General features: G+C 43.2%; 47 protein-coding genes and 2 pseudogenes (1 of these 49 only partly in view). 19 read left to right on the top strand and 30 right to left on the bottom strand.

Features of this window, described 5'->3' with window-relative positions; translation table 11 throughout:
- A protein-coding gene (locus tag OCU77_RS25015) for an anaerobic sulfatase maturase (RefSeq protein ID WP_048900140.1) crosses the window boundary here: on the bottom strand, positions 1 to 210 show its 5' end (the start). Its footprint begins 1,113 nt before the window's first position; only the first 210 of its 1,323 coding nucleotides appear in the window; the start codon lies at positions 208 to 210; the stop codon falls past the left edge of the window.
- A gap of 266 nt (positions 211 to 476) precedes the next feature.
- Here OCU77_RS25015 and OCU77_RS25010 point away from each other — a divergent pair, with 266 nt between their 5' ends.
- Both OCU77_RS25010 and OCU77_RS25005 read left to right on the top strand, forming a co-directional pair.
- On the top strand, positions 477 to 1,193 hold the full coding sequence (locus OCU77_RS25010) for a formylglycine-generating enzyme family protein (RefSeq protein WP_315972524.1): 717 nt from the start codon (positions 477 to 479) through the stop codon (positions 1,191 to 1,193).
- A 142-nt stretch (positions 1,194 to 1,335) separates the two neighbouring features.
- Entirely contained in the window at positions 1,336 to 2,319 is a 984-nt protein-coding gene (locus OCU77_RS25005) for an HAD family hydrolase (RefSeq protein ID WP_048900142.1), read from the top strand.
- Between the two features lie 113 nt (positions 2,320 to 2,432).
- On the opposite strand, the gene OCU77_RS25000 is transcribed toward OCU77_RS25005, so the two are convergent.
- The 10 genes and pseudogenes from OCU77_RS25000 to OCU77_RS24960 form a co-directional block, all read right to left on the bottom strand.
- Entirely contained in the window at positions 2,433 to 3,341 is a 909-nt protein-coding gene (locus tag OCU77_RS25000) for a LysR family transcriptional regulator (RefSeq protein ID WP_048900143.1), read from the bottom strand.
- A 123-nt stretch (positions 3,342 to 3,464) separates the two neighbouring features.
- On the bottom strand, positions 3,465 to 4,829 hold the full coding sequence (locus tag OCU77_RS24995; RefSeq protein ID WP_053111872.1) for a BatD family protein: 1,365 nt from the start codon (positions 4,827 to 4,829) through the stop codon (positions 3,465 to 3,467).
- Positions 4,813 to 6,615, bottom strand: coding sequence for a vWA domain-containing protein (locus tag OCU77_RS24990; RefSeq protein WP_107302949.1), 1,803 nt, complete (start codon positions 6,613 to 6,615; stop codon positions 4,813 to 4,815). The genes OCU77_RS24995 and OCU77_RS24990 overlap by 17 nt, the downstream gene beginning before the upstream one ends.
- Positions 6,608 to 7,717 carry a vWA domain-containing protein gene (locus OCU77_RS24985; RefSeq protein WP_048900144.1) on the bottom strand — a complete coding sequence of 370 codons (1,110 nt, stop codon included), beginning with the start codon at positions 7,715 to 7,717 and terminating at the stop codon, positions 6,608 to 6,610. The genes OCU77_RS24990 and OCU77_RS24985 overlap by 8 nt, the downstream gene beginning before the upstream one ends.
- A complete protein-coding gene (locus OCU77_RS24980; protein WP_107302948.1) occupies positions 7,714 to 8,295 on the bottom strand; it encodes a DUF4381 domain-containing protein in 582 nt (193 codons plus the stop codon). Before OCU77_RS24980 ends, OCU77_RS24985 begins: the two co-directional genes overlap by 4 nt.
- Positions 8,295 to 9,347 carry a DUF58 domain-containing protein gene (locus OCU77_RS24975; protein ID WP_084711856.1) on the bottom strand — a complete coding sequence of 351 codons (1,053 nt, stop codon included), beginning with the start codon at positions 9,345 to 9,347 and terminating at the stop codon, positions 8,295 to 8,297. The genes OCU77_RS24980 and OCU77_RS24975 overlap by 1 nt, the downstream gene beginning before the upstream one ends.
- Before the next feature lie 9 nt (positions 9,348 to 9,356).
- Positions 9,357 to 9,704: pseudogene (locus OCU77_RS25275) on the bottom strand (AAA family ATPase); the annotation flags it as partial.
- Positions 9,705 to 9,791: 87 nt separating this feature from the next.
- Positions 9,792 to 10,373: pseudogene (locus OCU77_RS25270) on the bottom strand (AAA family ATPase); the annotation flags it as partial.
- A 99-nt stretch (positions 10,374 to 10,472) separates the two neighbouring features.
- On the bottom strand, positions 10,473 to 12,797 hold the full coding sequence (locus OCU77_RS24965; protein WP_048900146.1) for a cytochrome c3 family protein: 2,325 nt from the start codon (positions 12,795 to 12,797) through the stop codon (positions 10,473 to 10,475).
- Positions 12,798 to 12,919: 122 nt separating this feature from the next.
- Positions 12,920 to 14,467 carry an arylsulfatase gene (locus OCU77_RS24960; protein ID WP_107302947.1) on the bottom strand — a complete coding sequence of 516 codons (1,548 nt, stop codon included), beginning with the start codon at positions 14,465 to 14,467 and terminating at the stop codon, positions 12,920 to 12,922.
- Between the two features lie 424 nt (positions 14,468 to 14,891).
- Between OCU77_RS24960 and OCU77_RS24955 the strand changes: the two genes are divergently transcribed.
- On the top strand, positions 14,892 to 16,457 hold the full coding sequence (locus tag OCU77_RS24955) for an arylsulfatase (protein ID WP_107302946.1): 1,566 nt from the start codon (positions 14,892 to 14,894) through the stop codon (positions 16,455 to 16,457).
- A 272-nt stretch (positions 16,458 to 16,729) separates the two neighbouring features.
- Here OCU77_RS24955 and nrdG read toward each other — a convergent pair whose 3' ends face one another.
- Both nrdG and nrdD read right to left on the bottom strand, forming a co-directional pair.
- A complete protein-coding gene (gene nrdG / locus OCU77_RS24950) occupies positions 16,730 to 17,200 on the bottom strand; it encodes an anaerobic ribonucleoside-triphosphate reductase-activating protein (protein ID WP_048900147.1) in 471 nt (156 codons plus the stop codon).
- A gap of 87 nt (positions 17,201 to 17,287) precedes the next feature.
- Positions 17,288 to 19,408, bottom strand: a complete 2,121-nt coding sequence (nrdD, locus tag OCU77_RS24945; protein ID WP_048900148.1) for an anaerobic ribonucleoside-triphosphate reductase — start codon at positions 19,406 to 19,408, stop codon at positions 17,288 to 17,290.
- Between the two features lie 312 nt (positions 19,409 to 19,720).
- On the opposite strand from nrdD, the gene OCU77_RS24940 reads away from it, so the two are divergent.
- From OCU77_RS24940 to OCU77_RS24925, 4 genes are all read left to right on the top strand, one after another.
- Positions 19,721 to 20,833, top strand: a complete 1,113-nt coding sequence (locus tag OCU77_RS24940) for a GGDEF domain-containing protein (protein WP_048900149.1) — start codon at positions 19,721 to 19,723, stop codon at positions 20,831 to 20,833.
- An 81-nt stretch (positions 20,834 to 20,914) separates the two neighbouring features.
- Positions 20,915 to 22,432 carry an MltF family protein gene (locus OCU77_RS24935; RefSeq protein WP_244915184.1) on the top strand — a complete coding sequence of 506 codons (1,518 nt, stop codon included), beginning with the start codon at positions 20,915 to 20,917 and terminating at the stop codon, positions 22,430 to 22,432.
- 100 nt (positions 22,433 to 22,532) lie between these two features.
- Complete coding sequence (locus tag OCU77_RS24930; RefSeq protein ID WP_048900150.1) at positions 22,533 to 23,561, top strand: endonuclease/exonuclease/phosphatase family protein; 1,029 nt, start codon at positions 22,533 to 22,535, stop codon at positions 23,559 to 23,561.
- Positions 23,562 to 23,780: 219 nt separating this feature from the next.
- Complete coding sequence (locus OCU77_RS24925) at positions 23,781 to 23,930, top strand: hypothetical protein (RefSeq protein WP_162845630.1); 150 nt, start codon at positions 23,781 to 23,783, stop codon at positions 23,928 to 23,930.
- Between the two features lie 122 nt (positions 23,931 to 24,052).
- On the opposite strand, the gene OCU77_RS24920 is transcribed toward OCU77_RS24925, so the two are convergent.
- The 5 genes from OCU77_RS24920 to norR form a co-directional block, all read right to left on the bottom strand.
- Positions 24,053 to 27,205, bottom strand: coding sequence for an efflux RND transporter permease subunit (locus OCU77_RS24920; protein WP_048900151.1), 3,153 nt, complete (start codon positions 27,203 to 27,205; stop codon positions 24,053 to 24,055).
- A 9-nt stretch (positions 27,206 to 27,214) separates the two neighbouring features.
- Positions 27,215 to 28,330 (bottom strand): efflux RND transporter periplasmic adaptor subunit, encoded by a 1,116-nt coding sequence (locus OCU77_RS24915; RefSeq protein ID WP_371701584.1) that lies wholly within the window; start codon positions 28,328 to 28,330, stop codon positions 27,215 to 27,217.
- 473 nt (positions 28,331 to 28,803) lie between these two features.
- Positions 28,804 to 29,193, bottom strand: coding sequence for a SirB2 family protein (locus OCU77_RS25265; RefSeq protein WP_048900153.1), 390 nt, complete (start codon positions 29,191 to 29,193; stop codon positions 28,804 to 28,806).
- Between the two features lie 58 nt (positions 29,194 to 29,251).
- Positions 29,252 to 31,522 (bottom strand): nitric-oxide reductase large subunit, encoded by a 2,271-nt coding sequence (locus OCU77_RS24910; RefSeq protein WP_048900154.1) that lies wholly within the window; start codon positions 31,520 to 31,522, stop codon positions 29,252 to 29,254.
- Positions 31,523 to 31,692: 170 nt separating this feature from the next.
- The gene (norR, locus tag OCU77_RS24905; RefSeq protein WP_048900185.1) at positions 31,693 to 33,297 is read right to left on the bottom strand and encodes a nitric oxide reductase transcriptional regulator NorR; all 1,605 of its coding nucleotides are present in this window, start codon (positions 33,295 to 33,297) and stop codon (positions 31,693 to 31,695) included.
- Positions 33,298 to 33,517: 220 nt separating this feature from the next.
- Between norR and OCU77_RS24900 the strand changes: the two genes are divergently transcribed.
- Genes OCU77_RS24900 through hemF form a run of 4 tightly spaced genes read left to right on the top strand, consistent with a single transcriptional unit; the run spans position 33,518 to position 35,240 of the window.
- Positions 33,518 to 33,730, top strand: coding sequence for a hypothetical protein (locus OCU77_RS24900; RefSeq protein WP_048900155.1), 213 nt, complete (start codon positions 33,518 to 33,520; stop codon positions 33,728 to 33,730).
- Positions 33,731 to 33,740: 10 nt separating this feature from the next.
- Complete coding sequence (locus tag OCU77_RS24895) at positions 33,741 to 34,055, top strand: DUF1971 domain-containing protein (RefSeq protein WP_048900156.1); 315 nt, start codon at positions 33,741 to 33,743, stop codon at positions 34,053 to 34,055.
- A 16-nt stretch (positions 34,056 to 34,071) separates the two neighbouring features.
- A complete protein-coding gene (locus OCU77_RS24890) occupies positions 34,072 to 34,284 on the top strand; it encodes a hypothetical protein (protein ID WP_048900157.1) in 213 nt (70 codons plus the stop codon).
- Between the two features lie 32 nt (positions 34,285 to 34,316).
- Positions 34,317 to 35,240, top strand: a complete 924-nt coding sequence (gene hemF / locus OCU77_RS24885; protein WP_048900158.1) for an oxygen-dependent coproporphyrinogen oxidase — start codon at positions 34,317 to 34,319, stop codon at positions 35,238 to 35,240.
- 107 nt (positions 35,241 to 35,347) lie between these two features.
- On the opposite strand, the gene OCU77_RS24880 is transcribed toward hemF, so the two are convergent.
- Complete coding sequence (locus OCU77_RS24880) at positions 35,348 to 36,538, bottom strand: acetate/propionate family kinase (RefSeq protein ID WP_048900159.1); 1,191 nt, start codon at positions 36,536 to 36,538, stop codon at positions 35,348 to 35,350.
- A 622-nt stretch (positions 36,539 to 37,160) separates the two neighbouring features.
- Between OCU77_RS24880 and OCU77_RS24875 the strand changes: the two genes are divergently transcribed.
- The 3 genes from OCU77_RS24875 to OCU77_RS24865 all read left to right on the top strand — a co-directional run bounded on the left by OCU77_RS24875 (position 37,161) and on the right by OCU77_RS24865 (position 39,740).
- Positions 37,161 to 38,087, top strand: coding sequence for a Rossmann-fold NAD(P)-binding domain-containing protein (locus tag OCU77_RS24875; RefSeq protein ID WP_107302944.1), 927 nt, complete (start codon positions 37,161 to 37,163; stop codon positions 38,085 to 38,087).
- Between the two features lie 197 nt (positions 38,088 to 38,284).
- Positions 38,285 to 38,719 (top strand): thioredoxin TrxC, encoded by a 435-nt coding sequence (trxC, locus tag OCU77_RS24870; protein WP_048900186.1) that lies wholly within the window; start codon positions 38,285 to 38,287, stop codon positions 38,717 to 38,719.
- A 166-nt stretch (positions 38,720 to 38,885) separates the two neighbouring features.
- Positions 38,886 to 39,740 carry a hypothetical protein gene (locus tag OCU77_RS24865; protein ID WP_107302943.1) on the top strand — a complete coding sequence of 285 codons (855 nt, stop codon included), beginning with the start codon at positions 38,886 to 38,888 and terminating at the stop codon, positions 39,738 to 39,740.
- Between the two features lie 83 nt (positions 39,741 to 39,823).
- Here the strand turns inward: OCU77_RS24865 and OCU77_RS24860 are convergent, their stop codons facing one another.
- From OCU77_RS24860 to OCU77_RS24850, 3 genes are all read right to left on the bottom strand, one after another.
- Complete coding sequence (locus OCU77_RS24860) at positions 39,824 to 41,365, bottom strand: alanine/glycine:cation symporter family protein (protein ID WP_048900160.1); 1,542 nt, start codon at positions 41,363 to 41,365, stop codon at positions 39,824 to 39,826.
- A gap of 274 nt (positions 41,366 to 41,639) precedes the next feature.
- Entirely contained in the window at positions 41,640 to 42,917 is a 1,278-nt protein-coding gene (locus OCU77_RS24855) for a sensor domain-containing diguanylate cyclase (protein WP_048900161.1), read from the bottom strand.
- 200 nt (positions 42,918 to 43,117) lie between these two features.
- Complete coding sequence (locus OCU77_RS24850) at positions 43,118 to 43,933, bottom strand: helix-turn-helix transcriptional regulator (RefSeq protein WP_048900162.1); 816 nt, start codon at positions 43,931 to 43,933, stop codon at positions 43,118 to 43,120.
- A 140-nt stretch (positions 43,934 to 44,073) separates the two neighbouring features.
- Here OCU77_RS24850 and tyrS point away from each other — a divergent pair, with 140 nt between their 5' ends.
- The gene (gene tyrS / locus OCU77_RS24845) at positions 44,074 to 45,345 is read left to right on the top strand and encodes a tyrosine--tRNA ligase (RefSeq protein ID WP_048900163.1); all 1,272 of its coding nucleotides are present in this window, start codon (positions 44,074 to 44,076) and stop codon (positions 45,343 to 45,345) included.
- A gap of 134 nt (positions 45,346 to 45,479) precedes the next feature.
- Here tyrS and OCU77_RS24840 read toward each other — a convergent pair whose 3' ends face one another.
- The 3 genes from OCU77_RS24840 to OCU77_RS24830 all read right to left on the bottom strand — a co-directional run bounded on the left by OCU77_RS24840 (position 45,480) and on the right by OCU77_RS24830 (position 50,356).
- Positions 45,480 to 47,111 (bottom strand): methyl-accepting chemotaxis protein, encoded by a 1,632-nt coding sequence (locus OCU77_RS24840; RefSeq protein WP_204375174.1) that lies wholly within the window; start codon positions 47,109 to 47,111, stop codon positions 45,480 to 45,482.
- Between the two features lie 322 nt (positions 47,112 to 47,433).
- The gene (locus OCU77_RS24835) at positions 47,434 to 48,432 is read right to left on the bottom strand and encodes a Solitary outer membrane autotransporter beta-barrel domain (RefSeq protein WP_048900165.1); all 999 of its coding nucleotides are present in this window, start codon (positions 48,430 to 48,432) and stop codon (positions 47,434 to 47,436) included.
- Between the two features lie 112 nt (positions 48,433 to 48,544).
- Positions 48,545 to 50,356 carry an SgrR family transcriptional regulator gene (locus OCU77_RS24830; protein WP_239686046.1) on the bottom strand — a complete coding sequence of 604 codons (1,812 nt, stop codon included), beginning with the start codon at positions 50,354 to 50,356 and terminating at the stop codon, positions 48,545 to 48,547.
- Positions 50,357 to 50,532: 176 nt separating this feature from the next.
- Here OCU77_RS24830 and OCU77_RS24825 point away from each other — a divergent pair, with 176 nt between their 5' ends.
- Positions 50,533 to 50,922, top strand: coding sequence for a VOC family protein (locus OCU77_RS24825; RefSeq protein ID WP_048900167.1), 390 nt, complete (start codon positions 50,533 to 50,535; stop codon positions 50,920 to 50,922).
- 157 nt (positions 50,923 to 51,079) lie between these two features.
- Here the strand turns inward: OCU77_RS24825 and OCU77_RS24820 are convergent, their stop codons facing one another.
- From OCU77_RS24820 to OCU77_RS24805, 4 genes are all read right to left on the bottom strand, one after another.
- Positions 51,080 to 52,081, bottom strand: coding sequence for a YdcF family protein (locus OCU77_RS24820; protein ID WP_053111884.1), 1,002 nt, complete (start codon positions 52,079 to 52,081; stop codon positions 51,080 to 51,082).
- A 421-nt stretch (positions 52,082 to 52,502) separates the two neighbouring features.
- Positions 52,503 to 52,805, bottom strand: a complete 303-nt coding sequence (locus OCU77_RS24815) for a methyl-accepting chemotaxis domain-containing protein (RefSeq protein ID WP_144414923.1) — start codon at positions 52,803 to 52,805, stop codon at positions 52,503 to 52,505.
- A gap of 7 nt (positions 52,806 to 52,812) precedes the next feature.
- The gene (locus tag OCU77_RS24810) at positions 52,813 to 54,126 is read right to left on the bottom strand and encodes a methyl-accepting chemotaxis protein (protein WP_084711860.1); all 1,314 of its coding nucleotides are present in this window, start codon (positions 54,124 to 54,126) and stop codon (positions 52,813 to 52,815) included.
- Between the two features lie 100 nt (positions 54,127 to 54,226).
- Positions 54,227 to 54,991 carry an EAL domain-containing protein gene (locus tag OCU77_RS24805; RefSeq protein WP_048900171.1) on the bottom strand — a complete coding sequence of 255 codons (765 nt, stop codon included), beginning with the start codon at positions 54,989 to 54,991 and terminating at the stop codon, positions 54,227 to 54,229.
- A gap of 292 nt (positions 54,992 to 55,283) precedes the next feature.
- Between OCU77_RS24805 and OCU77_RS25260 the strand changes: the two genes are divergently transcribed.
- Genes OCU77_RS25260 through OCU77_RS24795 form a run of 3 tightly spaced genes read left to right on the top strand, consistent with a single transcriptional unit; the run spans position 55,284 to position 57,010 of the window.
- A complete protein-coding gene (locus tag OCU77_RS25260; RefSeq protein ID WP_048900172.1) occupies positions 55,284 to 56,027 on the top strand; it encodes a winged helix-turn-helix domain-containing protein in 744 nt (247 codons plus the stop codon).
- Positions 56,017 to 56,487 (top strand): hypothetical protein, encoded by a 471-nt coding sequence (locus OCU77_RS24800; protein ID WP_048900173.1) that lies wholly within the window; start codon positions 56,017 to 56,019, stop codon positions 56,485 to 56,487. The genes OCU77_RS25260 and OCU77_RS24800 overlap by 11 nt, the downstream gene beginning before the upstream one ends.
- Positions 56,480 to 57,010, top strand: a complete 531-nt coding sequence (locus tag OCU77_RS24795) for a hypothetical protein (RefSeq protein ID WP_107302940.1) — start codon at positions 56,480 to 56,482, stop codon at positions 57,008 to 57,010. Before OCU77_RS24800 ends, OCU77_RS24795 begins: the two co-directional genes overlap by 8 nt.
- A 112-nt stretch (positions 57,011 to 57,122) precedes the next feature.
- Here OCU77_RS24795 and sigZ read toward each other — a convergent pair whose 3' ends face one another.
- On the bottom strand, positions 57,123 to 57,665 hold the full coding sequence (gene sigZ, locus OCU77_RS24790; protein ID WP_048900174.1) for an RNA polymerase sigma factor SigZ: 543 nt from the start codon (positions 57,663 to 57,665) through the stop codon (positions 57,123 to 57,125).
- Positions 57,666 to 57,671 lie beyond the last annotated feature (6 nt).

The following is a 57,671-nucleotide window of genomic DNA, read 5'->3' as shown; positions in this document are numbered from 1 at the left end:
TTGTCCTTCAATATATTGTCGAATATAAGTTTCTAACGTGTCGTCATCCATTTTTGGTGAACAGCCCTTCTTGTACTCCAGCAAATCCTGTTTGCTCAAGTAATAGCAGTAAGTGCAATCAATGTTGCAGGCTGCACCAATCGGCTTTGCCATCACGTGCAAACGCTTGGACGCCTTACCGTTAAACTGTGGACCTTGAGTGACTAACATATCTCACCTTTCAAGCGACAAACTAAGAGCCTCCATAATAAAACCCGCATGCCGCCATGGCTTGTTATACCCCTTATAACCAATGGGAATGAAGAGATTGCCTACAATAGATGCTCGCTGATTAGGTTTGGGGCCAACATGACCTCAATGTAATCCCGGCTTAGCTTCAATTTGGAGATCCCCCCATGTTTGCATTAGGTTCTAAATACTCTCTCGCGGCCATCGCGATAAGCACGGTTACGCTAGCTAGCTTATTTGCCTGCACCATGCCAACAGCACCTCACCCCATCGCTCAGCAAATTGATAGCAACATGGTGTTAGTCGAAGGCGGCAGCTTTACCATGGGTTCAAACCAAGCGAATGCCAGTAAAGCCGAAAGCCCAGCCAGAGACGTTACCGTCGGCAGCTTCTACCTCTCAAAATTCGAAGTTACGCAAGAATTGTTTGAATCGGTAATGGGCTCGTCATTAAGCTACTTTAAAGCGCCCGATATTCCAGTTAATAACCTCAGTTGGCAGCAAGCCAATTTCTTTATTGAGCAACTCAACGAAATCACAGGTGAACATTACCGTTTGCCGACCGAAGCCGAATGGGAGTTTGCAGCGATAGGTGGCAACAAGAGCCAAGGTTTTACTTATAGCGGTTCAAATAGCCTTGATGATGTCGCTTGGTATGCGGGTAATGCCAAAAACAAAGCGCACCCTGTTGGTCAGAAACAACCCAACGAACTTGGGCTGTACGACATGACAGGTAACGTCGGCGAATTTGTTATCGATGCCTTTGATGACACCTTTTACCGCTATGGCCCTACCGACAACCCCAGCAATGCCAAAGATGAAAAAGCAGGGTTAGCTCACAAGTCAGTCCGTGGTGGCAGCTTTGCCTATGACCCTGATGAATCAGAGAATTTTCGCCGCGACTTTGCCAGCCAGTCTATAATTATGTCCGACATGGGTCTTCGACTGGCGAAAGACGCGAATTAATTCGAGAAGCAACGTTTAATGCCACTTCAGGGGGCTTAGAGTGCCAGCCTATGGTTAGGAAGAGGATTAATCACGCTGTTCTCATTGATGTTTCACCTCAATGTATTTCACCAATACACTCAAAATTTAGGTAAATAATAATATGAACAAAAAACGTATCTGCGCTCTCGCAGTCTTATCGGGCCTATCCTTCTCAACCATGGCGATGGATTGTGATCCCAACCTATTACCCTCGTGGAAAGATGGCGATAGTAAGGCTGCCATTGTAAGCTTTGTTGAACAATCCACAGACACATCAAAAGATACCTTTGTGCCTGTCGCAGACCGCATTGCGGTATTTGATAACGACGGTACCTTGTGGTCGGAAAAACCCTATTATTTCCAACTGGCGTTCGCCCTTGATCAAGTCAAAATGATGGCCAAAGATCACCCCGAATGGAAAACACAAGCACCGTTTAAGTTCGTATTAAATGATGATATTGATAGTGTATTTGCTGGCGGTGAAGAAGCACTGCTTGAGATAGTCAAAGTCACCCACAGTGGTATGACAGTTGAGGAGTACCAACAAACTGTCGACCAATGGCTAACCACAGCCAAAGATAAGCGGTTCAACAAAGCTTATACTGAGCTGACCTACAAGCCAATGCGTGAGATGCTCACTTACCTACAAGCGAATGATTTTAAAACCTATATTGTGTCAGGTGGTGGCGTGGACTTTATGCGTGCATGGGCACCAGAAGTTTACAATATTCCCGCAGAACAAATCATTGGCAGCGCCCTTAAATACCAATACGCATACAATGATGGTCAACCAACCATCACTAAAATGGGTGAAATCCTCACTATTGATGATAAAGCAGGCAAGCCAGAAAACATTCAGCACATTATTGGTAAAAAACCTGTACTCGCCGTTGGCAACTCAGACGGTGATCACGCGATGATGCAATGGGCGACCAGCCAGCCAAATTCTATGGCGATGATAGTGCACCATACTGACGAAGCTCGTGAATGGAAATATGACCGTAAGTCCAGTGTCGGAAAGCTAGACAAAGCAATGGATGAAGCCAATGACCGTGATAACTGGCATCTTATTGATATGAAAAATGCATGGTGCACTGTTTACTAACGTCGGTAACCTTACCTCGCCCTCTAAAAAATACAACCGAGAAATAAACCCAAAGCTCCCTAGTTGAGGGAGCTTTTAAATAAAGAGTAGTCATCGTCAGAACTGACTTTCCCCTAACTTTTCTTTATGATTTTTCCGGCTTGCTTCACTTGATTCCTCAACCATTTATGCGCACTCTCACTGGTACGGCTCGGGTGCCAAATCGCACACAAATCATATTCTTTATCGGTGAACGGTAGAGGAATGCCTTTCACATCATAAGTCTTTTCGAACGCCTTAATGGTCGATTCCGGCAACATGCCTATGTACTCACTGTTATGAATCACAGGTAACATTTCCACGACACCAGGCGCTCGATACTTAATATCTCGCTTATCAAGATCTGCGATATCTTCATCATTCAACAAGCTTTTCCGACTGTGCCAACGAGACACCACTACGTGCTGTTCTTTTAAAAACTGCTCTGGGGTGATGGAATCCTGGATACGTGGGTGTCGCGCACTGCATACCACTAATAAGCGCTCTGAAAGAATCGGCTCTACTTTTAATACGGTTCGACCACGAGGGGCTAAATCAACGATCAAATCATACCGTTGAAGCCGTAAATCACTTTCAAAATCCTCCGTAAACAGAGGATGTACTTCAATAGAAATATGCGGCGCTTGTTCGTGGATTTGTTTCATCAATTGCGGCATCAATTCATAGCTCGCCGCTGAGACACAAGCCACTGAAAAGATACGATTTGAGACTTTAGGATCAAAAGCCCGTGATGCCGATAATGTCGAACTAAAATTTTTAAATGCAGCAGCCATTGCAGGATAAATATCGCAGGCAAACGTGGTTGGCTCAACACCTGAGGTGTTACGATGAAACAGTGGGTCATCATAAATTTCGCGTAAACGTTTCAGCGCTTTACTCACCGCTGGCTGAGTAATGTCCATCCGCTTTGCAGCACGTGATAAATTTTGCTCTTCAAAGATAGCAACAAAAATGGGGATTAAATTGAGTTCAGTACTTTTCATTCTTCCTGCTGATAAAGCAAAACCCATCAAGCCGATGAAATACGCTTAATGGGTTGAATACATGTCATTTTAGTGTAGGTAATCACCCTAAATGGGGCGAGTGTTATTGCTCAATAATTTGAGCTAAGGTTCGTTTTTGGTGTTTATTGTCTCCAGAGCAGGGAGCGCTTTAGGCAAAGCGTAACCTTTGGTTGTCACCCTCTTCAGTTTCAACCACACACAGATAAATCCTGCACGGCTTAACTTTGCTTGCTGTAAGCGTTGACTCAATGACAGCCACGATGATGAGGCTTGGTACTGATGCAGTTCTAGCTGTTGAGTTTGTCCTCGCAGTTTTCGGTATACCAATACGCGTGCAGTGGCCCAGCTTTTCGTTTTTAGTGCGCGGCTAAAGACTAACCATTGTGGCGTTGGTCGAGTACGATAGTAACGAAACATCATTCGAACCAAAATATAACCCACAGCCAATAAAACGAGCACGGTAAATAGCGCAGGACCATATAGCGATAGCCAAGAACTCATTGTATGTTTAACGGTAAAACGGCGTCCTTCCACCACTAGTGTCTCTAGCTGCTGCGTTTTTGTATTCCACCACTGTAACTTCAGGTCTGGAAAGTGCAGCTCGCCCCCTTTTTGCAATACATACACCACTTCTTCGGTACGTGATGACTGATAATTTCCGCGTGACTGACTATCGTCTAAAGCATTGGGCTTCGGATAACGATGATAGCTATCACTCGGCTCATGGATCTCAGCCTTCGCTAGCAAGGGAGGAAGCAACACAGATAGAGTATCCGTACCTGTTAGTGTTACGCTGCGAGTAATGCTATCGCCCACTTTTAGCTCACCCTGTTCACGAGATACTTCCCATTGCTCGCTCGCGGTTAACGCACTGGCTGCAACCCATCCTTTGTCTCCGCTTAAAAAGCCAGACGGAAGACTGGCCTTAAATGCCAATGGCGGCGTCGTTAAATTCGCCTGTATATTCTGACCATTTGGCGCTGAAACTTGAGCCGTTACACGGGTCGGTGGGATATGAAATTGTCCTGATGCCTGTGGGTACAAGGTAATTTCCCAGCGTTGAATTGACCAAGTTTGTCCATCACGACGTTGGGTATAATTGGTCGCCAACGGGTTACGTTGCTTAACGATGACATTAGGAATTTCAATACTGTCGATCCGAGTACCACCGGTTAACCAGCGCGGGGTCGAGACTTCAATCACCATGACGATCTGCTCACTAACCGCATACACTGCTTCTTTCTGGTCAGATGTTTCTTCATCACTGGCGGTATTGCTATGCTTTGTATTTTGAGTAGCTTTGGCACTTTTATCAGTCCCTTCAAGCCAAGCATTCACACTCACCAAGTTTTTCATCTCTGCCTGATCATATTTCGAAATAATGACACTTTCAGCGGCCATAACAGGTTGTAAAAACAACAAGATAAGGCTGAGTAAAACCCACTTTGGCTTATTCATTGGATTCATCAGCGCCTCCTTGTGAGGTAGTAGAACCAAGTTTGCCTTGCTCCGCCGTTTGCGCTATGCGCTGCAACTGGAATTTAGCACGCAAAAAGTATTTAGGATCAGCCTCTACACGTCGTAGCCATTTATCAGCCAGTTCATCACTTCCAAGAATTTCGTTGGCATTGAGTGTCTCTCGTACCATCATTTCCGAACTCACTTGCTCTTCTGCCCCTTCGGCAGTTTGCGGGTTATCACCAAGCTCAAACGATTCTTCAGGGCCGTCGGTCGTGCCTGATTGACTTTCACTGGTACGGTTAATCTCTTCAACAATGCCTTTAATCACTTGGTAATTATGATCGGCTTGTTCGCGAATGGGCTCAGTTTGGGCATGCTGAGCCAGTTGTAAGAACATATCCCGTGCGGCAAGGTATTCTCGCTGACGTGCCAACGCATTCGCGGCATTGAATAACCCTAATTCACGTTGTGCTGAACGAGTGCTAGCACCGGTATCTTCAATAGCTTTACTAACAACTGCAGGGCTGCTCTTGCCCACTTGTAAAAAGGCACTGTGCGCCAACTGATATTCAGCACCATAGTAATACGCCACGCCTTTGCGTAAGGGATCAGTAAAGTGTTGTGCTGCTTTAACATACTCTTGCCGATTAAAATACAGCTGGCCTTGCTGATCTGGCGTTAACCACAGATCGCTCCACCATGCCGACATCCGATCAAATACGGTAACTGTCTCGGTTTCTGACGCGATTTCCTCTGCCGTTGGTGTCGCTTTAGTGTGGATATTTTGTGCTGAAACAGGCGCTGAAAATGTGACAGGAAGAAGTACTGCCGCCACCAAGCACCATTGAACCAGCCAACCTTTACGAAACCACAACAGCAAAATAAAGGTGATAGGAAACAATACGTAATAGCCCATGTCTTTCCATGGCATTGCAGATTCGTTGTTGAGTTGCATGTGTCGCTCAACATAACGATTCAAAGTTTGCACATCACTGGCATCAACCGAAACCTCGACCAATTTACCCTCAGTGCTATTTGCCAATTGATTTAAAGATTTCAAATCAAAAGGCTGATGACTCACCACATCCGAATTCCCCATCGCCAACACTAACAGTTGGTGAGGGCTGCGCGCGAAATACGCACTAAATGCCTCGATTGTGGTTGGATTGGCGCCATCAGTAATCAATAAAACCGATCCAGCTAATTCGTTACCCAATAAGCTTGAGATAAGCGGTAAGGCTTGTTCAGCAGATTTACCAGATTCAGGCATAATGCTCGGCTCAATGGCGGTTAAAAATGGCGTAAACACATCGCTATCTTGGGTGGGAGGCATTGCCGTATGTGCTGAGCCGCTATACACCACCAACCCTGTTTTACCGCCTTGCCTTAGCGCCAACAGGTCACGGACCTTTTGCTTCGCGCGTTCTAGTCGACTTGGTGCTACATCTTTTTCTAACATAGATTCGCTAGCATCCATCACCACCAGCATGGTCGCTTTGTCTTCACCAAAAGGGGAGGCTTCACGCTGCCAACTCGGGCCTGCGCACACTAAAATCGCCAACACCATCAACAGAGTCAGCACTTTAAGCGGAAGTTGTTTTTTCCAACCTTTCTCACCAATCGTCAGCGCATCTCGTAGGTGCTTTGGTAACACCTGTTGCCAACTTGATACTTCATCAAGCTGCCAGCGCCAATAAACTGTGATAGCCAATGGAATAAACGCAACTAACCACCAAGGGCGAATAAAATGAAAACCGCTCAGCACTTGCTGCCAAAAAAGAGAATCAGTCATGATCACTGCCTCCTACGATTGCAGCAGCTCGCTCTCGCTGTTTAGTCACCCTTCGTTTTAAGGTCAATATGAAGAAAGTCAGTAAATAGATCACCACAACCGCACTGATCAAATAATGATGAATCGTCTGTTTAGGCCGATAGGTTGTCGCTTCATAAAGCGCGGGCTCTAGCTCACCGATAGTGGCATAGGCTTGTTCCAGCTCAGACTGGTCCAAGGCTTGAAAAGATTGGCCACCTGATAAGGCGGCAACACGTTTAATAGTATTCATATCTAACGCCTGCTCACCAACAGTTGCAGGATCTCCCATGGCGACCATGTGAATACGCACATCTTTCGCCCCTGCGACTTTGGCGGCTTCTATAGGTTCAACAAAGCTGCCCGTGTCGTTACCATCTGTCAGCACAATGGCCACTTTTTCCCGTGTGGGCTGGCTAGCGTCTTGGTCTTGGGTATAAATTTGGTCAAAAACTTTAATCGCCAAACCAATCGCATCACCCAAGTGCGTACTTTGCCCTGCCATCGCGACATCGGTTTGCTGTAACAGATCCAGCCAAGCTTGCTGATCAGCAGTAAAAGGCGTTTGTAAAAATGCAGCATCACCAAACAAAATTAAGCCAAGACGATCCCCTTGACGGGTGTTAGCAAAGTCCGTCAACACTTGCTTGGCAGCAGCCAGACGTGAAATTCGCTGTCCAGCACGGATCCCTTCGGCAGAGTTGGCCTTTGTCGCAACAAAGTCGGTCTCTGCCATCGAGCCAGATAAATCCACGACCACCATGACATCACGACCAAACTGCTCACGTACCTGAGGCTTGCCTAAAATCATAGGTTTAGCTAACGCAGTGATGACCAATATCCAAGATATAATTAAGATCACTCTTTGCCACCAGCTCGGTGTAAGTTGACTTGCACCTTCGCTTGGTGTTTCTCCCAACACCGTCATTAAGGTGTCAAAAAATGGAATTTTTATTGCGGTCTTCTTGGTGCGGTAAGCAGGAATAAACCAATACACCAACAACGGCAGTGGCAATAACAAGAAACTGTAGGGGTGAACGAATTCAATTGATAACCCTAACCATGCGCTAAATATCGTCATCATTGCGCCCCTTTATTGGTTACGCTAATTGGTTTTGCGTTATCTAATTTTGCATTACGATGAAGCAGCAACCACTTACGGGTATGAGCAATCAAAGTCACTAACTCAGGTTCAGTTAGGGAGCGCTGACTCGACAAACTTACCGCTAACCACTTTTTGCCAATTTCCCCCTGGTACTGAAAATCAGCGTCAGACTTAACCTCAGCATCACCCTTGACACTGCTCAGCGTTGCCGATGGCAATAAGCTATCAAGTTTTTGTAATAAAGCGTCCCCAAATAATGCCGAATTTTGGGGTTCGAGATAAACCAACACGGCTTTGAGAATAGTTAATAACGATGTCGCACTTTCGCGGGGTAAGCCAAGATCGAGTGTTGCCAATGCTTGTAAAGCTTCGCGACGATAGCGATTTTGCCACCACAGCTTAATGCGGTGATAGCCCCAGACTAAACACCCGACTAAAATCATAAAGGCGAGTACCTTCCAACCTATGGTTTGTGGCCACCACGCTACGGACTCAGGGACAGCCACATCCACAATATCGCGTAAAATATAGGTACTAGGTGGGGTGTGAATACTCATTAGCGCCCTCCCACAGCACGTTTAAATTGTTCGAGATGCAGCCCTTGGGTATCAAGTTCGATCATAGGGAGATGTTGCACCGCCATAAGCTGTAATAGCTGTTGTTTTTTTAATTGATGGTGTTGCTCTAACCCTTGGCGGGCTTTTTCCATCTGTTGGCGATTAGCAAGATTAAATTGATAATCACCGTCCCCCACCACCCAAGGCGTAAACGTGCTGGAGTCTGTAGCTATGTCTGCAGAATGCATAGCCACAAAAGCACTTTCTAAAGGGTCAGCAATGAGTACGCCTAACACATCGTTATGCTTTTGCAGGTGCTTTAAATGAAGAATGTCATCGCTAGTGACGCCAGACCAATCACTCAAAAATATAATGGTGTTATTGCGGCATTTTAATCGACCAAGCAATCGCACCAAGGCCGCCATACCAACATCTGGGCTATCTTGGCGACTGACATCCAAGGCTTGGTTAGCTTGAGCTAATTGGTTGAGATTAGACAGCACATTGGCTTGCGAACGCTTCGGCATGCTGTATTCGATGCTATCGTGACGGCTAATCACAAAACCGACCCGATCGCTGTCTTTCAACACTCGCCACGCAGTTAAGGCGGCAATTTCAGCAGCGACCACTGATTTCATCATATTAACCGATGAAAAAAACATGCTGCTACGCTGATCAACGCAGAGGATCACGCTACGATCTTTCTCTTCAGTGTAGCTTCGCACATGAGGCTTACCCGTTCGCATCGTAACCTTCCAATCAAGATTACGAATATCATCGCCTTGTTGGTAATGACGTAGCTCTTCAAAATTCAGCCCTCGCCCACGAAACGATGAATGGTGCCGACCCGATAGCGCGCTACCTGCTTTGCGCTGAGGAAGGAAACTGAACCCATCAACCTGCGCTTGAAGTCTCACTAAACGTGAGTAATCACAATAAATTCGCTCATCGAATTGCTTAGCGAGTTGCTTTGCAGAATGATTTGAAGCGTACTTTGAAGAGGGCTTTGAAGTGTCACCTTTTCTTCTATCTGCCTCATCTTTGAAAGTCATAGTGCCGCCTTAGCCAATTACGACATGATCAAGAAGCTCATTCACCACATCTTGGCGCGTAATACCATCGGCTAACGCGTCATAGCTCAGCGTAAATCTGTGCCCGAGCACATTGGCAGCAACCGCGCGGATATCATCAGGCTCGACGTATGTTTTACCTTGCAACCATGCATTGGCACGCGCACATTTATCTAACGCAATCGATGCGCGAGGACTCGCGCCGACATCAATCCAACGCGCAAGACGAGAGTCAGGGTAACGCTCGGGTTTTCGTGTCGCCATCACAAGGCCCACAATGTAGCGCTCAATCAGTTCAGACACTTCAACCTCAGGCAAAGCTTGGCGTGCCGCTAAAATATTGGCAGGATCAATAGTGAGCATCTGGTTATGGGCGTGACTATCGCCACCGTTTGCAATGCTATTCGAAGTGCTATCGGGTCTCACCACCTCTTCACTGCGCACTAAACGAATAATCTCGGCTTCAGCATCATCGTCAGGGTAATCCACCGTCACCTTCATGATGAAGCGGTCCATCTGCGCTTCTGGCAATGGATATGTTCCTTCTTGTTCAATTGGGTTTTGGGTCGCCAATACCATGAAAAGCTCGGGTAATTGATGGGTTTTATCCCCGACAGTAATGGTGTTTTCCGCCATGGCTTCAAGCAAGGCCGCCTGCACTTTGGCTGGCGCACGGTTGATTTCATCAGCAAGCACTATGCTGTTAAAAATAGGGCCGGGCTGAAAATGTAACTGCGGTTTTCCATCAAGGTCTTGATACACCTCAGTGCCAGTGACATCCGAAGGAAGAAGATCAGGGGTAAATTGGATCCGACCAAAATCCGTATTCAAGGCGTTTGCTAAGGATTTCACCGAACGCGTTTTTGCAGTTCCCGGTAAACCTTCCAGCAATACGTGCCCATTAGTGAGTAACCCTATCACCAAAGCCTGAACCACATGGCTTTGCCCTATGACGCTCTTCTCAGTTTGTTGAATTAGTTGGTTAATAGCTTGCTGTGCGTGGTTCATAACGTGCCCTCGAATGCTTAATGCCTTACTGTGTACAACCTACCCTCTAATCCCATAACTATTGGTTATAAAACTCATACTGACTGCGCGACAATGCGATCACTTTTTACGAATGTAACGCTGTAATTGTTGAATTGCTTCAGGCGGTGCAACACCTGCTAATTGATTGGTACACAGCTCAAATGCTTGTGCGATTTCAGCTTGAGCGATATCACTTTGCGCATAATTACGTGCCAAGACTTCGCACTCAGCATATAAATGTTGTGGGTTACCTCCGACTTGGTACGCCATATGGAGTGCTTTACTCGCTGCCAACACATCCGTTTTCTCTAGCGCTAAGCCGTATACGTACCAATATTGCGGGTTACGTTCGGCGGTTTCCGCAGCTTGCTTGAGATACTGTGTCGCCTGTTGGTGTTTACTGATACGCAACAAGGCCAAACCCGCACTGTATGGCAAGGCACTGGATTTTGGCTGCGCTTTCATTCCAGCTAACAAGGTCTTCAGCGCTTTATCTTCATCATCTTGAGCACGATAAAGATCGGCTAGGTTGGCATAGCTATTTTCAAAATACGGCTCAATCTTGATTGCCTCTTGGTACATTTGAATGGCCTTATCGGTTTGTCCTAAATCACGATAAACATTCGCCAAGTTAGTACGACCAAACCCTCGATCAGCATTAAATCTTTGAATCGCCATATAGTCATCTAATGACGGTTGCAGCAGTTCACGTTGCGCTGAGTTCATTTGTTGATAACTTCCCACCAAAGCCGCTGCTGCTTCAGCGCGAATAGATAACACGGGATCATCCAACAAAGGTTCAAGGATTTGCCAGCGATCACCAAACGCATACCCGGCTGATCCAGCAATGGCCCCTAACCTGATCAAGTCGCTGTCATGCTTCACCGAGCGCGCTAAAGACACCAAGGTATTCTTGCCTGTATTGCCAGCCATTCGTTCCAAAGCTGAAGCGCGAATAATGTCGCTCAACGAGGCATCTTGCGCGGAATACGCCAGTGCATCAGGTGCACCACGGTGTCCAATCGCATCAGCGTAAAACGCTACCGCAAAATGTTGCTGGCTACGGTACTTAGAATTCGGGAACCAGCTAGCAATCTGTTTATCGGCCCATTGATCAGTTTGATCTTGATGGCACGACGTACATACATTGGGGGTTTTTATATGCTGACTGAGATCAGGGCGTGGTACATGCCAGCTGTGATCACGACGAGGATCGACTTGCATGTAAGTCGTTTCAGGCATGTGGCAACTAGTGCATTGCGAGGCTTCGCTATTCGCCTGATGGAAGGTATGTTTTTCTGGTGTGTATTCCGATGCAATATGGCATTGGCTGCACACGGCTTCTTGAGGGATTTTCAATGTAGCACTGTGAGGATCATGGCAGTTGGTACAAGTCACACCTTTCTCTGCCATTTGTGATTGTAAGAAGGATCCATACACATAATCTTCATCAAAAATCTGACCATCAGGATAATAAAGCTCAGCGGTAATCAAACTGAGGCGATATTTATCAAGCAATGCGCCTTTCACATGATCAGCGGTCTCATTGAGTTGCGTACGTCGACTGTGGCATTGGGCGCAAATCTGTAATTGCTGAGTTGGCATTACCTCTTTGGGCTGCAGGGTACTGTGCCCCTCTTGGTAAACCCACTCTTTCACCGCTATCGACAGATCGCGATCAAAGCCATAATGAAACTCTGATGGAATCGGAATTCCAGCCTTTTGGGCTTGTTGAGCCAACGCGATATGTTTACTAGCAGGACCATGACACGCCTCGCAACCCACATTAATTTCAGACCAAGTAGTCGCATAGGTATTGTTGACTGGATCGTAATTTTTTTTAAGATTGGTTGAATGGCAATCGGCACACATGAAATTCCAATTCTGCCCCGTGTTGGTCCAATAAAATTCATCGGTGGGTGTGAGATCTGGATAGAGGTGAAACCAACGTTGACCACCGTCTTCTGCACGTCTTGTGTCCCATGCAAACGGTATAAGCTGCAACCTCCCGTCATCAAATTCCACCATGTATTGCTGAAGAGGTGACCAACCAAAGGTATAACTGATTTTATAATCGTGCCATTTACCATCGGGGCCTTGAATATTGACCCAATACGCATCGCCTTTACGGAAAAAACGGTTTTCCTCGCCTTGGTGAATCATGCTGCGCTCATTAAAATCACCCAACACGGATGCATTATCGGCATGTCGCATTGCCATATCATGGTGTGACCCCTGCCATGCTGCCACTTCTTCGATATGGCAATCCACACAAGCATCACTGCCTACAAATTGCGCGGCTCTATTTTCACGGCTGCCCTCTTGCGCCAATAACGGCGCACTCAGCAACACCAGTAAACCTATTAAGCCCTGCCAGTAACTTGCCCACTTCCATTGAGCCATAACTTTCCTTGTTATTTTGTTCTCTAGTCAAAGATAGAAAGGATTTTTCTTTTTAGACAAGTCATTAGCCTAGCCGCCATATAAAAAAGGGCTCCGAAGAGCCCTTACTTTTGCGGTGAAAATTACTTGTTTGGGTTTTCTTTCAATTTTTCCATCACTTGATCAAGCGAGAAACTGGCCGCTTTTTGCCTTGGTGGGAACTCTTGGAAGGTTTCTAAGAATTTACCGACATAAGCTTGTGCTGGCACTAGCATGTACGCACGATCTAACATCCAATCATAGTAAGTATTAGAGGTCACATCAGCGATTTCGTACGGGTCCATACGCAAGTTGAAGATCTTAGGTACACGCAGTGGGGTGAAGGGTTCAGCCCAAATACGCAAGGTTCCTTTCGCGCGCTGCTCTAGAAATACAATCTTCCAATTGTGGTAACGCAGTGAACTTAAATCGCCATCATCAGTGAAGTAGAAAATCTCTTCACGTGGCCCTTTTTCTTCGGTACCCGTTAGATAAGGCAGGAAGTTATAGCCATCAAGGTGCACTTTGAATTTCTTGTCACCCGCGCTATAACCCTCTAGCAGTTTTTCTTTAATTTTGTCATCACCGGCGGCTGCCACCAGTGTTGGCATCCAATCCATGTGGTGCATGATTTCATTAGAGACAGATCCTGGTTCGATTTTGCCCGGCCAACGCACCATTGCAGGTACACGGTACGCTCCTTCCCAATTGGTATTTTTCTCACCACGGAACGGCGTTAAACCAGCATCTGGCCATGAATTCATGTGAGGGCCGTTATCCGTCGAATAAAAGACAATGGTGCTATCTTTGATGCCCAAGTCATCGACTTTTTTCAGTAACTCTCCGACATGGTTATCATGCTCAACCATACCGTCTGCATAAAAGCTGATCCCTGTTTTCCCTGAGTTTTCCGCTTTCACATGCGTACGGAAGTGCATGCGAGTCGCATTCCACCAAACAAAGAAAGGTTTTTCCGCTTTAACTGCGCGATCCATGAAATCTAATGCAGCATCAAGGGTTTCATCGTCGACCGTTTCCATTCGCTTCCGCGTTAATGGGCCTGTATCTTCGATCTTGCCATCAGCATAAGACTTAATTACCCCGCGAGGGCCGAATTTTTTACGAAATTCAGGGTCTTTCGGATAATCAACATTCTCAGGTTCTTCCTCGGCGTTCAAATGATAAAGGTTGCCAAAAAATTCGTCGAAGCCGTGGTTGGTTGGAAGATGTTCGTCTTTGTCGCCTAAGTGATTTTTACCGAATTGTCCTGTCATGTAGCCAAGAGGCTTAAGCATTTCAGCGATGGTGGCATCTTCTGCTTGTAAGCCTAAATCTGCGCCAGGTAAACCCACTTTACTTAAGCCAGTGCGCAGTACCGATTGCCCTGTGATGAAAGTCGAGCGCCCTGCGGTACAAGATTGCTCACCATAATAGTCAGTAAACATCATGCCTTCTTTGGCAATACTGTCGATATTCGGTGTTTTATACCCTACTAAGCCAAAGGTGTAAGCACTGATATTCGTTTGCCCAATATCGTCCCCCCAAATAACCAATATGTTCGGTTTTTCTGCTGCGATGCTGCTACTTGTCGCGCTAATCCAAGCGGCGGCAAGAATCGCTAATCGGCGTTTAACGCCATATTTCGCTGTCATATAAACCTCTATCTCCAATAGAAATAAGCTTCCTGCACAAAAAGATATAGTTCACATAATGAGCAATTGCGAATCACTTCATGCACAGGTTAGGCATATTTATGCTTGTACCCGCTCAACTCAAAAGCAGATCACTCTCACAGGAAATAAAACTGTCCAGACATTCACAATGAATCGTAACTTTCTTTTTTAGGGGAAATTTGAGATAGGCATGCGTGATCTAACTCTCGCTTTACTTGAAAGCTCTTTTCCTAGAGTTAAAAGATAAAACTAATAGATACAGTCACTTAAGAAGCCGCTATAACCATTGTTTATAACCACTATAAAGCGACAAATTTCAATCACATCATTAACTTATTAGCCAACGACAGCACAGGCAATTACCTGTGTTTCATTTCTAACTCTTAACCAATTTGGAGTTTTTATGGCTACCCAAATGAGCAAACTGGCCGTCAGTATTGGTGTGCTGGCAACGTCTGGCGCAGCAGTTGCGGCAGATCAGCCAAACATCCTTGCTATCTTCGGCGATGATGTCGGCTACTGGAACATCAGTGCTTACAACCAAGGCATGATGGGTTACGAAACCCCCAACATTGACCGTATCGCGAATGAAGGTGCATTATTCACTGATCACTATGGTCAGCAATCTTGTACTGCAGGTCGTGCCGCGTTCATTACCGGCCAAGAACCATTTCGCACCGGTTTGTTAACCATAGGTATGCCAGGTTCCGATCAGGGTATTCCTGACTGGGCACCAACCATTGCCGACCTATTGAAAGACCAAGGTTACATGACGGCACAGTTTGGTAAAAACCACCTTGGTGACCAAGATAAACACCTGCCTACTAACCACGGCTTTGACGAATTCTTCGGTAACCTTTACCACTTAAACGCTGAAGAAGAACCAGAAACTTACTACTACCCGAAAGATCCTGAGTTCCGTAAGAACTATGGCCCGCGTGGCGTCATCAAATCTTTCGCTGACGGCAAAATTGAAGACACAGGCCCTATGACGCGTAAGCGTATGGAACATGCTGATGAAGAGTTCCTCGAAACGTCACTGGCATTTATGGAAAAGGCGGTGAAGGCCGATAAACCTTTCTTCATTTGGCACAACACCACACGTATGCACGTTTGGACCCGCCTTCAAGAGAAGTATCAAGGTAAATCAGGTATCAGTATCTATGCTGACGGTATGCTAGAGCATGATGATCAAGTGGGTATTCTGCTTGATAAACTGGACGAGCTTGGCGTGGCCGATAACACCATTGTTATTTACTCAACCGATAACGGTGCGGAAACAGTCTCTTGGCCTGACGGCGGTGCAACGCCATTCCACGGTGAAAAAGGCACAACATGGGAAGGCGGAATGCGCGTTCCTCAGCTTGTTCGCTGGCCAGGTGTAATTAAACCGGGTACTAAGATCAACGAGATGATGGCACACCAAGACTGGCTACCAACCTTGCTTGCAGCTGCTGGTGTTGACGATGTAAAAGAGAAACTCGCAAAAGGCTATAAAGCCAATGGTAAAGAGTGGAAGGTGCACATTGATGGCTACAACTTCAAGCCATATTTCGAAGGTAAAGAAGAAAAAGGCCCGCGTGATTCATTGCTGTATTTCACTGCCAATGGCGAACTAAATGCGGTACGTTGGAATGATTGGAAACTGCACTTCGCAACGCTTGAAGGCAATATCACTGACGCCGTACGCTTCTCACCAAACTGGCCGAAGATTATCCACCTACGTGCCGACCCATTCGAAAAAGCGCCGCATGAATCAGGTATGTACCTACGCTGGATGGCAGATAACATGTGGTTGTTCGTGCCAATTCAAGACGTGCTGGGTGAATTCTTCCAAACACTGCCAGATTACCCAATGCAGCAAGGTGCAATCATGAACCCAGCCAGCATTGATTACCAATCGCTGGGGCTGAAAGCCAAAATGAATCAACTTGATGAGCTACAAAAGAAAGTAGCTACAATGAAGTAATCGCCAATCAGCCAATTACGTCTAGCAATAGATGATAATAAAAAGCGCCTATCATTGCTGATTGGCGCTTTTTTATTTAACGATAACATCCACGCACAGCAGCCACCGTTAAAAAATACGTTGAATTTATAACCGCTTACTGAACCAAAAATGAGGCTTCTATGTTAATAAAGGCGAGTTCACGATAGTAATCCCCTTTGTTATACACAGAAACAGTGGATAACTTTTTAGTTTTCGCACCTTCTGGTCAAATTACCACCAAAAAGGATGATTTATAAGTTTTTAAAATGATGAATAACTTGGTTCTCGCTACCTCGCCAAACCAACGATGGATCGTGCTTATCTTGCTCAAATTTTCCGTCAATCATCACATCAACTAAATCAATCACAGCTTGTTGCTCATCACTGAGTTCATTGAGTAAGTATCCCGACCATAACCAAATGTCCTTGTCTGGACATTCACTGCGGACACGTTTAACCAACTGAAGTACTGCGGCAACGTTTTGTGGATGCAAGGGATCACCACCAGAAAGCGACAAACCACGACGTTTAATGCGGGTGTCATTCAAGTCTGCGATAACGCGATCTTCCATCTGCTGAGTAAACAAATGTCCGCTATCTAATCGCCATGTGCTCTTGTTATAGCAACCACGACACTGATGCACACAGCCAGACACAAACAATGTACAACGTGTACCGGGGCCGTTTACAACATCAACAGGGTAATAATTATGATAGTGCACAGTGTTTCCTCGCAGCTAGAAAAACAAAAGAAGCGCACGGGGCACTTCTTTTATTCGATTTAACGTATTTCTTTATATATCAGTGCACTACATGTGCTTAACACGACGTTTAACTTCTTCTTGCTTACCAAAGTTAAACGGACGCGCATCTGGGCTACCTAAGTAACCACATACACGGCGTGTTACTGATACTTTAGATGGCTCGTGGTTACCACATTTAGGGCAAGTAAAGCCTTTACTCGTACAATCAAATTCACCCGTAAAACCACAGTCATAACACTCATCAATCGGAGTATTCGTACCGTAGTAAGGAACACGGCTGTAGCTGTAATCCCATACATTTTCTAACGCTTCAACATTGTGTTGAATATTCGGGTATTCGCCGTAACAAATGAAACCACCATTTGCGATTTCAGGGTATGGCATTTCAAAGTCAATTTTGTCGTACGGGTTAACTTGCTTCTCGACATCTAGGTGGAAACTGTTGGTGTAGTACCCTTTTTCAGTAACGCCTGATACCAAACCAAACTCTTTCGTATCGATTGCACAGAAACGACTACACAAGTTTTCACTTGGTGTACTGTAAAGGCTAAAGCCATAACCTGTTTCATTTTTCCACTGCTCGGTTGCGTCTTTCAGACGTTGAACGATAGCAACCGCTTTGTCACGTAGCTCTGTGCTGTCGTAAACATGTTCGTCTGTACCATACAAAGCATTGATAGTTTCATGGATACCAATGTAACCCAGTGAAATAGATGCACGACCATTTTTGAAAATTTCAGCCACATTATCATCGGCATTCAAGCGCACACCACAAGCACCTTCCATATATAGGATAGGAGCAACACGAGCCTTCACACCTTCAAGGCGAGAGATACGAGTTTCTAGGGCACGGCGAGCAAGTTTTAGGCGCTCATCAAGTAGTGTGAAGAATTGGTTTTCATCACCTTTCGCTTGTAGCGCGATACGCGGCAAGTTAAGGCTAACCACACCAATATTGTTACGACCTTCGTGCACTAGCTGGCCATTTTCTTCGTAAGCACCTAAGAAGCTACGACAGCCCATAGGGGTTTTAAATGAACCCGTTACTTCAACCACTTTGTCGTAGTTAAGAATATCTGGGTACATACGCTTAGATGCACACTCAAGCGCAAGTTGCTTGATATCGTAGTTCGCATCACCTGTTTTATGGTTTAAGCCATCTTTGATTGCAAATACCAATTTAGGGAATACCGCTGTTTTACGGTTTTTACCTAGGCCAGCAATACGATTCTTTAGGATAGATTGTTGGATTAAACGAGATTCCCAAGATGTACCCAAGCCAAAGCCAAATGTCACAAATGGTGTTTGACCGTTTGCGGTATGTAGTGTGTTTACTTCATACTCAAGCGATTGGAATGCATCGTAACATTCTTTTTCTGTGCGCTTTTTAGCAAACTCTTCTGGTTGAGCAATTTCCCACTCGACCGCAACCGCTAGGTGTTTTTCGTAGCTTACAGTCACGAAGGGTGCGAGTACCTCATCAATACGGTTGATGGTTGTACCACCGTAAATGTGGCTAGCCACTTGCGCGATAATTTGTGCTGTTACCGCTGTTGCTGTCGAAATTGATTTTGGTGTATCAATTTCTGCGTTACCCATTTTAAAGCCATGCGTTAACATGCCATCTAAATCGATCAACATGCAGTTGAACATAGGGAAGAACGGTGAGTAATCCAAGTCATGGTAGTGAATATCACCATTTTCATGAGCTTGAACGATATCTCGCGGTAGCAGATGCTGTTTTGCATAGTGCTTAGCAACAATACCCGCCAGCAGATCACGCTGAGTTGGGATAACTTTGCTGTCTTTGTTTGCGTTCTCATTTAGCAGTGAAGCATTGCTCTGCTCAATCAGGCCACGAATTTCATTATTTAGGTGACTTTTCTTTTCACGTGAAAGATCGCGGTCGTGACGGTACTCAATGTATGCACGCGCCACCTCTTTATGTGGTCCTGCCATTAGGTGGTTTTCAACCGCATCTTGGATAGCGTGAATTTCCACTTCTTCTGCTGACATAAACTGTGAAAGCACACCGTCAGCAACAGATGCAGCATAGGCTTGATCCATCACTTCCACTGACTTAGCAGCACTCAGCACGGCCTCTTTAATACGGTATGCATCGAAAGGTACACGGCATCCATCACGCTTAATAACAACAGGGTTCACAGCAGACTCCTATAATGACACTGTCACAAAAACACTAAATGTAGGGGTCTTACAAACAACCACTACAATATATGGTGCGTATTAGGCAGAATTTAGAGAAAACAAACATTGATCAATATCAAGTTTTTACAAAGAGCGGATAGGGATCGAACGATGATTTTGACCTACTCCTAAAAACCAAATGTAATTTATTTCCTGACACTTTTTGTCAAACAATTTATTCGCTTCCAACCCACCTTTTGAGCAAAAAAAATTCTTGCAATCTCTAAAATAAAGTAGAATGGATAGACACTTTATTAGGATGTTTTTTACATGGATGAACTCAGCCTAACCGCTCGAGTAGACAAAGCTGCACTTACTAATCTATCAACAGGGTTTCGTTGGGCTTCTGCTGTATCGCTGTTTTTCCTATTGATGATGACCTTCTCTTTTCGCATAGATAAGACGGACATCATGGATGGCTATTTCGATCACTTTTTTCTTCTCACGATCGTTAACAGCTTTATTTTTATCTTTGGCGCTAAATTCTTAAGCATCCCCTTCTTTCAGCAACACTGGAAGCTCGCCAGTATTAGCTACGCGGGCGTATTCAGTACATGTTGGGCAGCTATCATTAGCTTAATATCGATCGGTGGGGATTATTACGATGCAGCTGACATTTTAAGCGACATCATGCTAATGATCGTTTTGTTGGGTTTTTTCTCTTATCGTCCTGCGTTTTATGCTGGGATTATTCCTATTTTGCTCGTCAGCACAGTGATCAGTTTTCTCTCATCAAAAAACAGCTTCATCCTGCCGACAGAAAAATTCATTGCGGCCTGCTTAGTCGTCGAGTCTGGGCGGCGGATCCTGTATCGCTGGTTTTCGAATAACATCGAAAAAGATCACGAAAATATACGATTGATGAAAAAGCTCTCAGATATGGCGTCACGCGATCAGCTGACAGACATTAACAATCGACGCTTCTTTGAATACGAGTTAGACAAACAATTTCAGCACACCAAACGCACGCAAGGCGAACTGGGGTTAGTGATGATCGATATTGATCATTTCAAGAGCTATAACGATGAACTCGGCCATGTTGAAGGGGATAAATGTCTTCGCAAGGTTGCTGCTATTATCCAGAAGAGTCTAAAGCGCCATACAGATAGCGTGTCTCGTTATGGTGGAGAAGAGTTTGTGGTGCTGCTTCCTAATACCGACATAGCTGGCACTATTGAGGTTGTTAAACGAATCCAAACCAACTTAGCTAACGCTGCTATGTTACACCCGGATTCAAGCACGAGTGAATGGGTGACAGTAAGCCAAGGGATCGCACAATGGCGTCAGCATGTAGGGCCAGAGTCTTTGCTGAAAGAAGCCGATAATTATTTATACCTTGCAAAAAAGTCAGGGAGAAACCAATTCCTTTATTCGACGGCATGACGTACTACAGAAAAATCATCTTTACTATACTGACTGAACAATCACAGTTGTTATTCTTCATAGCTAAAGATGGTGAACCTTGTGAATATTGTCGATACACACAATGATGCCCCTCACCGTCTTTGCAATGCCGCGCTCACATACTTATCTCCCATCAAACCTACTGTGTGTGCGTTTACTGGCGTTATCCTCCTGCTAATTAGCATCACACTCTTAACGACAACAGCAAAAGCCATCGAGATTTCACCTATACCAACGGTTCGTCACACAGGCGATCTCAATACCATAAAAGATGAAGGCGTCATCCGTGTATTGGTTGCTGCAGACCTCGGCTTTTACTATCTCGATAAAGGCAAGCCCAAAGGAGTAGTCTCAGAAATGCTTATTTTATTCGAGAAATACCTCGCTAAGCATACCGATAAGCGGCTTCACCTCAGCGTTATTCCCATTGCCCGAGATCAACTCATGCCTGCACTCATCGCAGGTATTGGCGATATTGCCGCAGCCAACCTTACCATCACAACCCAGCGTGCAAACAAAGTCGATTTCAGCACACCAATATTGAAAGATATCGACGAGGTTTTCATCACTTCAGACAAAGCCAAGCCAATCACACGGTTTGAACAGCTCGCGAATCAAGATGTGTGGGTTCGACCGAGTTCTAGCTATTATCAAAGCATTCGAAAAATTAATCGGGCATTAAAACAGCAAGAGTTAGCACCAATGCAGGTGCACTTTATTGAAGAAACCATGCAGGATTACGAACTGCTTAAAATGATCCAATCAAACATGATCACCATGACGGTGCTTGATAGCCACAAAGCCGAATTTTGGGATTTAGTCACAGACGACCTACAAGTTCATACACAATCCCCTATCCGAACTGGCGGCCAAATAGGTTGGATGTTCAGAAAAGACAGCCCTGAACTGGCCAAAATTGTGAATGGCTTTGTTGATAACAACCGACGTGGGACACTTAATGGCAACGTCATATTTAACCGTTACCTCAACAGCCAAGCGTGGTTTCAAAAAGTAGTCAGCCCGGACAATATCAAAAAATTCAAAAAGCTCGAAAAACGATTCACGCGTTATGGCGACAAATACGACATTAACTGGTTAATCATTGCCGCCCAAGCCTTTCAAGAATCACAGTTTGACCAATCAAAACGTTCTCATGCTGGTGCCGTTGGCATTATGCAGGTACTGCCACAAACTGCGAGAGAACCTTATATCAACATCCCTAACATCTACAACATTGATAATAATATCCACGCTGGTGTCAAATACATGGACTTCATTTTAGAACGCTATTACCAGAGTGAAGACATTGATGAAGTAAACAAACTGTATTTCGCGCTCGCCAGCTACAATGCGGGCCCGAGTAGAATAAAGCGCATGCGCAAACTCGCCACCGAACAGGGTTTCAATGGTGATGAGTGGTTCAATAATGTTGAAGTCATCGTTCGAAAAAAAATAGGGTTAGAGCCTGTAGTGTATGTGGGTAATATCAGCCGCTACTACACCATCTATAAGCAAATTTTCGCCTTACAAAATATTGCAGGTCAACGCCAACTCTCTCGTATTATGCCAAGTCGCTGATCCAAACACAGTATCAGTAAGCATCAAATCGAATGCGAATAAACTCGCAAAAAACGGCTGTCGTTCTGCTTACCGGGAAATAAGAACCTACACTGTTCTAATGAAAAAGCATCTTATATTTCTGATTATTGGATTAGCTTTCGTGGGTATTGCCACGACTGTACTGCTACCCACAGACAATCACGCGGGATCATCATCACCACAACCAATTAGCAATAAACGACCTGATGCTCAATCTGACAAAAACACTGCCATTACATTAATGAGTTGGAATCTTGAATGGTTAACGTTAACCCCATTCAAATATGCCCCTCCCCGTGATACAGCAGACTACCAGGCTCTCGCTCGTATCTTTGCCGATGTATCTCCAGATGTACTTGCCTTTCAGGAAGTTGATAGCCTCAATGCATTATATAAAGTTGTTCCCCGTACTGATTACCAATTTTTCCTATCAGATAGAAAAAGTAAAACGGCTGAACGTTTTAAAGACGTAAATCAATACACGGGCTTTGCTGTGCGCAATGGGCTAATAGTAAAAGACATTAAGGATCTTTCGAGTGTAAATAGAAACCTCGAAGGCAAACCCAGCAAACTCCGCTACGCCAGCTATATTACGCTTCAGTCATCACCAAGCACGCAACCAGTACACTTGCTTTCTATTCATCTCAAAAGTGGTTGCTACAAGATCAATAAAACGCACCTTAGCCAAACAAAAACAACAAATAAAAAAGCCACTGCCTGCCAGATATTTATCCACCAGCTCAGCACCTTAGCTCAGTGGATTGAAGACCATAGTGATCAATACCTGATCATTGCAGGCGATTTTAACTATCGTTTATCCCATGAGAATACTTGGCTTCAGGCTCAGCTTAACCGTTCAGGGCAGAAAGTCCGCTCACTCACACTGTCCACCCCTGCAGATTGTTATATCAAACAGAAACGAAAGGGGAAAATACACTACCGCAGTTATAAACACCTGATAGATCATATTTTTATTTCTGAACCTTTAGTCGAGCTACATGAGCACACACCGATACTCGCTATACAATACCCTTTTCCTAAAGCAGATGTGCGACAATACCAGCTCACAGATCACTGCCCTATCATCAGTCAAATCCAGATCCCATAAGCGTACTTACAGCGCTCTCATGGACGAATATCAAACCAGACAGGTATAAAAATCCATCAATTCACGATGATTTTTGAGATACAGAGCAAAGTTTCATAAAAATGAGATATTAATCAGAAATAATTCAGATTATTGATAAGTATTAGACAAAATTAACGAGCGACGCAACCTGCTCTTTTGCTACTAAGCAGAGACAAGCATGCTCATAAGGAGATTGTTATGGATGCAATCACGCGCGAAACTTTCGTTGCACCCACAGAAGATGAATTACTGATTCAACAAGCTGAGCCATTTTGCTCAGTAGACAACCTGACAACTGAACTTGAAGACAGTGTCATTGTGCTAAATATTATCTGCCATGATGCCTAGCCCATACGCCTAGCGCACACAATATAAGTTCATACAGCAATAGCATCGATACAAAAAGGGCTTCACCGCTATAGTGAAGCCCTTTGTTATTCCTAACGTATTGTCTTTATTACACTCGATGATTACTCGTCATCAAGATTAACTAGCTTGGTTGAACCACCGTGGAATTTCTCACGCTTACGCTGCACAAGAGCGAAGAAACCAGGGATCAAGAAAGTACCGGCTAACAGCACGCATAACAGCCCCCCCGTAAGTGAAATACCCAATGAGTTCTGACTAATGTGACCAGCACCTGATGCGAAGATTAGCGGCAAGATACCTAAGATGAATGACCATGACGTCATATTCACCGCACGGAAACGTAATTTACCACCACGTACTGCCGCTTGTTCGATATCCATCTCTTTTTCTTCACGCTCAATTTTGGCAAATTCTACAATCAAGATGGCGTTTTTCGCCGCCAAGGCGATCAAGAGAACTAAACCAATTTGTGCATACAAGTTCAGCGGTGTGCCCGTTAAAGATAGCGCCAAGAACGAACCCAGTGTGGCAACTGGCACAACCAAGATGATCGCTAACGGGATACTCCAACTTTCGTACTGAGCAACCATGAACAAGTAAATGAACAGTAGTGCTAGCGCAAACGCGTAGATGGCTTGGTTACCTGCTTGAACTTCTTGGTATGACATACCACTCCATTCATACTGGTAACCCTGCGGAAGCACTTCCGCCGCGACACGTTCCATTGCCGCAATCGCATCACCACTTGAGTAACCTGGCGCTGGTGCACCTTGAATCGTCGTTGAGCGGTACATGTTGTAACGCCAAGCCACATCAGGCTCAAATACCTGCTCAACATTCACTAATGTGCTAAGCGGGATCATGTCGCCCGCCGTTGAACGCACATGGAAACGTTCAAGTGAATCTAAGGTATTACGGTAATCACTATCAGCCTGTACTGTTACATTGAAGTTTTTACCGTACATAGTGAAATCATTCACATACATAGAGCCTAAATTGCCCTGTAGCGTCTGAAACACTTCTGTTAGTGGTACACCAAGTTGCTTAGCTTTTACACGGTCAACATCAATGTAGTAGTGCGGTACATTGGCACGGAACGTACTATAAGTATAAGCGATTTCAGGTTGTGCGTTAGCCGTTTGAATCACCTCACCCATCACTTTTGCAAGATCTGAACGGCTACGACCTAGGCTATCTTCGAGAACAAACTCGAAACCAGAGGCAACACCCATTCCGGGAACAGCAGGTGCACCCATTGCAAATACGACCGCTTCAGGAATTTCCATTGCAGCACGCGCATTCACACGGTTGATGACGGCAAAGGCAGAGTGGTCCCCTTCCATTGCATTACGTTCACCCCAAGGCTTCAACTTAATGAACATCGACGCACCGTTTGAGGCCGCGGCACCAGTAAGGAACGCATAACCATTGGCAACGGTAATCCCTTCAACACTTGGCTCTTCGTTGATCAACTTTTGAAGTTTCAATGTCACTTCTTCAGTACGACTCAACGAAGCCGCATCGGGTAGCTGAACGTTAACCAGCATGATGCCTTTGTCTTCCTGCGGAACAAAACCCGTTGATGTTGTTTTCGCTAAGAAAGTTACTGCGCTCACTGCAAGCACAAACAAGGTGCCTAAGATCGCCACTTTACGCACAAGGAAACCAGCAATAGCACCGTACTTCAGCGTTATTTTATCCAAGGCTTTGTTAAACACTTGGAACCAACGCGCAGTATTCGCACCACCTTGTTTAAGCACCAGTGAACATAACGCAGGTGACAAAGTTAGTGCGTTAATTGATGAGATCACTACCGAAATACAGATCGTCAATGCGAACTGACGGTACATGATCCCAGTAATCCCCGGTAACATGGCAACAGGTAAGAATACCGCCAAGAGTACGATGGTTGAGGTAATGATAGGTCCAGTTACTTCCTTCATCGCAATCAAGGTCGCCTGACGTGGTGTCAGTGACGGATCACGCTGCATATTGGTATCAACATTTTCGATAACCAATATGGCATCATCTACCACAATGCCTATGGCTAAAATCAAGCCAAACAAGGTAATGGTATTAATGGTAAAGCCTGTCACTAGCATGACAGCAAACGTACCGATCAAAGAAACAGGAATCGCAACAACTGGGATCAAGGTTGAACGCATGCTACCTAAGAACATGTAGGTAACGGCAATAACCAATAGAATCGCTTCAATTAAGGTCGTCACTACCCCCTTGATTGACTCTGTGACAAATAATGTTGTGTCGTAACTGGTTTCGTATGTCATACCCTCAGGCATGTTCACACTCAGCTTCTCAAGCAACTCCATCACCGCTTCACCACTTTCCAGTGCATTAGCACCTGCTTGTAGCGAAAGAATCACGATAGACGCTGGTTTTTCACGGAACGTACCGTTTGCCGTGTAGAACTTCTTACCAAGCTCAACACGCGCAACATCGCGTAAATACACCACTGAACCATCAGAATCCGCCCGTAGAACGATCTCTTCAAACTCAGATGCAGATTCTAAACGGCCTTTAGTGACTAGGCTAAATTGCATCTCTTGGGGGTTATTAAATGGTGGCGCACCTATATTACCTGCAGCTACCTGTACGTTTTGCTCTGCCAACGCAGCAGTCACATCTGTGGTTGTTAAACCGAGGTTAGCCATGCGCTCTGGGTCTAGCCAAACACGCATTGCGTATTCACCGCCACCGACAACATTAACCTTACTGATGCCCTTTGCACGTGCCAGCTGATCTTTTACGTTCAAGTTAATGTAGTTAATTAGAAACTGATCATCGTACTTACCTTCCGGCGAGTAGAAGTTCAATACCATCAACATATCTGGAGAGCTTTTCTCAACAGTCACACCAACCATACGCACTTCTGCTGGTAGTTTGGACTCTATTTGAGAAACACGGTTCTGGACGTTAACTTGTGCCATATCAGGATCTGTCCCGATATCAAAAGTCACATCCAGTGAATACGAACCATCATTCGCACTTTTAGAAGACATGTAGATCATGTTTTCTACACCGTTGACCGAAGCCTCGATCGGTGCAGCCACAGCTTCTTCAACAACTTCAGCACTCGCACCTGAGTAATAAGCTGTAACGTTCACTGAAGGTGGACTGATCTGAGGGTATTCAGCCAACGGCAAATTCATTAATGCAATCGCACCTGCAATTGTCATGATGATCGAAATCACCAAGGCAAATTTGGGGCGTTGAATAAAGAAACGACTAAGCATAGTTCTTCCTTACGCCTCTGGTTGCTCGATACGAACATTCATGCCATTACGAACGCTCTGAAGGCCTTTCGTGAGTACGACATCATCATGACTAACACCTGAGCGAATAACCACGCCATGCTCAGTTTGTGGACCAAGCTCAACGTTACGGCGCTCTGCAATGTCACCGTCAGTCAATACCATGACAAAATCGCCTTCAAGGTCACTTTGAACCGCACGACGAGGAATAACATTCACCTTAATTGGCGTTTTCTCACGAAGGAAAACTTGTACATGCTGACCTGGCAGTAAAGTATGCTCTGCATTCGGGAAACTCGCACGCAGCGATATTGTCCCTGTTTTCAGGTCAATACGGTTACCAATGAAATCAACATAACCAAGGTGGTCATAGGTTTTACCCGCCCCCAAAGACATAACAACTTCAATGTTTTCATTACCGCCACCAGCACCATCTAGAGCGTCAATTCCTAGGTTCAATCGTTCACGCTCACTCACTTTAAAAGTCGTGTGCATAGGGTCTAAGCTAACAAGCGTGGTTAATGGACCAGCAGATGGTGAAACTAAGTCACCGAGACTCGCATTACTATCACTGATGCGACCTGCAAATGGCGCGGTGATTTTGGTGTGTGATAGATCAACTTCCGCTAAATGAAGTTGCGCTTTCGCAGCTTTCAGTTGTGCTTCCGCACTTAGCTTGTTCGCCGTGGAACGATCATAGTCTGACTGGCTAATACTGCCCTTTGGCAGCAAGTTTTTATTACGTTGCCAATTTAATTCTGCATTACTGAGTTCCGCTTCGGCTTGAGCAATTGCAGCATTCGCGCTCGCAACTTTTGCTTCATAAGCTGCAGGGTCAATTTGATACAGTAATTGACCTTGCTTTACCATTTGACCTTCAACAAAAAAGCGCTCTTTCAAGTACCCAGAAACCTGAGCAATAATGGCAACATCTTCTTGTGCTTCTGTTCGACCCACATACTGTTTACCTTGTTGGTAATCAATAACTTGAACAGCTTGTGTCGCAACTAACGGGCTTGGTCTTGCATGTTGACTATCAAGCTTATCGCCGCAACCGACTAATAAACCAGCACAAATAGCAACCGCTATAATCTTCTTATTCATCACGAGAAACCAATTAAAAATCGAAATATAAAGCCTACATAGGTAGGCACTGTTTAATTTTTATAGATATACCCAAGCAACATAAAAACGCAGAATGTCAGAGTAAACCCTCAACCTCGTTCACTGCTTGGGTGTATAAAGTAACAAGTTGTCATTAATGAAACCTGAATAGTTTGCGGCTATCCTGTCAGCAAAAAACGTAATTGTTTCAAAATGTTTCGTCTGACTTTTTACGCCAAATAGAACAAGTATCATTATGCAACTATTGCCATTCCTGCTTTTTAGCCAACAATGCAAATATGTCGATAATAAATGCCTATTTTGCTTACCCACAAAGTAGATTTCACATTAAACCACCTTGGGTGTTCAATAGTAAATGAAATAAGTCCGTATTTTTTATTTATTCAGTTTACTGTCAGAATCAGAGCGGTATACCTACAGAAAAAAGCGGTAAATTTCGATTTTTGATTTGATTTCTACATCGTGATGATTTGTACATTCTTCAAAACAGCTAAACAGATTATCGTGAATAGCCACCCGATAGAGGCGCAAAAGAAAAACCAACGCGTCACAGCAGTCTGCTTTACATTAAGTGCATAAAAGCCACAAAAGATATAACAAATAACGGCAACTAACTTAAAAGAAAGCCAAGGCGCTGCAGCTGTAAAAGGTATATAACCCGTTACCCCAATAAGCCCTAACCCTGTCGACAATAAGAGAGTATCAACTACATGTGGGATTCTTTTTAGCCATGTGGGAACACTCCGTGCCTGCGCAGAACGATAGTAAACAATAAAACGATAGACATAGAGCGTAACACTCATGAATACCATTAATAAGTGGGTGTTTTTCAATAGATAGTACATAGGATTCCCTAATAAAAAAGCGTACGACTTATTCCTTTAAGCCGTACGCAAAGTGTGTTTAAACAGCAGTCAGCGGTTTATCACCACTTGATTGTTTTAATTTAGAGAAAAGAAGTTTAGCGAAGAACAGTGCGAGGAATATCCCCCCTATTCCAAACAAGATATCACCCGGAACACGCAGCCATACCAGCGTTTCAACAAGTTCACTGTGAATCACTTCCGGTGAACGTGCATACCAGTAACCGTGATCTATTACGGAAAAAAACTGTACGATACCCACTGGCAGTAGTGACATAAACACCATGCCAAGCAAGCCAAGGTTTAGTGACCAGAAGCTCCACTTTAACAACTTGTCATCCCACACAGCAGTGGTGGTGCTTAAGCCACGTAGACAAGTCAGCATCAAACCAATACCCAACATGCCGTACACGCCCATAAACGCACCGTGAGCATGTGTTGCCGTAGTGTTCAGGCCTTGAATGTAGTAAAGCGCAATTGGTGGGTTAATCAAGAAACCAAGCATACCTGCACCAACTAAGTTCCAGAATGCTGTCGCAACGAAGAACATAATCGCCCACTTGTAGCGACTCATCCAACTCGTCATCTTACGCATACGGTAAGTTTCAACGGCTTCAAAACCAATCAGTGCTAGCGGTACAACTTCCAGTGCCGAGAACACAGACCCCCATGCAATTACCGAAGTTGGTGTTCCAGTAAAGTAAAGGTGGTGCAAAGTACCAATTAGGCCACCAGTTAAGAATACAACTGTCGCAAACAAAACTGCACTGTTTGCTGATTGAGCACGAACCAACCCAAGGCGAACAAACATAAGCGCTATCACGGAAGTAGCAAATGTTTCAAAGAAACCTTCTACCCATAGGTGTACAACCCACCAGCGCCAGTATTCTGCAATTGCTAAGTTAGTGTGTTTACCTTGGAATAATCCCGCACCGTAGAACAAACCAATTGCGACACACGAAGCATACAGAACCCAAACTACAGGCTTCATATCATTGTTATGGGTTAGTGCAGGCTTAATCGCTCGTGTCACTAACGCTAACCAAATTAGCAAACCAGCCAGCAAGAGGATCTGCCAGATACGGCCTAAATCAATGTACTCCTGACCTTGGTGACCGAGCCAGTAGCTAGTATCAATATCGAAGTATTGCTGGATAGCAAGCCACTCACCCGCCATTGAGCCTAAGACAACAATCACTAACGCAACCCAAAGTACATTCACGCCAAGACGTTGGAATTTAGGTTCATATCCTGAAAGCGCAGGAGCAATATACAAACCTGTCCCTAACCATGCGGTTGCGATCCAAAATACAGCTAATTGAGTGTGCCAAGTACGAGTAACAGAATAAGGAAGGATCTCAGCAAGCGGAATACCATAGAAGTTTTGTCCTTCAACTGCATAGTGCGCAGTTATGCCGCCCAGCACGATTTGCAGTAAGAACAAACCAACTGCAGTAATGAAGTATTTACCCAGTGCCCGTTGCGATGACGTTGGTTTAACCCCAAAAAGAGGATCGCTTGCTGGTAGCTTAGGTAGCGGATGCACTTTAAGCGTTGCATGGTACCAAGCCAAAGCACCAACGCCAGCGATCAGCAGCACCACACTCATTATCGACCAAACAATATTGCTTGATGTTGGCGTGTTACCAATTTGCGGATCGTACGGCCAATTGTTGGTATAAGTATAATTCTCGTTTGGACGCTCCGTTACTGCGGCCCATGCCCCCCAGAAAAAGAAAGCTGATAACGATTCACGATTTTCTGCAGAGGCAATGGTCCCCTCTTTCATCGCGTAAGCTTCACGGGTTGGCTGCATAGCAGGATCATCACCGAATAAGCGTGCATAATACGCCTGTAGCTGACGGATCACTTGGGCGCGACGTTCTGACACCACCAATACACCCGTTTCAGGGTCGTATTGGTTTAGACGCATATCTTCACGTAAACGACTTTCAAGCCCAGCTTGCTGATAACTCTCTATTGCGGAAAATGACGAAGAAAATTGGTATTGCGCCGCAGACTCTAGCCACATTTCAGCTTCACGATGAAGCCAATCTGCGGTCCAATCAGGGGCAACATACGCACCATGCCCCCAAATTGATCCCAATTGGTGCCCTCCCATCGAGCGCCATACCAATTGTCCATTTTGTATATCTTCCTTCGTGAATACCACCTCACCCGATAATGTCACTACACGATCAGGGATAGGTGGTGCTTGACGATAGATCTCACTCCCTAAGCTCAGAAGTATGGCGAATGAAGTCACACATACAATCACGAGCGCGATCAGGGAAAATTTTTGTTTTGTCATTTTTGACTCCCAAAGCGGTTTACGTTCACTCTTGTAAACCAACTTTCGTGCCAACCTTTAAATCATTGATTTAATTGAAAACTAAAATTAATGATTATCTTTATGACAAAATCAGAGTATTATCAAAAACACAATATATTGTTAATATAACAAAACTAATTGATTGATTTTCACTTCAACTGCAATCGCTTCATCAAACGGTGTAAATTTCCAGGATTCACTTTTAAGTCACGGGCAGTTTGACTCAGGTTTTGCTTATTCGTGTTGTACACTTTCGCCACTAACGCCGATTGAAACTGATCCAATGCCTCTTTTAAGCCCAGTTCACAGTAAGCTGCAAAGTCTAGTTCATCATCCAATGGATATGTTGCAGCCTTATCCATACCGGTGTCTGTAACAACGCTATCACCACGTGTGCCATCCACTCCAGAACGAGTGCTTAAAGCCCCCGGTTTAGCAAAGTTGAAGTGATGCGGCAAAAGTAGCAAGAGCTCATCAACACTTTCCGCACGTGCTAATACCGCAGCACGGTTAATAGCATGCTCTAGCTCACGCACATTTCCTCGCCAAGAATATGATTGAATCATACGTAGTACTTGGGCATCTAAGCGAATGGTTGCCCCCCCTAACTTTGCGGCGCAGCGCTCAGCGAAAAACCCCGCCAGAAGCACCACATCTTTGTCGCGTTCTCTCAACGGTGGCACGGTAATAGGGAATACACTTAAACGATGATACAAATCGGCACGAAAGCGCTCTGCAACCACCTCTTCAGGCATGATCCTATTGGTTGCAGCAATGATCCTAACATCAACCTTAATGTTCTTTTCATCACCCACACGCTGTATATCACCATATTGTAATGCACGCAGTAACTTGGCTTGCAGTGGCAACGACAGCTCACCAATTTCATCAAGAAACAGTGTGCCACCATCAGCAAGTTCAAATTTGCCTCTGCGGTTACTGATCGCGCCTGTAAAAGCTCCTTTGACATGACCAAACAATTCACTTTCCGCCACAGATTCAGGCAAAGCAGCGCAGTTTAAGTAAATCATCGGCTTATCAGCACGATCCGATTGATGATGAATTGACTTCGCAACTAACTCTTTACCAACCCCGGTTTCACCCATGATCAACACAGAAAGATCGGTATTAGCCACTACGCCAATATGTTGTTTAAGCGTCGCGATACCCGCAGATTGGCCAATAATATCAACGGCTTCACTGGCCATTTTTAATGAGCGGTTTTCAGGAGGGGTAAAGCCCGTTGATTTCTCGAGCTTTTCTTGTAGCAACGCCGTGTTAAGGCTACTCGATGCCAACGCGCTGATCATACGCAATGAGTTATTGGATAAACGATCAAAACGCTCAGGATCAAATGCATCGATAGTCAGTGCACCAATTAAGCGATCTTCCTGCATCAAGGGCAAACCAATACACGCATGCACCTTCAATTCATCATCATGATTCGGGATCAGTCCATCATAAGGATCAGCTAAATCACTGTCTGCTGGAAAACGTACGACATCCCCTGCACGTGCAATCACTTCTAGCCTAGGGTGCTGTTGAATATCAAAACGCCGTCCAAGCACATCATGGCTTAATCCATTTATGGCTAATGGTACAAACTGCTGATCTTTAAACAGCAGTAGTGCTGACGCATCACTTTTTAAGGTTTGATTAACGGTTGAAAGCAGCTGGGTAAAGCGCTCAGTATTAGACATCCCCGAAGTTATACCTAACGCAACTTGTACCCACTCTTTACTTACTTGCTCCATCATACGAGCCTCACAAATCACAATTGTCATCATGATAAAGAATTTATCAATTTAACAATAGCCAACCATTATCTTTTTAACAAAAAACAGTCTCAACAAAACTCAAGTCATTGTATATATTGAGTTTTTATATTGGCACGTGCAATGCAATATATAACTAGCACAACAAATAAGAAACGACAGTGGAACTCGGTGAGAACTGAACAAAGGCGAGGTAAGCATGCACGAGTTATATCTTGAAAATTTCACCCCAGAATTGGGTATTGAGTGCTTTCAATGCCAACAAGCTGAAACTCAATGTTTATTAGCAATATCTGAACACAAAATACAAGTTCATCAAAACACGCCTTACAACTTGGTTCAGTTTGAATACTTAAGTGTAAGTAAATACTTCGTTTCGCATTCACTGACTTATCCAGCATTATCAAACTAAGGAGTTCATTATGTCTCATCAAATTATTCCAGCCGATTGGACCATTCAACGATCAACACCTTTCTTCACTAAAGACACTGTACCAAGCGCCCTACTCAATCGTCATAACACTCGAAAAGGTGTTTTTGCTCAGCTATGCGTAATGGCTGGCGAAGTGACCTTCTACGGTTATGGCAGCAAAGAGGCCGAGCAGCATGAAATGAAAATCGTGATCCCAGCAGGGCAATTCTCAACCAGCCCACCGCAATACTGGCATCGCGTTGAGCTAAGTGATGATGCTCAATTTAATTTGAATTTTTGGTCATCGCCAAAAGAAGCGGAATAAAACAAGAGTGATTGGAATGGATAAAACCATAGATATGCCAACAAATTCACGACAAGAAACTAAATCACTGGATAAAGGCGCATTACCTCAAAGCAAATTAAAGGCGACACTGTCACTCATTCTTTCGCAAGGCAAATACTTCATTGCACTTATGGGCTTGATAGCTGGGAGCAAACTCTCCGTTTGGCTTCCTCTTGCCCTGACCCAGTTGTACCTAAAAGTTTTTTGATAAAACACACTAACAGCTAGAAATACGAAATCATGACTCAACAAGCTATTGATAAAAAATCTGTTCTACAGTTTTTAACAGAACTTCAAAGCCAAATCTGTACCGCTTTAGAACAACAAGACGGACAAGCTCTTTTTCAACAAGACACTTGGCGCAATAACAGCGATGAAGGTTTACAAGGAGAAGGTCGTACACGTGTCATTCGCAACGGTAACGTCATAGAACAAGGTGGCGTAAACTTTTCCCATGTAAAAGGCACTACTCTGCCGGCATCTGCAACAGAGAAACGCCCTGAACTGGCTGGCTGCCACTTTGAAGCTATGGGGGTATCTTTGGTTATCCACCCCAAGAATCCGTACGTCCCCACTTCTCATGCCAATGTGCGCTTTTTTATTGCGGAACGTGAAGGGCAACCGCCAGTATGGTGGTTTGGTGGTGGTTTTGACCTTACGCCTTTCTATCCATTTGAAGAAGACTGTCAACAATGGCACCAAGTAGCAAAACAGCTTTGTCAGCCTTTTGGTGAGCATGTTTATGCTGAGCACAAAGCCTGGTGTGATGACTATTTCTTCTTGCCTCACCGTAATGAAACACGTGGCGTGGGTGGTCTATTCTTTGATGATTTGAATGAATGGGGTTTTACACGCTGCTTTGATTACATTAAGGCTGTTGGACAAGGATACATCGATGCCTACCTGCCCATCATAGAGCAACGTAAATCTATACCTTTTTCCGAACGGGAGCGAGAGTTCCAACTATATCGTCGGGGGCGTTACGTAGAATTTAACTTGGTGTATGACCGTGGTACGATTTTCGGTCTTCAGAGTGGTGGACGAACAGAGTCCATTTTAATGTCTATGCCACCATTAGCTCGCTGGGAATACCAATACCACATTGCCCCTAACTCACCAGAGCACAACCTTTCAGAAAATTACCTAAAACCTCGGCAGTGGTAATTTGCTTAGTTGATTTTATTATCGCCATAAATGAAAAAACGGCTCTGAGTCTATACTCAGAGCCGCTTCCCCGTTCCTAATAACCCCGTTCCCGCAGGGTCAATCTATTAAGCGTGTAGTAGCGCCATAGATTCTTTTGCGATTACCCACTCTTCATTCGTAGGGATAACCATAGCAAGCGGTGTGTTTGGCTGAGTAATGATACCTTTGTTGCCAAAACGCGCTGCTGCGTTCGCTGCTTCATCTTCACGGTAGCCAAAGATTTTTAGGTTTTCTAGAATCTTGCTACGGATAGGCTGTGAGTTTTCACCAATACCAGCGGTGAAGATGATGCCGTCTAGTTCGTCTAGCGCAACCATGTAAGAACCAACGTACTTAGCAACTCGGTAACAGAATAGTTCGAATGCTAGTGTTGCGCCTTCGTGGCCATTTTCCATCGCTTCGATAACACCACGGCAATCGCTTGTTAGGCCAGAAACACCTAACAGGCCAGATTTCTTGTTTAGTTCGTCGAATACTTCTTCTTGAGTCCAACCTTTCTTCAGAAGGAACTCGATGATGCTTGGGTCAAGGTCACCACAACGTGTACCCATCATAAGACCTGCAAGTGGCGTGAAGCCCATGCTTGTATCTACGCTCATGCCATTTTTGATAGCACAAACAGACGCGCCGTTACCAAGGTGAACAGAGATAAAGCTGCTCTCTTCGATTGGCTTATTAACCATTTTTGCTGCTTCACGGCTTACAAAGTAGTGGCTTGTGCCGTGGAAACCGTAACGACGGATACCGTAGTCTTCGTATAGCTTGCGAGAGATAGCACCAGTGTATGCCTTAGCAGGCATTGTTTGGTGGAATGCAGTATCAAAAACAGCGTATTGAGATAACGTTGGGAATGCTGCCATAGATGCGCGCATACCGATAACGTGAGCTGGGTTATGAAGTGGTGCAAGATCGCTTAGGTTTTCGATTTCTTCTAGTACAGATTCATCAAGCTTAACTGTGCTTGTGAACTTCTCGCCGCCGTGAACAACACGGTGACCAACAGCGATAATGTCATCTTTTAGACCTAGTTCTTCAACTAGTGCAACGATGCGGTCAACAGCAAGTTGGTGGTGATTACCTTCGCTTAGCGCGTATTCACTTTTCTCACCGTTGTATTTCCAGCTAACGTTAGCTTCTGGAAGGCCAAAGCACTCACCAAGACCGCTCAGTACTGCGTCACCGACAACAGTATCGATCAAAGCGAATTTAAGGGAAGAACTACCAGAATTAATTACAAGAACTAGTGAATTGCTCATGGTTATCTCATCATATCTAGGGTAGAGAGGACATCAATGTCCCGTACACGTCATTAACTATCACCGATGAAAATGTGTGGAGCCGCATCTTCTCAGTACTTTATGTTATGTTGGTATTATTCAATTTTTTTTGAAAAACTCAACTTTTGTTTTCAGATATTAGTGAAAATTTCAAAAATCACTGGTTAAGATCAAAAAAAACAGGGGACATCGTTTGCTTTTGTTTAAATTTACATCGTATTTTAAACTTTAGTTTAGCAAAAAAGTGAGAGCTGGCTCGGTAACTCAACTAATTTTTAATATTTAAACATCGAAAACAAGCACACCCAGTTGAATATATACGCTGAAATTATCCACTCACGGCTAAACCAAAGCCTAATCAACGCAGAAAATAATCACCCTCCAAATCAATTAACGCTCATACATAAGCAATGCGCGCAACACATACCGCACTTGAATCAAGCTCTTACATCCAAGCTTCATGTGTTATGCGATAAACTTCGCAATCCGTTTTGATTCTATATAAAACAATAGTCAAGCTTGGGTTTGATTCGCTATAAAAGATAAAGCAACAGAAAATAAACAGAATAAAACGATGAATAATCAGTTATGAGAGATAACGATGAAAAGAGCCTTAGTCTTAGGTGTTGAGCATGTGATGGGAGCATGCTTGTGTGAGTCTTTGACCCAGCATGAGTGGGAAGTCCTTGGAGTGGTTAGTAACACTGACACCAAAGCCCCTGTACTGGCAAATTTAACCCTAGCCGAGTTACTCCCTGAAGATCTGGATTTTCTCTACCAACTCGCTGAAGAAGTCGACACTGTTTTTTTTCACCAGCCTTATGAAAGTGACGATAGCTGCGCCCCCTTTTCCTTAGAAACCATCATATCGTTATGCGAAAACCTTCATCTTCAATTGGTCATTACCACTAACCAATATGACTTCAGTACAAACTGGCTACCCTCCTTGGCTTTCTGGCGTAAAAAGTCTCCGATACCTGTATCAGTGCCTAACAAATTGCTTAAACGGTTAGAAGCAGCACGTCCGCATTGCCAACAAATACATGTAGTCTGCCTAGGGCATACTTTGGACTGCCGCAACAGCGAAGGCTATTTAGGGCTATTAATCAAAGAAACAGATAATCGGCTTTACATCCAATCGCCAAGCGCCACAAATTTACAGCACCACTGGACCTACTTACCTGACCTTGCTAATTCTATTGCCACCCACTTGGAAGATTGCCCAAGCCAAACCAATCAAGCCTCGCTCCATATCAGTTATTATGCAGGTCACGAAGCCAGCATTGCTGATATAGCACGCTGCCTTGCGCTGAGTTCAGGCAAGCCCGTCTTTATTACACCACTTCCTTGGTTAGCAATGGATATTATTAGTCTATTCTCTCCCCTTTTCCGGCGTTTCATACACTTGCGTACCTTATGGCAGCAAGGTATAGCAACACCACAAGCCCAGAACCTCACTAAACTTGATAAACCATCAACTCAAACACCCCTCGCCTTAGCAGTATCACACTCATGGCGTAAAAAATAACGTTAACTTGCTCAAAGCACTATCACCATAAAACACTAGGGCTCCTATATATGATAAAACACCGCGTCATTACTGCTCTAAACCACACTCACCATCACATCATCGGTTCTATCTATTGCAGCCATTGAAATAATCCACTTTAGATTTCACCTATAAATCGTTACATTGCGAACATAGTCAGTATAGGAATAAAAATGATGACAACAATGACAACCCGCTGCCCTCACTGTAAAGCAATGAACCGTTTACCAATTGAACGTGTTGAAGAGTCTGCAACATGTGGTGCTTGTAAAGAAAAGTTGATTGATGGTAAGCCAGTTGAAGGAACAACGGATAACTTCCTTTCATTAATTCAAAGCGAAACCCCCGTTGTTGTCGATTTCTGGGCCCCATGGTGTAATCCATGCGTCGGCTTTGCACCTATTTTTGAAGATGTGGCAGCAGAAAAAGAAGGTGTTGCTCGATTTGTGAAAATAGATACCGAAGCCCAGCAAGCGTTGGCAGCCCAATACCGCATTCGTAGCATCCCAACGATTATGGTGTTCAAAAATGGTCAAATGATTGATCAACTAAATGGTGCGCTACCTAAAGGGCAGTTCAGTGAGTGGCTTGATGGCACACTTAGCAACTAATTAACAGCGAGCTTTATTAGTACGTAGGCCATAACCCTGTGGTCTACGTTTTTAACTTTTCTTTGCCATTCAATTAATAGAAACGCCATCGTTTCATTTCTAAGACATCCAGCCCTAGCTCCGCTCTTTTACACTTGAACTACTCAGGCTAGTTAAAGAGGCGTTTATGGCTCGCTTTCAACACACATATACATGGTTATTTGCAACACTACTTCTCACGCTGACAGCCTGTAGTTCAACGCCCTTATTCGTCTCTAAGTCACCCGACATGCAATTTTTACTGTCAACCCGCGCCTTCATTGATATGAATGACACTCGCCGTAATGGTGCTGTCGTTGATAAAGGATTGTTCTACCCGAAAGATACCTATTCCTTTGCTTACCGTTATTGTGCCACCAGCCCAGAAACTGCCATCAATGATATTGCTGAATATCAGCAACTTGCCAAGCGCACTTGCGATGCAAACCAAGGTAAATTAGTCCACCAAAGCACAGGGACATGGTGTGTGAGCAACGCCAACACACCAGAGGAGTCTCCCATTTTTTACGCTCGAATATCCAGTACCGAACTTTGGGCCGATCTTTGCCTTGATGGACCTTTTATCACAATGCGCGTAATTGAAAACACAGATGCCGCCGCCGATGAATGGCGAGCATCAGCAAAGATACTGGGCTACCAACCCTATACTGCAACGCGCCAATTAATTTCGAAGAATGATACTTATGGGCAGCTCTATCAATCCCCTGCCGCGCCACTCGGTGATCAGACGTGGGATCAAGAGAGTTTGTACATCTACAACTCAACGGGCCAAACAGTTTGCTTATACGATCAAGCGAATGACAGCCCCCTTGGGCACACCTTTTTAGGCACAGTAGAAAGTGTTGATGTTGGGAAAGTGCGCGTTTTAGTGACAGCGAAGATGAAAGGCGATATTCGTACCGCCCCAATTATGGAAAAACTAGAGTGGCACGACAGCGCCTATATTACAGCTCCCGCCCACTCTTGGTTTGTTTGTGGTTAATATAGGTCGATATACGTTTTAGCAAATTACATAAAAAAAGAGGCTACCTAAGTGGTAGCCTCTTTGTGTTCTAATCACACCCATTACACCGTTGATTTAGCAGGTGTATTACCATCCGTACCTTCTGATTTAGGTGCAGTCTTACCGTGGTATTTCTTCTCCCAGTAATCCGCGCCTTTAATACCGAGTTTTACAGGGTCAAATGTAAATTCTGTCACACCTGCTTTTTGCTGGGCTTCATAATCTTCAAGCGCTTTCAATGCCGGTTTTGACATAAAGAAGATGATCAAAATACCAACAATATTCAGCCACGCCATCAGGCCAACACCAACATCACCCATTGCCCATGCTAAATCCGCCGCTTTCACCGTACCGTAAAACACAGATACCATCAGGATAATCTTCAGAACAAACATCATGCCCGAGATTTTCAACTTACGACGGATGAAAGCAATATTCGTTTCAGCAATGTAGTAGTAAGCCAAAATAGTCGTGAAGGCAAAGAAGAAGAGTGCAAAAGCAATAAACGGTTTACCTAGCCCTGGTAGTGCACTTTCAATCGCCATTTGCGTGAAGACTGGACCATTCGCACCAATTTCAGCTGATAGGTTTTGAATTAAAAATGCCCCTTCACCGCCACCATGTACATTATATGCACCAGTTAGAAGGATCATAAATGCCGTTGCAGAACAAACTAGTAAGGTATCAATATAGATAGAGAATGATTGAACCAAACCTTGCTGCGCCGGGTGCTGAACATGTGCCGCAGCTGCAGCATGAGGACCTGTGCCCTGACCTGCTTCATTAGAGTAAACACCACGCTTCACACCCCAACCAATTGCGGCACCGAAGCCTGCCATTGGCGTAAATGCATCACCTAAAATCAGCATAACAATGCCTGGTACTTGGCTGATATTAAGCAGAATGATAACAAACGCGATGATGATGTAGGCCAGCGCCATAAATGGCACAACGATTTGTGTGAAATGCGCAATACGTTTAACACCACCAAAAATGATAAAACCAAGAATGATTGAAATAATGGTGCCTGTTGCGATTTTCGCAAAACTAAATGTACCTATTGCTGTTTCTATCATTGCACCGGAGCCAAATGCGGCTTCAACGGCGTTACCGATACTGTTTGACTGCACACCCGGTAGCAACACGCCACAAGCGAAGATAGTCGCAATAGCAAAGATCCACGCATACCAGCTCTGTCCCATACATTTTTCAATGTAATACGCAGGGCCACCACGGAACTGCCCTTCATCTTCTTCTTTGTAAATCTGTGCCAGCGTAGACTCAGCATAAGCCGTCGCAGCCCCTAAGAAAGCAACGACCCACATCCAAAAGACAGCACCAGGGCCACCAAAACCAATGGCTGCAGCAACGCCTGCAATATTACCCGTACCTACCCGACCTGATAATGAAACAGCGAGTGCTTGGAACGATGAAATCCCTTTCTCTGAACTTTTACCCGACAACAGCAAACGCCACATTTCACGAAAATGACGTAATTGCACAAAGCGTGTAGTGACGGAATAAAATAACCCCGCCCCTAAACACAAGTAGATGAGCACTGGGCTCCAAATAATTCCATTCAGAAAATCGACTACTGATTGCATGAAACACTCCCTGTTTTACATTGCTTTTCGATTGATTTGTATACGGCATAATAAACACAATGTAAGCAATATGTTAAGAATTATATTTCAAGGTTAGTTTCAGTGTGATTTGAAGCACATTAATCTACATCACCCTACGAAGTAGCGATGATTCTTAAGTGAGTATCAAAATGGTGGCAATAACGACTAGTTTGCAACTATATTCAAGGCAGTGAATATTTAGGTTAGGAAGGGAAAAACGCTGTAGGCTAAGCGCCATACCAGTCAATTTTGTTTATGGCTCGTCTTCGGTATCATGCAGTACAGACACACAATTCTTTCCATTGTGTTTTGCTTGGTATAACGCACGATCTGCTTTAGATACCAACTGATCAAGTGACGTGATTTCAGGGCACACTGTTGCGACCCCCATACTTGCAGAAAAGAATAACTCCCCGTATTTCGTTTTAACTGCTGCTTGTGACAATGCCTGACATAACCTATTAGCAACCGCCGCGGCTTGTAATTGATCCTGCCCTGGTAAGCTCAAGATAAACTCTTCCCCGCCCCATCGCCCAAGGATATCGCCCTCTCTTAAATTCTGGAGGCTGACTTTGGCAAACAAACACAAAATTTCATCACCGACTTGGTGACCATATTGATCGTTGATATGTTTAAAGTTATCCAAGTCGATCATTACACAACTTAACGCTTGCTTTTCAACTTTAGCTACTTCAAATTGCTGCGCCAAAATTTCGGAGGTTGCTCGACGATTGAGCAAGTTCGTTAGCCCATCATAATTAGCTTGATGCTCTAGCTTTTCACGCAATACATGCTGCTCAGTAATATCCATAGCAGTGACCTGTACAGCTTGTTCACCGTTCCATATCACAGGGCGCGACAACAAACTTAACCAAATCGTAGAACCATCCGCTTTAAAGCCTTTCACTTCCGCTTTAATTGTTTCAGCAGTACCGTTAATGAGCGCAGCACTTTCCTCAAAGGCCTGTTGATGAAATGGCTGCTCAATGAAAGGTAAAATAGAACCATGCTCAATCATGGCTTGTTCATTCTCAAAGCCATGCATCAGGGCATAGGCTCGATTGCAGAATAGCGGAGTCAAATTTCGATGAACAACAATGCCTTGAATCGAACCATCGATAAGCTCACGATACCTTTCTTCACTGGCTTGCAGTTGACGTTGAGTTTCAATCTGCGAGCTCAAGTCAATAATCGTAATTTGCATTGCAGGCTCACCTTGCCATTCAACAATATGATCCACCGTCAGTACAATTAATTCGTTACCTGCATTATCTATATTCTTATATGAGCGAACACCCGGTTTTAAACGGCCAGACATTACGCCATCATAAGTCGCGAGAGCTTTAGTACGTTCAGGTTGAGAGATAAGTTGAAGCAGTGAAGGAAGCGCAAGAACCTCTTCACTCGATGTGTAACCATAGTAGGCGGCATATGTGTCATCGGCATAAAGTGGTTTAAAATCACGGTGCACCACGACGCCATAATGAGAGTCAATGAAGATCTTTTCATTGCTAGAAATTGCTGTCGTCACGGGTCTACTCACTTAAACACTTTAAAACCATTTCGCTGCATATCACATCAGAAAGGAGGCCATACCAAGCTATATATTACACCTTTCAGTTTGTCGGTTATAGCCATTAATTCATCGTTATTGCCTGAGCTGAGCCCCATCACCATCAAACAATCAGCACTATAACTCACATCTTGCTAGCTTATTTCTGCTGCTAAATGTTACCTCTTGGCATCTATTGTGATGAGATAATTGAGAAATAAGCCGAACAACTCACTCACTGAAGCAACATTAAGACTCGCATATATCTTTTTTCGATGATTCTTCACTGTTCCCAAACCAATACCCAGTCGTTGGGCGATCGCATTTGAATCAAAGCCTTGCACAATCAGCTTCAACACATCATGTTCACGCCCCGTGAGCACCGCGAATCCAAATTCATCAATTGCTTGTTCAACCACATCACGAATATGTGCATTATTCGAGGGGGCATCCGCCAGTAAAAATGACTGATTCAACCAATGCTGTCGACTTAACGCTGCAATGACATCAAATATTTCGTGAAGGCTACGTAGCTGCTTTTTCTTCTCTGCCGTGAGCACGCTAGATGCTTTCGCTTGTAAATAACCTAGGTTAATGACCACACACCTTTCAGTATCAAGTGGGATCACAAAACCAACCTCGTCACTCCACCCCGTGGATTGATAAAATTCATTGACATAATCGGGATTGATCCCCAGCTTTGCTGCCAATACTTCGTGCAGGTATACCCCCTCATCCAGCCCTTCTTCAAACGCACGATAAAAAGGGTCATCAACATAAGAACGATTCAAATAATGCTGAAACAAAAGCTCTCTATTTTGAGGGATAGCATCATAGAGATAAACGGGGCGACGCTGGCGGTGATATCCCAAAATGACAACACAATCGAAGTCAGCACAGTGACGGATCAGTGCCACTAACGCAGAAGCAAAGTTCGCTTTATTTTGCGCATTAATTGTTTGTGTTAGGGCAGTTAACCATGCCGTATTTTTCATAAGCTCTTGGGGAATTGTCATTCATAGCAATCAAGGATCCGCTAAGCATAACAAAATGCTTGTTCTATCCCTATAGGGATAACTGAAAGCTAAGCGATTCACGTCAGGATAGTGGCATATCTCGTTCTACAGGAATCCTTATGTCGACTATCAACCAAGATTTATTTAATGAACTGCAACAGCGTGGTCTGATTGCGCAAGCTTCTAACAGTGAGGAGCTACAACAACACTTGGCTGAGTCACGTACCGTATATTGTGGTTTCGATCCAACAGCCGGTAGCTTACACATAGGTCACTTGGTTCCTTTAATTATGCTTCGTCGTTTCCAACTTGCAGGCCACAAGGCTATCGCTTTAGTCGGTGGAGCCACTGGCATGATTGGCGATCCCAGCTTCAAGGCTAATGAAAGAGCACTAAACAGCGAAGAAACCGTGAATCAATGGGTCAATGATTTACGATCCCAGATCCAACATGTTTTACAAGATGAGCATACCAATACAGCCGCGATCCTTAACAACGCCGACTGGATTTCAAGTATGAACATCATTCATTTTTTCCGTGATATTGGTAAACATTTCTCGGTAAATGCAATGATCAATAAAGAGTCAGTCAAGCAACGGTTAGCGCGTCCAGATCAAGGTATTTCCTTTACTGAGTTTTCATACTCGCTACTGCAATCTTATGATTTTGCGCACCTCAATCAGCACAATCGTTGTAGCTTACAAATTGGAGGCAACGATCAGTGGGGAAATATTACCAGTGGTATCGATCTCACGCGCCGTTTGAATCAACAAAAAGTCTTTGGTTTAACCTTACCTTTGATCACCAAATCAGATGGAACAAAATTTGGTAAAACAGAAAGTGGCGCAGTATGGCTAGATCCCACAAAGACCTCGCCTTACAGCTTTTACCAATTTTGGCTAAACAGTGCCGATGCCGACGTATACAACTTCTTGCGTTACTACACCTTCTTGAGTGTCGATGCTATTGCAGACATTGAGTATCAAGACAGCATCCGTGATGGAAAACCTCTCGCGCAGCAAATATTAGCAGAGGCATTAACAAAGCTAGTGCATGGCGATGAAGCCCTACAGTCAGCGCTGCGGATTAGTGACGCCCTTTTCTCTGGCGATTTACAGTCACTCACCCTAGCAGAACTTCAGCAACTCGAACTTGATGGCCTGCCATGCAGTGAATTAGACCCATCACTATCAGTGCCTGCATTATTGGTAACATGTGGGCTTGCCTCATCTAACCGACAAGCACGTGAGTTCATCGCTAATCGCGCCATTAGCATCAATGGTGAAATAGCGATAAATGACCACATTGGGAACTACTCAGCCTTACAGCACCGCTACCTTGTCGTACGTAGAGGAAAAAAACACTTTCACCTGCTGCGTACTGAAAAGTAAAACAGCTACAAATTAGTCGCTAGCATTGATACCCATAAAAGAAAAAAGCCTTACTGGATCAGTAAGGCTTTACGCGGAAAAACGGGTTGGTGTTATCTCTTGATATTCACACCTCGAACAGTCACTCGTCTTCTCTACACAATCTTAAATCGGCCGATCATGCCCTGTAGCCCTGTCGCAAGTTGGCTCAACTCTATACAGGCTTGCGAGGTTTGTTCCGCCCCTGCTGCCACGTTGTGCGACGATTCATTGATATTTTCGACATTACGGCTTAACTCTTCAGTGACAGAAGACTGTTCGCTACATGCACTCGCAATTTGCATGTTCATGGTCGCTATCTGGTTCACGCCACCTTCAATTTGAGAAATGTGTGTCCCCGTTAACTCTGTTTGCTCCACACAAGACTGAATCAACACGCAACTCTCTTTAGTTGCTTCCCCCGTATCTTTAGCCCGCTGTTGCAGTTTTTCAATGATTACGATGATTTCGCTGGTTGATTCAGACGTACGCCCAGCCAGTGTGCGAACCTCATCTGCCACTACCGCAAAACCACGCCCTTGATCGCCCGCACGTGCAGCTTCGATCGCTGCATTTAATGCAAGAAGATTTGTCTGTTCAGCAATACCACTGATCACATCTACAACCATGCTAATGCTGGCAGAATCTTGTTCTAATTGCGTCACCATTTCACCAGCATGTTCAATAACACCGGCGACACGTTGAATTTCTTCAATATTCTTAGTTACAACACGAGTACTTTCATTCGCGTCTTCCGTCGCTTTATTGGCTGCGCTTGAAGCATCTTCTGTATTATTTGCAACTTCTTGAACAGTAGATTGCATTTGATTCATCGCTGTCGCAATCATTGTCAGTTCATCTTGTTGATGCTTCATACCATCAGAGGTATGCGTTGACACCGTACTCACTTCTTCAATAGCAGCACTTAATTGAGTGACCGAACTTGAAATATCATTCACTAAGTCACGTAAATGATCTTGCATCGTAATACATGAATCCGCTAATACACCAAGTTCATCATTACCAATATTTTCTCTATTCAAACTGTGGGTCAGATCACCCGCTGCAATTTTACCCGCTAAAGCTGTCACAAGTGATAAAGGCGAGCAAATTTGACGAGTTAAGAATAAATTCATAACAAGCATGAAAGCGATTAATAATAGGATGCCAATTAATGTAAATGTATTTGACTGCTGAACATTATCTAATGCTTGTTCTCTTTCACTCAAACTTTCTTCATGAGCTAAGTTTAATAGTTTGTCGAGAGAGCTTTGAAGCGTATTGAATGCCTGATAAGAATCATATATAACTTTATTCGCGTAAACTACGTCTTTATTTTTGATTGCTGATGAAAAACCATCCTTGCTAGATACATATATATCCCAATCTCTAATAACATTCTGAAGTTGGTTTCGGTACTCAGATGAGACCGACATTGATTGAAGCTGTTCCAGCACAGTAGAAACATTATTATTTGCTTTTTCAATGCTGGTTAATACCGTTTTCACTTCATCTCTATTACTATTAGATAACACAAAAAATTCATCCATTCGTAGTGAAGCAATGTCTGTCTGAAGATCCTGTACCAACACAATACGAGGCATAGCCCCATCTGTTATATCTAGTAGATTGTTTTTTATCGCTGCAATTTCTGAAATTAAAAAATAGCCCAGCGCAGCAACAGCTAAACCAATGGAAAAAAAGACAACGCCAATCTTTTTCCCTACAGAGAAGTTCTTATAATGCATTATTAATGAACCTTATAGAAGGAAGTACAATGTGTAATAAATAAAGTTGGCATATGATATAACTGACGGTATAACTGTCAATCAATTAAAAAAAGAAATAAACACATCAGTGTAAGTATTTATTTACGTGTTAATGTAAATAAATAACGTCAAAAAACAGTGACTATAAATAGACGATTGATTTTATAAAAGCAGGTGGGATTTATTCAAGGCTAATGTGATTTTAGTTCATAAAATACTGCAACTCTTACTAAAATAAAAGGAATTAATTAATCTTTCTTATCTTATAGCTCAGGATTATTAATTGATACTAAAAAATAAGTTAATCCTGGTTTATAAATAGCACTAAGGATATACCTTTTAAAGCACTACCATAATTCAGATTAACGCCCACCCCTACGTTTTTCACCCAATCAAACTGGATAGGCTCAGAAATTAACCACCCCGTTGTCGCTTTGTAGTAATAGTTTGCATTTATGGCTTGGCTAATGCCATCAGATATATCAATCCGTTGAAAACTCATATACCACTGACTTTGATGATCTAACACTTTACCTAGTTCATAAAAAGATTTAGCCCCATTTACCCAATAAGCCGTTTCAGGGTTTCCCAAGTCACCGTTGTTAGCCTCGCCCCAACTAGTACCATAAACATAATGCGCAGCTGACCATAGATACCATGATCCCCACTTTTGTTGCTGCGCATACTTAAGTTCAATACTGGGTTCGATCATGGCAGACCAAGCGGTTGTGTTCACGAGTTGCCCATCAATAATTGGCTTTAAACCATCAAGCTTTCCACTTCTGTATGCAAAGTCGTTCTTTAAATACATTAAATGCCCAGCTAACCCTACGGTTAAGCTGATACGCTCAGAGATTGGATAGCTATGATCGATACCCAAATAGGCTTCAAAAATTTGTTGTCGTTCTTCATCTTGCTCAGGCACATCCGTTAAATCTATCTTCTGCTTGTCGCTCATCCATGAAAATCGACCATGAAGCGTTCTGCTGTAACCTTCTTCTTGCCATGTTTTAATCGTATACGGCAGCGAGATGATACTTAGTCCTTTACGGTTTTCGACCGTCTCACTATTTGAAACCTGCTTAAATTGTCCAATTGACTGACTCAAATTAAGTTCATGTATGCCTAAAGTGATGGCATCTTGGTCAAAGAGAATAACGCTACCAGCAAAAGTATGTTCAAAGTCTTCACGAAAAGCGTCTTGTAAACTCATCGCATAAGTATTGAAAGTCGATACAAGCAAAATACACAGGCTAACCCGTTGTAATGTATATTTTTTAAGTTTCAACTTTCTTTTCATCTCGATGCCGCTTATAAAAAACAGTGTATTAAAGTAATAATATACTAGCTCATGAGCACAGTTCGCAAGAGCCTCTGCATTACTCTTGCCCTAATTGAGGGTAAGCAATGACTCAGTTCTCAATCCACACATCTTTAATTTCAGGCCAGCCCCAATTCGTTATTGCAACGCCTTGTAAAACATCCTGAAAGCGAAGTGTTTGTTTATGGTGATACAAGGGGACTAACCAAGAGGCATTAATCATCGCTGTCGCTAAAGGCTCTATTGCAGATAAATAATTTTCTAATGAGGTCGTCTGTCGGATAGCAACTAACTGCGTCGTTAACCATTCTTTTTGTGCTGGTGATAATAGATTATTAAGAAGCGGATCAGCATATAACCATCTATACGCCGATGCTGGGCGATTATCATCAAGGCTGGTACTGGTTAAAACCAGATCTTCTCTGACAGAATCAGTTCGAATATGGACTTGCAACTCTTCATAGCTATAGCCCATGGTCGATGTTTCAACTCCTTTATCTTGAAGTAGCTTGGCTATACCTTGCGCAGCATTGCGTAAATCACTCTGATCATAATGGGCTATCGATAACTTCTTAGGTAAAGGGCATGCATGCGCAAGAGGTGTATATACAGCAGTCCAAACTGGCAGCAGGTTAGTTGCAGCTTGTAAACCTTGAAGATCCTCTGTTGTCCCTACGGCTTGTAATATCTCTTTTGGTGCCAAATAAGCACGTAGCCAATGCCGCTGCTCTTCTGTTAATACAGATTGCCGCTGGTTAAATACCAGGTATACACAACCATGCTCTAATAAAGCCTTCTGGGTTTCAGACTGTATCATACTGGCTTGATCGTACCCTGATGCATGCCGATAAGTATCTAAAGCACTCGCCTCACCTTGATCTTTGTCTAAGCATTGCAAATATTGCCGACATGTCGGTAACTGAGGGAAATCATCATTAATCACCGCTGAGGCTTCGCCATCGAGCGTTAATTTCTTTTTCTTAAAGGTAGGTACATGCCAAATCGTCACCTCGTCCGTTAAAGCACGGCAAGCGTAATAATGCGGGAATGCTTGTAAATGCAGTTTTTCTTTGGTGTGGCTGACAACTTGGAAAGGCCCACTCCCTATTGCACGCTTAGAACTTGTCGACAACTGACTTGGAGGCTGAATTGAGTACTTAGGATCAGCCAAAAGCCCAGCAAACCCTAAATCAGCTTGGGTTAATTCAAAAACTAAGGTGTGCTCACGTGTTGCAGTTACTGACGCTAGATGCGCTAAATCCTGTTGGTAACTAGATTGCTCTTGTAGCTTAGTGATCAGCTGCGCGATCAACGGCGCTGTTATTTCACGTCCATCATGGAAGGTTAAGCCTCGGCGGAGGTAAAACTTCCAACACTTAGCACTACTATCATGCTGCCAATGATGAGCGAGATCAGCTTCGATATGGCCATCGGCATCGCAGCGAACAAGGCAACTGTATATTTGACGTAAAAAAAAGCGCTCGCTATTACGCTGTGGTTCATGCGGTACAATTCTACTAAATGGCCGATAATAGGTTAATTGTAAATGCAACTCCCCCAAGCGCTGACTGGCACCCGACGTATCTTTTAGCAAGGAACCAAACCACTGCTGATTACCGTCAAGCATCTCTAAGGCTTTATCATAAGAGCCCTGCTCCACGAACTGCAACGCAATTATCTGTTGTAACTCTTTAAGCCCAAGGTGCAGTGTCAGTATTGAGCGTTGGTTTCTTCCAACACTCGGTTGCCATGTTAGCCAGTTTGCTTCCTGCATTTGCCCCAATAAATTACGTGCATGACGTAAACTGGAGCTCAACTTGTCCGCAACCTCACTCAGGGTCAGTAATAATTCTTCTTTGACACCAAGTGGGATTAACCTTGAATAATAACGAAATAGTTTCACTTCCTGCAAAACAAGCACCTTAGCCTTTTATTTTTGCCGTATTTTAGTTAAAAGCGGCAATTTATCCTAGTTTTCCTGCTCTGAAACGATAAATGCGGCACTATATTAAATAAACCTGACTCTTTTTCGTTCCTACTTTTAATCACATAATAGCCTGAGTTCACCGAGGAATGATTATGAAAATCGAACATATTGCACTCTGGTCTAAAGATATAGAAACACTGAAAGCGTTCTACGTTCACTACTTCAATGCTACGCACAATGACATGTATGTGAATACGGCCAAAGGCTTCTCATCCTACTTTCTGACGTTTGATTCTGGTGCACGGTTAGAAATTATGCAGATGGGTAATATCCCTGCAAACGCTAACAATCCTTATCAACAGCATACAGGTTTAATTCACATTGCTTTTTCATTGGGCTCAGAAGAGCAAGTGGATGATCTCACAAAACGCCTACAACATGATGGTTATGAGGTACTTGATGGGCCAAGAAGAACGGGGGATGGCTATTACGAAAGTACGGTGCTTGATCCTGAAAACAACCGATTAGAAATTACAGCGTAAACCGCTATAACCCTATTTTGCCCTGAGTGAGAATAAGCAATGCGTCCCCCAACGTAATGCTTAGATCAGATGTTATTTCAAGAAAATAGCAGGCAAAATAACTGCTGGGTAATGAAAATTTAAGTACCCAGCAGTTTTCTACTCCACTAGAGATAAACTAACTATTCAATCCCATTACACACTGAAAAGTCATTGTCAGTGTTACAAGCTTATCTTTATACAAAGCGTGTTTAAACAGAACTTCATTTAGAATCGCACAAGGTTGCCCTGATATATCATTATGCTCGAATGAATAGCTGTCAGCATTAAACCAAGCTTGTTCAAGTAATTCTAAAAACTGTTGATTTGAATCCGTACTGATCTCACTCGTAATTAACCCTTCGAGTATTTTATCCTGATCAGCTCTCTGAACACCATCTAATAACAAAGGAGCCAAAAAAACTGCTATTTTATGATCAAGCGGAAATACACGAGAAAAATTAAATAACGCCCTCATTGCATGAAAGTTATTCGTCACAATCAACCATTGATTGATACCTTTAAGTGAAGCTTCTTGCACTATCGTAAAGTAAGTAAACACAGCATTTCCAACCGTATCTTCTGATTCACTTTCTTTGAAAATTCGGTGGCTATCTATGCCTTTGGCAACAAGATAATTGTACATATAGTCAGCTTCAACCACTCCACTTTTCCTTCCTTTTCCAGACACTATGATAGGGATGTTTGGATAGAGGATTGCTAGCTTGTATGCCTGATCTAAACGGCTTTCTAAGATACCTAACTGAGGTGTTACTCCTAATACGATAATGCCACCAGGTTTAATATCACTATCGACAGGCAAGATCTTACCTGTATTCGACGTGATAACATCATAGGTTGTATGTGTTAATAATTTTTGAGCAATAAGGAGTCTATTCGCAATATCCCCAATACCAACACTCGGACTAAAATACTCAACATTCGTTCTTTCTTGTTCTAATTGCTGATACAAATTAAAAACATATTCAAAACCACCCGCTTCAATGTGGTTTCGGATAAGATCATTCTGAATACTAACATCGTTAAGGTTATCTAAACGATCACTTAATGTAACACCACCAAAAGCACAGGCAACACAAGGTAGCAGCGTACACACAAATAAGCATAACTTCTTGAACATGACTTCCCTTTTATATTGGAATGAAATCACCTAGCAAATACAAATATGACTAAGATAGTTTTTCTTAGCTCTTCTTATTTTTTAAATTTAATTTTTTCTTCAATGAAAAGACCTCACTCAAGAGACCTGCCAGTCGATAACTGGAAAGCCGACTATTCGTAGGTTCTAATGGGTCTATCTTTTCAGACTCAATTTGTTTGTCAGTAACAACATTCGGACCTTGGCTTTGCTTATTGCAGCTAAAAGGCACAAGCTTCTTTCTTGTTACAAGATTTATCTGTATTTTGTTATTTCTATGTTTAATTTTACATTGCACGATAGAGTCGAGAGAAAAATAACCATATCTAGCAATTGATTTACTAGCCATTATAGAAAATGACTCTTGTAGAGACTTTTTGGACAATGGGACGACCTTTGACAATCAAGATTCAGCAACTTTAAAGAAGCTCATCTCATCTTTTAACTCACTAACAGATGCAGTGATCGTGTTATTGATAAAAGATGTCTCCTTACTATTATCTACATTGGTATTAACCGCACTGTTGATACCTTCGATCCGTTCAGAGATATCTTTTGTCACAGAAGATTGCTCTTCCGTTGCGGTCGCAACCAAGGCATTCACATTTGAGATTTCACTAATTTTTGCGGAGATATTTTCAAACGCAAACGTAAAATCAGTGATGATCTGCTTAGATGCATTTACCATGGACACGTTTTCTTTCATGCTTACATCAGCTTCTATCGAGTTTTTTTTGTAAATTATCAATAATCTCCTGGATGCCTACGGTGGCTTGCTGCGTTTTACCTGCTAATGAGCGCACTTCATCAGCAACAACTGCAAAACCTCGCCCGGCCTCACCCGCTCTTGCAGCTTCAATCGCGGCATTGAGTGCCAGTAAGTTCACTTGATCTGACAGGTTATTGATCACTTGGATCACAGAAACAATATCTTCAGAATAATTACGTAATCCATGAACAATTTCAGATGACGCAAGAATAGAGTCATTAACTTGAGACGTGATCTCTTCAGCACGAATAATCATACTGCTGCTTTCTTCTATCACTTCAATCGCAGTGACCGCAGCATCTTCAGCTTCATGCGCATTCAGTGCAATCTCCGAGGCTGTCGCAGAAAGTTCGGTGGCAGCCGTAGCCACTTGTTCAATTTCAGTGTACGAATACTCAGAGTTTTCAATGTTGACGTGTACTATGTCCGTCAGACGTTGCTGACTCTCTTGTATACTCGACATATGATGGGCTGATAACGAAACGATAGAGCGAACACGAAGCTGTAACTCTTCAAGTGAATTAGCGATAATATCAAGCTCATTACCTGATTTTATAACCTTCAATCGCTCAAAATCCCCCGAAGCCATAGCACCAATAAACCTCGTTATTGGGCTAATCCCTTTTAGTTCATGCTTAATAACAAAATACATGATCGCCACTACGCTAACGTACAGTAGAAACGTAATCGCTATGTTGTAAAGTAAAGTGACCTTAATCTCTTCTTTGATTTCATGATCTTGCACACCATTGCCTAGGAACCATCCCCAGTCCCCTGTCTTGATCGCTACGCTGTTAATGTCTGTCGTGACATCACCGTTAGTCGACTGCCAAACATAATTGACTGGTGTATTACTCGCTTTATTCAACATATTAGACATCAACGCAACTTCTGTCTGTTCACCTACAATTTCACTAAACGACTTATCATGAATTTGTGGGTCTGATGGTGCTGAAATAAACCGCAATAGACCTTGGTTATCACGTGTAGCCGTCCATACATACTCATTATCTGAATATTGAATACTTCGTAAGATCTCAAGCGCAACTTTCTTTGCGGAGGTCTCAGATAAATAACCATTTTTGGCAAGTGCTTCTAACTTGTTTACAACCTGACTTTGTATTTGAAGGATTTGTTCAACCCTAACCTTATTTTGATCGCGCATTGCACCAAACATCGAAAAAGCATTATACGAAATCATCAAAGATACAAAGATCGTTAACAATACGATCAGAACCACAGTTATTCTCTTAAACATTATAAATCCAGAGCAGTTATACTATTTCGTTACTATGATTACATTAACAACATGAACCATAACTAAAGCCACTTTTATTATTAGTTAAGCTATTTGAACGCTAATGAACATAGATACTATTAATATCGACAGATCGGCTTAGATAAAACCCTTGGATACCAACACACTTCACCTGAAGGCAGATATCAAGATCATTAACTGATTCAACCCTCTCTATAATGAGCGATTGATTTCTATACTTATTCAATTTAACACTAGGGTCTGACAGTTCTCTAATGCTATTCACATCGACTTTAATATAATCGATACAAGCCTTCGATAATAAAAAACATCGGGTATCATGGCTAAAGCAATAATCATCGAGTGCAAATAAGACGCCATAGTCATGCATTTCTTTAATAAGAGCTATATTGAGTGCTTCTGGCTTTCGCTCTGTAATTTCTATAACTAATTTAACGTCACGTGCTGTTAGTATATCCCGCAGTGAAATGATATCAGCAACAACTGAATATAAAGCAGCCGGCTCAATATTCACAAAAACTTCATTAACGATAAAGTCTTTATTTTTGGCTTCAATATTAACAAATTCAAGTAACCACTTAAGTTGCTTTTTAGTAATATAACAAGCCTCCTCATCACTTAACTCTTGGTAAAAAACTTCAGAACACAAACCTTCAGGTCTGAAAAATACTTCGCAACGGTTAATTGACGGTTGAGTATAACTATGAATTTGCTGCACAGCTGGGACAAAACTCAGCTGCTTACTTTTTGCATCAACGCTATAAGAAAGATTGAGCTTATCGCTTACTGATGGACTATTCGTTTCGCCATCTAGAATGAGTTTTCTCGGTTTAGTTAATATCACGCCATATCCTTAATTGGAATAAAAACAGGGCAAGAGTACCGAAGGAAAGAAACTAGGACATGTTTAATAATGACAAATAACACAAGGGGCAAAAGTGTGATCTTGACCCACAAAACAAAACAAATAACACGCGGAAAAGTGCTCTTTTTTGCTCATTTTGTAGTTATTTAGATTTTCCAGCCCAACCCAAAGAGCAAAAACCAACCACTTAGCCTTATTTAACTTTATTTAGCTATAAGTCTTGTTAATAATGGTCATATCGAATTTTGCCTATTAAAGTGGCTAATCTAAAATGGACAGCATACGTATTATCAATGAGAATAACTCTATTGAGTTATGTGCCGATCCGTACCAAATCATTATCAATGGTGAATATAAAATCACACTGACAATTATAGAAGGGAAGCTCTTTGAGTTACTTTTGAATCATAAAACGGTTACCCGAAAATTTTGCATTGAACAATTATGGGAAGGCCGGGTGATCTCAGATCCCGACAAAAGTTTGACACAAGTAGTATCAACTTTACGGAAAAAATTTGATACCCTTGGTATAAAGCAATTAATAGTTACCACACCAAGAGTAGGCTACCGTATATCTACTCAGTGGCAGAAAATTGAAAATTCAGCTGACGTTACAACGAGTCACATTGGTGATAATAGTGAAGTAATTAGTTCTAATATTCTTATACGAACACTGAAAAACAAACTCACATTTCAAGTGTTCATATTCATATTGATTTGTTTTCATTTTATCGTTTTCTTTCAATACTTTTACAAAAGTGGCAGCAACACCTCATCTTACTCTCTCATATACTTAAATGAGGAAGTCAATGCAGATTACCAAACTTCGAGTTGGGATCGTGACTTCTTCAATAAAACGTCAAATAAACTTAGCTTCAGCATAAATAATTATAGGGTCTACTTGTCATGTCAGAATAACAATAAACGAATCAATACCAGCTACTCTATTAACACCTTTATCAAAAATTTACATAACAATAGTCATTTAATAGATTTTTGCTCCTATGATTCCTAAATATAAAGTCATCATCTTGCTGCTCATCTCAACAAACATTTACATAATTCACGACTGGATCTCGCTTCATAAAATAAAAAAGGGCCACTATATTACAACCATCAAAGACATTAATATTAGATCCTATAGCCTTACCGAGGCAAAATTAGAAATAAAAGATAATATTATAAATATGGAAGTGAAGAACATTAGCCCTAATGATACCTGCATTGGCACCTCTATTTCTGCCACTTACAATTACCATCAACACTTCCTTAGTAAAACAATCAAGCTGACACAAGGTAGAGCGACGGCGAGTCACCCCAAAAAAGCATGTAAGGTGAAAGCTTTTAATGAGTTTGCTCGTGTTCTCGGCTATGGAACAAGCCATCAGTTAGAGGTCTTAAAAGGTACCAACGGAGATATATGTTTTCGCTCTAACCAACTAGGAACTTACTGCTTTGGAGTCTCTGATGAATAAGTATCTCTTACCTATCTTAATTACACTTTTCTTGTGGGGCCCTATGAGGGTTTGGGCCCACCCTGAATCAGGGAAGATAAGTCGTTCTGGCTGGTCTATAGATACACATTCGCCCAATATGATCATCGGGAGCGCTTCCTGTTCATCTGATTTCTGTTTTGTGCCTATTGTTCTGGCGGAGCCTGATAGGATCAGTTTTGTCTTAAAACTTGAATTTCCTGATGGGTGTACAAGAGACAAATCCTTACTCTCTCTAAAAGATCACTATGCTTTTTTAGATATATTCAAAGTCGACGGTAATAATGTCCGCTTTACTAAAATTACAACCCGTGACGGTATTAGCTTTCTAGAGCCAACGACAGATAACGGCAATTACTTCATCATTAACAAACTTCTTACTCAACCAGCAGTCACATTTTATCAAATCACCTCTTTAACCAGTTGGAAAATTGATAACGACGGTTTTGCAAGCCAATACAAGCTATTAACTGCATTTAGGGAGCTTTATAACAGCGCAATTTGAACCTTTTTATCGTTAAAAGGCGCGAACTTCTCACACGCAATTTTTCACGCTGCATAAAAAAACCGCTGTCGATTTTTACAGCGGTATTTTGTCTACGATAAGATTATAGCGCTTAGCACTTATTACATGCGTTTGGTTTTTGCTTGTATTCCATTAAGTTACCTTGCGAGTCAAGGGTGAAATCACAGCACTCTTGGTACAAACCCAATAGCTTTTCTCGGCTTTTATGCACACGAGACTTAAGGGTTGAGTACTTCACACCATGCTTTTCAGCGTAGTTTTTCTGCGTTTCGCCATTGATTTCAATCGCTGTCAGCATTTCTGCTTCATCTTGCGGTAAAGCTTGGATGAAAGGCGATATACAATTTGCCAGTTGAGTTGGAATCGTTTCTTCATCTTGGACGTACCACAGCTCACCACTTTCAAGCGCAGCTTCGCGCCCTTGCTTACGATAAAAATCAATGATGGCGTTATTGGCCACTTGAAATAACCATGATTTGATCTGGGTAGGATCCTTGATGGTCTTCATATGGGTATATGTCTTGATCAATACTTCTTGTAGTAAATCATCGACATCTGCGGCATTAGAGACATTTTTGCGTAAAAATGCTTGTAGACTGGCGCGGTATTCGGCCCAAATGTGTTCAACGTTCATTTCTGT

Origin of the sequence: Photobacterium swingsii (assembly GCF_024346715.1) — a bacterium.
Taxonomy (GTDB): domain Bacteria; phylum Pseudomonadota; class Gammaproteobacteria; order Enterobacterales; family Vibrionaceae; genus Photobacterium; species Photobacterium swingsii.
This window is presented reverse-complemented; position numbering and strand designations above follow the sequence as displayed.

Coding starts and splice junctions, on each gene's coding strand:
- OCU77_RS24795 (WP_107302940.1), top strand. CDS start 56,480: ATGAATAAGTATCTCTTACCTATCTTAATTACACTTTTCTTGTGGGGC.
- OCU77_RS24890 (WP_048900157.1), top strand. CDS start 34,072: ATGGATAAAACCATAGATATGCCAACAAATTCACGACAAGAAACTAAA.
- OCU77_RS24860 (WP_048900160.1), bottom strand. CDS start 41,365: ATGCAATCAGTAGTCGATTTTCTGAATGGAATTATTTGGAGCCCAGTG.
- OCU77_RS24920 (WP_048900151.1), bottom strand. CDS start 27,205: ATGCTTAGTCGTTTCTTTATTCAACGCCCCAAATTTGCCTTGGTGATT.
- OCU77_RS24835 (WP_048900165.1), bottom strand. CDS start 48,432: ATGAAAAGAAAGTTGAAACTTAAAAAATATACATTACAACGGGTTAGC.
- OCU77_RS25260 (WP_048900172.1), top strand. CDS start 55,284: ATGGACAGCATACGTATTATCAATGAGAATAACTCTATTGAGTTATGT.
- OCU77_RS24975 (WP_084711856.1), bottom strand. CDS start 9,347: ATGACTTTCAAAGATGAGGCAGATAGAAGAAAAGGTGACACTTCAAAG.
- norR (WP_048900185.1), bottom strand. CDS start 33,297: ATGGAGCAAGTAAGTAAAGAGTGGGTACAAGTTGCGTTAGGTATAACT.
- trxC (WP_048900186.1), top strand. CDS start 38,285: ATGACAACAATGACAACCCGCTGCCCTCACTGTAAAGCAATGAACCGT.
- OCU77_RS25265 (WP_048900153.1), bottom strand. CDS start 29,193: ATGTACTATCTATTGAAAAACACCCACTTATTAATGGTATTCATGAGT.
- OCU77_RS24980 (WP_107302948.1), bottom strand. CDS start 8,295: ATGAGTATTCACACCCCACCTAGTACCTATATTTTACGCGATATTGTG.
- OCU77_RS24990 (WP_107302949.1), bottom strand. CDS start 6,615: ATGACTGATTCTCTTTTTTGGCAGCAAGTGCTGAGCGGTTTTCATTTT.
- OCU77_RS24875 (WP_107302944.1), top strand. CDS start 37,161: ATGAAAAGAGCCTTAGTCTTAGGTGTTGAGCATGTGATGGGAGCATGC.
- OCU77_RS24820 (WP_053111884.1), bottom strand. CDS start 52,081: ATGTTCAAGAAGTTATGCTTATTTGTGTGTACGCTGCTACCTTGTGTT.
- OCU77_RS24930 (WP_048900150.1), top strand. CDS start 22,533: ATGAAAAAGCATCTTATATTTCTGATTATTGGATTAGCTTTCGTGGGT.
- OCU77_RS24910 (WP_048900154.1), bottom strand. CDS start 31,522: ATGACAAAACAAAAATTTTCCCTGATCGCGCTCGTGATTGTATGTGTG.
- OCU77_RS24810 (WP_084711860.1), bottom strand. CDS start 54,126: ATGTTTAAGAGAATAACTGTGGTTCTGATCGTATTGTTAACGATCTTT.
- OCU77_RS24985 (WP_048900144.1), bottom strand. CDS start 7,717: ATGATGACGATATTTAGCGCATGGTTAGGGTTATCAATTGAATTCGTT.
- OCU77_RS24940 (WP_048900149.1), top strand. CDS start 19,721: ATGGATGAACTCAGCCTAACCGCTCGAGTAGACAAAGCTGCACTTACT.
- OCU77_RS25010 (WP_315972524.1), top strand. CDS start 477: ATGCCAACAGCACCTCACCCCATCGCTCAGCAAATTGATAGCAACATG.
- sigZ (WP_048900174.1), bottom strand. CDS start 57,665: ATGAACGTTGAACACATTTGGGCCGAATACCGCGCCAGTCTACAAGCA.
- OCU77_RS24900 (WP_048900155.1), top strand. CDS start 33,518: ATGCACGAGTTATATCTTGAAAATTTCACCCCAGAATTGGGTATTGAG.
- OCU77_RS24955 (WP_107302946.1), top strand. CDS start 14,892: ATGGCTACCCAAATGAGCAAACTGGCCGTCAGTATTGGTGTGCTGGCA.
- OCU77_RS24865 (WP_107302943.1), top strand. CDS start 38,886: ATGGCTCGCTTTCAACACACATATACATGGTTATTTGCAACACTACTT.
- OCU77_RS24815 (WP_144414923.1), bottom strand. CDS start 52,805: ATGAAAGAAAACGTGTCCATGGTAAATGCATCTAAGCAGATCATCACT.
- OCU77_RS24825 (WP_048900167.1), top strand. CDS start 50,533: ATGAAAATCGAACATATTGCACTCTGGTCTAAAGATATAGAAACACTG.
- OCU77_RS25005 (WP_048900142.1), top strand. CDS start 1,336: ATGAACAAAAAACGTATCTGCGCTCTCGCAGTCTTATCGGGCCTATCC.
- OCU77_RS24895 (WP_048900156.1), top strand. CDS start 33,741: ATGTCTCATCAAATTATTCCAGCCGATTGGACCATTCAACGATCAACA.
- tyrS (WP_048900163.1), top strand. CDS start 44,074: ATGTCGACTATCAACCAAGATTTATTTAATGAACTGCAACAGCGTGGT.
- OCU77_RS24925 (WP_162845630.1), top strand. CDS start 23,781: ATGGATGCAATCACGCGCGAAACTTTCGTTGCACCCACAGAAGATGAA.
- OCU77_RS24850 (WP_048900162.1), bottom strand. CDS start 43,933: ATGAAAAATACGGCATGGTTAACTGCCCTAACACAAACAATTAATGCG.
- OCU77_RS24880 (WP_048900159.1), bottom strand. CDS start 36,538: ATGAGCAATTCACTAGTTCTTGTAATTAATTCTGGTAGTTCTTCCCTT.
- OCU77_RS24995 (WP_053111872.1), bottom strand. CDS start 4,829: ATGAATCCAATGAATAAGCCAAAGTGGGTTTTACTCAGCCTTATCTTG.
- OCU77_RS25000 (WP_048900143.1), bottom strand. CDS start 3,341: ATGAAAAGTACTGAACTCAATTTAATCCCCATTTTTGTTGCTATCTTT.
- hemF (WP_048900158.1), top strand. CDS start 34,317: ATGACTCAACAAGCTATTGATAAAAAATCTGTTCTACAGTTTTTAACA.
- OCU77_RS24800 (WP_048900173.1), top strand. CDS start 56,017: ATGATTCCTAAATATAAAGTCATCATCTTGCTGCTCATCTCAACAAAC.
- OCU77_RS24960 (WP_107302947.1), bottom strand. CDS start 14,467: ATGACAGCGAAATATGGCGTTAAACGCCGATTAGCGATTCTTGCCGCC.
- OCU77_RS24965 (WP_048900146.1), bottom strand. CDS start 12,797: ATGGCTCAATGGAAGTGGGCAAGTTACTGGCAGGGCTTAATAGGTTTA.
- OCU77_RS24840 (WP_204375174.1), bottom strand. CDS start 47,111: ATGCATTATAAGAACTTCTCTGTAGGGAAAAAGATTGGCGTTGTCTTT.